At 75.6% G+C, this 50,091-nt stretch carries 38 protein-coding genes, 1 rRNA gene and 2 pseudogenes (1 of these 41 cut by a window edge); 17 read left to right on the top strand and 24 right to left on the bottom strand.

Annotation, left to right across the window (positions count from 1 at the left end; translation table 11 throughout):
- Positions 1 to 122 (bottom strand): 16S ribosomal RNA (locus GTY84_RS28125); the annotation flags it as partial.
- A gap of 551 nt (positions 123 to 673) precedes the next feature.
- Here GTY84_RS28125 and GTY84_RS28120 point away from each other — a divergent pair.
- Together GTY84_RS28120 and ptsP are read left to right on the top strand one after the other, a co-directional pair.
- Positions 674 to 1,123, top strand: coding sequence for a PTS glucose transporter subunit IIA (locus GTY84_RS28120; protein ID WP_161229215.1), 450 nt, complete (start codon positions 674 to 676; stop codon positions 1,121 to 1,123).
- 77 nt (positions 1,124 to 1,200) lie between these two features.
- Complete coding sequence (ptsP, locus tag GTY84_RS28115) at positions 1,201 to 2,871, top strand: phosphoenolpyruvate--protein phosphotransferase (RefSeq protein ID WP_161229214.1); 1,671 nt, start codon at positions 1,201 to 1,203, stop codon at positions 2,869 to 2,871.
- Positions 2,872 to 2,948: 77 nt separating this feature from the next.
- Here the strand turns inward: ptsP and GTY84_RS28110 are convergent, their stop codons facing one another.
- A complete protein-coding gene (locus tag GTY84_RS28110; protein ID WP_161229213.1) occupies positions 2,949 to 3,836 on the bottom strand; it encodes a hypothetical protein in 888 nt (295 codons plus the stop codon).
- 141 nt (positions 3,837 to 3,977) lie between these two features.
- Positions 3,978 to 5,945, bottom strand: a complete 1,968-nt coding sequence (locus GTY84_RS28105) for an acetoacetate--CoA ligase (protein WP_161229212.1) — start codon at positions 5,943 to 5,945, stop codon at positions 3,978 to 3,980.
- A gap of 214 nt (positions 5,946 to 6,159) precedes the next feature.
- Between GTY84_RS28105 and GTY84_RS28100 the strand changes: the two genes are divergently transcribed.
- Positions 6,160 to 8,532 (top strand): glycoside hydrolase family 31 protein, encoded by a 2,373-nt coding sequence (locus GTY84_RS28100; RefSeq protein WP_161229211.1) that lies wholly within the window; start codon positions 6,160 to 6,162, stop codon positions 8,530 to 8,532.
- A 24-nt stretch (positions 8,533 to 8,556) separates the two neighbouring features.
- Here the strand turns inward: GTY84_RS28100 and GTY84_RS28095 are convergent, their stop codons facing one another.
- Positions 8,557 to 9,090, bottom strand: coding sequence for an NUDIX domain-containing protein (locus GTY84_RS28095; protein ID WP_161229210.1), 534 nt, complete (start codon positions 9,088 to 9,090; stop codon positions 8,557 to 8,559).
- 361 nt (positions 9,091 to 9,451) lie between these two features.
- On the opposite strand from GTY84_RS28095, the gene GTY84_RS28090 reads away from it, so the two are divergent.
- Complete coding sequence (locus tag GTY84_RS28090; protein WP_161229209.1) at positions 9,452 to 9,967, top strand: GNAT family N-acetyltransferase; 516 nt, start codon at positions 9,452 to 9,454, stop codon at positions 9,965 to 9,967.
- A gap of 72 nt (positions 9,968 to 10,039) precedes the next feature.
- Here the strand turns inward: GTY84_RS28090 and GTY84_RS28085 are convergent, their stop codons facing one another.
- The 5 genes from GTY84_RS28085 to GTY84_RS28065 form a co-directional block, all read right to left on the bottom strand.
- Entirely contained in the window at positions 10,040 to 10,528 is a 489-nt protein-coding gene (locus GTY84_RS28085) for an N-acetyltransferase (protein WP_161229208.1), read from the bottom strand.
- Between the two features lie 307 nt (positions 10,529 to 10,835).
- On the bottom strand, positions 10,836 to 11,441 hold the full coding sequence (locus GTY84_RS28080; protein WP_161229207.1) for an ATP/GTP-binding protein: 606 nt from the start codon (positions 11,439 to 11,441) through the stop codon (positions 10,836 to 10,838).
- A gap of 37 nt (positions 11,442 to 11,478) precedes the next feature.
- Entirely contained in the window at positions 11,479 to 11,874 is a 396-nt protein-coding gene (locus GTY84_RS28075) for a DUF742 domain-containing protein (protein WP_161229206.1), read from the bottom strand.
- A 9-nt stretch (positions 11,875 to 11,883) separates the two neighbouring features.
- The gene (locus tag GTY84_RS28070; RefSeq protein ID WP_161229205.1) at positions 11,884 to 12,318 is read right to left on the bottom strand and encodes a roadblock/LC7 domain-containing protein; all 435 of its coding nucleotides are present in this window, start codon (positions 12,316 to 12,318) and stop codon (positions 11,884 to 11,886) included.
- Positions 12,315 to 15,017 (bottom strand): nitrate- and nitrite sensing domain-containing protein, encoded by a 2,703-nt coding sequence (locus tag GTY84_RS28065; RefSeq protein ID WP_161229204.1) that lies wholly within the window; start codon positions 15,015 to 15,017, stop codon positions 12,315 to 12,317. Before GTY84_RS28065 ends, GTY84_RS28070 begins: the two co-directional genes overlap by 4 nt.
- Positions 15,018 to 15,435: 418 nt before the next feature.
- Here GTY84_RS28065 and GTY84_RS28060 point away from each other — a divergent pair, with 418 nt between their 5' ends.
- Entirely contained in the window at positions 15,436 to 15,906 is a 471-nt protein-coding gene (locus GTY84_RS28060) for a hypothetical protein (RefSeq protein WP_161229203.1), read from the top strand.
- A 278-nt stretch (positions 15,907 to 16,184) separates the two neighbouring features.
- Here GTY84_RS28060 and GTY84_RS28055 read toward each other — a convergent pair whose 3' ends face one another.
- The 5 genes and pseudogenes from GTY84_RS28055 to GTY84_RS28035 all read right to left on the bottom strand — a co-directional run bounded on the left by GTY84_RS28055 (position 16,185) and on the right by GTY84_RS28035 (position 24,978).
- The gene (locus GTY84_RS28055; protein ID WP_161229202.1) at positions 16,185 to 20,840 is read right to left on the bottom strand and encodes a hypothetical protein; all 4,656 of its coding nucleotides are present in this window, start codon (positions 20,838 to 20,840) and stop codon (positions 16,185 to 16,187) included.
- Positions 20,841 to 21,114: 274 nt separating this feature from the next.
- Positions 21,115 to 21,996, bottom strand: a pseudogene (locus GTY84_RS28050) (hypothetical protein); the annotation flags it as partial.
- Positions 21,993 to 22,325 carry a hypothetical protein gene (locus GTY84_RS28045; protein ID WP_161229200.1) on the bottom strand — a complete coding sequence of 111 codons (333 nt, stop codon included), beginning with the start codon at positions 22,323 to 22,325 and terminating at the stop codon, positions 21,993 to 21,995. The pseudogene GTY84_RS28050 and the gene GTY84_RS28045, both read right to left, overlap by 4 nt.
- Positions 22,322 to 23,848 (bottom strand): hypothetical protein, encoded by a 1,527-nt coding sequence (locus tag GTY84_RS28040; RefSeq protein ID WP_161229199.1) that lies wholly within the window; start codon positions 23,846 to 23,848, stop codon positions 22,322 to 22,324. The genes GTY84_RS28045 and GTY84_RS28040 overlap by 4 nt, the downstream gene beginning before the upstream one ends.
- A gap of 398 nt (positions 23,849 to 24,246) precedes the next feature.
- Positions 24,247 to 24,978, bottom strand: coding sequence for a GntR family transcriptional regulator (locus GTY84_RS28035; protein WP_161229198.1), 732 nt, complete (start codon positions 24,976 to 24,978; stop codon positions 24,247 to 24,249).
- A gap of 356 nt (positions 24,979 to 25,334) precedes the next feature.
- On the opposite strand from GTY84_RS28035, the gene GTY84_RS28030 reads away from it, so the two are divergent.
- The 3 genes from GTY84_RS28030 to GTY84_RS28020 are packed head-to-tail and all read left to right on the top strand — an operon-like array spanning position 25,335 to position 27,585.
- Positions 25,335 to 26,093, top strand: coding sequence for a 5-oxoprolinase subunit PxpA (locus GTY84_RS28030; RefSeq protein ID WP_161229197.1), 759 nt, complete (start codon positions 25,335 to 25,337; stop codon positions 26,091 to 26,093).
- Positions 26,090 to 26,719, top strand: coding sequence for a carboxyltransferase domain-containing protein (locus GTY84_RS28025; protein WP_161229196.1), 630 nt, complete (start codon positions 26,090 to 26,092; stop codon positions 26,717 to 26,719). Before GTY84_RS28030 ends, GTY84_RS28025 begins: the two co-directional genes overlap by 4 nt.
- A complete protein-coding gene (locus GTY84_RS28020) occupies positions 26,716 to 27,585 on the top strand; it encodes a biotin-dependent carboxyltransferase family protein (protein ID WP_161229195.1) in 870 nt (289 codons plus the stop codon). The genes GTY84_RS28025 and GTY84_RS28020 overlap by 4 nt, the downstream gene beginning before the upstream one ends.
- 463 nt (positions 27,586 to 28,048) lie before the next feature.
- Here the strand turns inward: GTY84_RS28020 and GTY84_RS28015 are convergent, their stop codons facing one another.
- Positions 28,049 to 29,467 (bottom strand): HEAT repeat domain-containing protein, encoded by a 1,419-nt coding sequence (locus GTY84_RS28015; protein WP_161229194.1) that lies wholly within the window; start codon positions 29,465 to 29,467, stop codon positions 28,049 to 28,051.
- A 322-nt stretch (positions 29,468 to 29,789) separates the two neighbouring features.
- Positions 29,790 to 30,182 carry an ankyrin repeat domain-containing protein gene (locus GTY84_RS28010; RefSeq protein ID WP_161229193.1) on the bottom strand — a complete coding sequence of 131 codons (393 nt, stop codon included), beginning with the start codon at positions 30,180 to 30,182 and terminating at the stop codon, positions 29,790 to 29,792.
- A gap of 311 nt (positions 30,183 to 30,493) precedes the next feature.
- Here GTY84_RS28010 and GTY84_RS28005 point away from each other — a divergent pair, with 311 nt between their 5' ends.
- Both GTY84_RS28005 and GTY84_RS28000 read left to right on the top strand, forming a co-directional pair.
- Positions 30,494 to 30,688, top strand: coding sequence for a hypothetical protein (locus GTY84_RS28005; protein ID WP_161229192.1), 195 nt, complete (start codon positions 30,494 to 30,496; stop codon positions 30,686 to 30,688).
- Positions 30,689 to 30,752: 64 nt separating this feature from the next.
- On the top strand, positions 30,753 to 32,711 hold the full coding sequence (locus GTY84_RS28000) for a hypothetical protein (protein WP_345943544.1): 1,959 nt from the start codon (positions 30,753 to 30,755) through the stop codon (positions 32,709 to 32,711).
- 72 nt (positions 32,712 to 32,783) lie between these two features.
- Here the strand turns inward: GTY84_RS28000 and GTY84_RS27995 are convergent, their stop codons facing one another.
- Complete coding sequence (locus tag GTY84_RS27995) at positions 32,784 to 34,283, bottom strand: PLP-dependent aminotransferase family protein (protein WP_161229191.1); 1,500 nt, start codon at positions 34,281 to 34,283, stop codon at positions 32,784 to 32,786.
- 102 nt (positions 34,284 to 34,385) lie between these two features.
- Here GTY84_RS27995 and GTY84_RS27990 point away from each other — a divergent pair, with 102 nt between their 5' ends.
- From GTY84_RS27990 to GTY84_RS27975, 4 genes are all read left to right on the top strand, one after another.
- Positions 34,386 to 35,045 carry a hypothetical protein gene (locus GTY84_RS27990; protein ID WP_161229190.1) on the top strand — a complete coding sequence of 220 codons (660 nt, stop codon included), beginning with the start codon at positions 34,386 to 34,388 and terminating at the stop codon, positions 35,043 to 35,045.
- Positions 35,042 to 35,809 (top strand): glycerophosphodiester phosphodiesterase, encoded by a 768-nt coding sequence (locus GTY84_RS27985; protein WP_161229189.1) that lies wholly within the window; start codon positions 35,042 to 35,044, stop codon positions 35,807 to 35,809. Before GTY84_RS27990 ends, GTY84_RS27985 begins: the two co-directional genes overlap by 4 nt.
- A 43-nt stretch (positions 35,810 to 35,852) precedes the next feature.
- Entirely contained in the window at positions 35,853 to 37,208 is a 1,356-nt protein-coding gene (locus GTY84_RS27980; RefSeq protein ID WP_161229188.1) for an MFS transporter, read from the top strand.
- A gap of 279 nt (positions 37,209 to 37,487) precedes the next feature.
- The gene (locus tag GTY84_RS27975; protein WP_003977404.1) at positions 37,488 to 37,862 is read left to right on the top strand and encodes an RNA polymerase-binding protein RbpA; all 375 of its coding nucleotides are present in this window, start codon (positions 37,488 to 37,490) and stop codon (positions 37,860 to 37,862) included.
- Between the two features lie 431 nt (positions 37,863 to 38,293).
- Here GTY84_RS27975 and fxsA read toward each other — a convergent pair whose 3' ends face one another.
- The 4 genes and pseudogenes from fxsA to GTY84_RS27955 form a co-directional block, all read right to left on the bottom strand.
- Positions 38,294 to 38,872: an FxsA family membrane protein gene (gene fxsA, locus GTY84_RS27970; protein ID WP_161229187.1), complete on the bottom strand. Its 579-nt coding sequence runs from the start codon at positions 38,870 to 38,872 to the stop codon at positions 38,294 to 38,296.
- Between the two features lie 610 nt (positions 38,873 to 39,482).
- Positions 39,483 to 40,265 (bottom strand): annotated as a pseudogene (locus GTY84_RS27965) (polyprenol monophosphomannose synthase); the annotation flags it as partial.
- A gap of 525 nt (positions 40,266 to 40,790) precedes the next feature.
- The gene (locus tag GTY84_RS27960) at positions 40,791 to 42,398 is read right to left on the bottom strand and encodes an amidohydrolase (protein ID WP_161229186.1); all 1,608 of its coding nucleotides are present in this window, start codon (positions 42,396 to 42,398) and stop codon (positions 40,791 to 40,793) included.
- An 87-nt stretch (positions 42,399 to 42,485) separates the two neighbouring features.
- Positions 42,486 to 42,926, bottom strand: coding sequence for an Lrp/AsnC family transcriptional regulator (locus GTY84_RS27955; protein ID WP_161229185.1), 441 nt, complete (start codon positions 42,924 to 42,926; stop codon positions 42,486 to 42,488).
- A 266-nt stretch (positions 42,927 to 43,192) separates the two neighbouring features.
- On the opposite strand from GTY84_RS27955, the gene GTY84_RS27950 reads away from it, so the two are divergent.
- Complete coding sequence (locus tag GTY84_RS27950; RefSeq protein WP_161229184.1) at positions 43,193 to 43,630, top strand: hypothetical protein; 438 nt, start codon at positions 43,193 to 43,195, stop codon at positions 43,628 to 43,630.
- A gap of 323 nt (positions 43,631 to 43,953) precedes the next feature.
- Here GTY84_RS27950 and GTY84_RS27945 read toward each other — a convergent pair whose 3' ends face one another.
- The 3 genes from GTY84_RS27945 to GTY84_RS27935 form a co-directional block, all read right to left on the bottom strand.
- Positions 43,954 to 45,126: an acyl-CoA dehydrogenase family protein gene (locus GTY84_RS27945; protein WP_161229220.1), complete on the bottom strand. Its 1,173-nt coding sequence runs from the start codon at positions 45,124 to 45,126 to the stop codon at positions 43,954 to 43,956.
- 839 nt (positions 45,127 to 45,965) lie between these two features.
- Positions 45,966 to 46,121 carry an SCO1431 family membrane protein gene (locus GTY84_RS27940; RefSeq protein ID WP_161229183.1) on the bottom strand — a complete coding sequence of 52 codons (156 nt, stop codon included), beginning with the start codon at positions 46,119 to 46,121 and terminating at the stop codon, positions 45,966 to 45,968.
- A 149-nt stretch (positions 46,122 to 46,270) separates the two neighbouring features.
- A complete protein-coding gene (locus tag GTY84_RS27935; RefSeq protein WP_161229182.1) occupies positions 46,271 to 47,686 on the bottom strand; it encodes a peptidase C39 family protein in 1,416 nt (471 codons plus the stop codon).
- 696 nt (positions 47,687 to 48,382) lie between these two features.
- Here GTY84_RS27935 and GTY84_RS27930 point away from each other — a divergent pair.
- Together GTY84_RS27930 and GTY84_RS27925 are read left to right on the top strand one after the other, a co-directional pair.
- Entirely contained in the window at positions 48,383 to 48,982 is a 600-nt protein-coding gene (locus tag GTY84_RS27930) for a hypothetical protein (protein ID WP_161229219.1), read from the top strand.
- Between the two features lie 454 nt (positions 48,983 to 49,436).
- Positions 49,437 to 50,091, top strand: partial view of an AAA family ATPase gene (locus GTY84_RS27925; RefSeq protein ID WP_161229181.1) — the start only. 1,211 nt of this gene lie beyond the right edge of the window; only the first 655 of its 1,866 coding nucleotides appear in the window; it begins with the start codon at positions 49,437 to 49,439; the stop codon falls past the right edge of the window.

Below are 50,091 nucleotides of genomic sequence, written 5' to 3'. Positions count from 1 at the left end.
TGCCCACGTGTTACTCACCCGTTCGCCACTAATCCCCGCCCGAAAGCGGTTCATCGTTCGACTTGCATGTGTTAAGCACGCCGCCAGCGTTCGTCCTGAGCCAGGATCAAACTCTCCGTGAATGCTTTTCACGGGAGCGGAACAACCGGAGGAATAGTCCGGTCGTTCACAGCGTCCTCGCTGTGTGTTTCAAAGGAACCTCAACCCGGTCGGAGATCCGATCAGGTCGGGGTATCAACATATCTGGCGTTGACTTTTGGCACGCTGTTGAGTTCTCAAGGAACGGACGCTTCCTTCGTACTCACCCGAGAAGTCATTTCTCGCGGCTTTCCTCCGGGCGCTTCCCTTCGGTGTTTCCAACACTACCAGGCTTTTCCGGGGCCTCCGACCACCGCCCCCAGGGCATGGCTGAGCCGATCCGGAGTTAGGATCTGGCGGGTTGGGTACCTGTCGGAGCAGGACGCTTCGCTCGCGCCCCTCAGCCCCAGGCAGGACTAGCGACAGTACACGGACCTCGGGAACGGGTGCAAATCGATGAGGACTGTGGTCTAGACCTCTATTCGGGAGCATTCATACGGAACCGTCTGTTCCTATGACATACCCTGCTGCACAGTGTGCCGTCCGGGACAGGTAGTGACGGCCCGTAAGGATCTCCACCCCTGGGAGGCTTCCCATGACCACCGTGTCGTCCCCGCTCGCCGGACGCGCCATCGGACTGGCCGCCGTGCCCGACCCGGTCTTCTCCGGGGCCATGGTCGGCCCCGGTACCGCCATCGACCCCGTACGCGAGCCCTCCGAGGCCGTCTCACCCGTGGACGGGGTCATCGTCTCCCTCCACCCCCACGCCTTCGTCGTCGTCGACGAGAGCGGCCACGGGGTGCTGACCCACCTCGGCATCGACACCGTCCAGCTCAACGGCGAGGGTTTCGAGCTGCTGGTGGGCAAGGGCGACACCGTCGCCCGCGGCCAGAGCGTGGTGCGCTGGGACCCGGCCGCCGTCGAGGCCGCCGGCAAGTCGCCGATCTGCCCCGTCGTGGCCCTGGAGGCGACCGCCGAGGCCCTGTCCGAACTCCGCGAGGACGGCGAGGTCAAGGCCGGCGAGGCCCTCTTCCTCTGGAGCTGACACCGACGCCGTCCCCGACGGCCGGCACCACAACCACCGCGGCGGCCGGGCCCGCCGCACTATCGGAGACGGGTGAGATGGAGACAACGCTGCGAGGCGTCGGTGTGAGCCACGGTGTGGCGATCGGCGAGGTACGGCACATGGGGACCGCGGTGCTGGAGCCGCCGGCCAAGCGGATCGCTCCCGAGGACGCGGAGCACGAGCAGGGGCGGGCCCGCAAGGCCGTGGACGCCGTCGCCGCCGATCTGACGGCGCGCGGGAACCTGGCGGGCGGCGAGGCCCAGGCGGTTCTGGAGGCCCAGGCCCTGATGGCCCAGGACCCGGAGCTGATGGCCGACGTGGAGCGGCGGGTCACCGCCGGCAGCACCGCGGAGCGCGCCGTCTACGACGCCTTCGCCGCCTACCGGGACCTGCTGGCCGCCGCCGGGGAGTACCTGGCGGGCCGCGTGGCCGACCTGGACGACGTGCGCAACCGCATCGTCGCCCGGCTCCTCGGCGTGCCGATGCCCGGCGTGCCGGACAGCGACGAGCCGTATGTGCTGGTCGCGCGGGACCTGGCGCCCGCCGACACGGCGCTGCTGGACCCGGCCCTGGTGCTCGGCTTCGTCACCGAGGAGGGCGGGCCGACCAGTCACAGCGCCATCCTGGCCCGTGCCCTGGGCGTGCCGGCCGTGGTGGCGCTGCCGCGCGCCGGTGAGCTGCCCGAGGGCACCGTGATCGCTGTCGACGGCGGCAGCGGCGAGATCCTCGTGAACCCGAGCGACGAGGAGCGGGCGCGGCTGGAGGCCGTGGCCGCCGAGCGCAGGGCGGCGCTGTCCGCGGCGACCGGGCCGGGCGCGACCTCGGACGGTCACAAGGTGCCGCTGCTGGCGAACGTCGGCGGCCCGGCGGACGTGCCGGCGGCGGTGGCGGCCGGGGCGGAGGGCGTCGGGCTGTTCCGCACCGAGTTCCTGTTCCTGGACGACAGCGCGAGCGCGCCGTCCGAGGAGAAGCAGATCGCCGCCTACCGGCAGGTGCTGGAGGCGTTCCCGGAGAGCCGGGTGGTGGTGCGGGTCCTGGACGCGGGCGCCGACAAGCCGCTGGACTTCCTCACCCCGGCCGACGAGCCGAACCCGGCGCTGGGCGTGCGCGGCCTGCGGTCGCTGCTGGACCACCCGGAGGTGCTGCGCACCCAGCTCACGGCGCTGGCGAAGGCCGCCGAGGGGCTGCCGGTGTACCTGGAGGTCATGGCGCCGATGGTGGCCGACCGCACCGACGCCAAGGCGTTCGCGGACGCCTGCCGGGAGGCCGGGCTGAGGGCGAAGTTCGGTGCCATGGTGGAGATCCCGTCGGCCGCGCTGCGGGCCCGCTCGATCCTCCAGGAGGTCGAGTTCCTGTCGCTGGGCACGAACGACCTGGCGCAGTACACCTTCGCCGCGGACCGCCAGGTCGGCGCGGTGTCCCGGCTCCAGGACCCGTGGCAGCCCGCGCTGCTGGACCTGGTCGCGGTGTCCGCCGAGGCGGCGAAGGCCGAGGGCAAGAGCTGCGGTGTCTGCGGCGAGGCGGCCTCGGATCCGCTGCTGGCGTGTGTGCTGGCCGGTCTGGGGGTCACCTCGCTGTCCATGGGCGCCGCCTCGCTCCCCTATGTCCGGGCGGAGCTGGCGAAGTACACGCTGGCCCAGTGCGAGCGGGCCGCGGCGGCGGCGCGGGCGCAGGACAGCGCCGAAGACGCGCGGGAGGCGGCCCGGGCGGTGCTGTCCGGCGGTTAGAGCGGCGGTGTCTTCCGCCGCCGAGTGCTGTCCTGGCGAGGGGCGCCCCACCCACGGGTGGGGCGCCCCTCGTCCGTTCAGTGGTGGTGGCCCGGCGGGTCCGGGTCCTCGCCGAGGTCGGGCGGGGCGCAGTAGTCGACGTTGGACTCGGGGGCGATCAGCTCGCCGGACTCGGCGTCGGTGCAGTAGGCGTCGAAGACCTCGCCGGCGGTGAGGGGCTGGAGGCCGGGGCCGCGCAGCCGCCAGCCGTGGATGCGGTCGGGGCGGCCGGGGGTGGTGGCGCGGAGGACGAGGCCGCCGGGGCTGTGGGTGGCCAGCCCGAGGGCCAGGACGCTGGTGAATTCGAGGACCTCGGCCTCGTCGAGGCGCGGGGGGCCGGCGGCGGCCTCGGTGTGGAGGACGGAGACGAGGTTCTCCGGGGCGCCCTGGATGCTGCAGACGAGGTGCTTGCGGCCGGGCGGGGCGGTTTCGAGGATGCGCAGGAGCAGGTGCGAGGCGCGGACGAAGGCGGCCCGGCCGAGGTCCTCGCCGCAGGTGGCGCAGGGGCCGAGGCGGTCGAGCAGGGTCGCCGCGTACTCCTGGGTGGCCCGCCGGACGGCTTCGCCGACGAGGGCGGGGAGCAGTTCGGCCAGCGGCTGGCCCTCGTAGGGGACGGTGGGTCCGGTGCAGGCCAGTTCGGCGGTGAAGCGGGTCCGGCTGGCGGGGGCGTCGGGGTCGAGTCCGGTGGTGGAGCAGAACCAGGCGTACTCCTCCGGGTCGAAGAGGGCGACGTTGGTGTGGCTGCCCCGGGATGCCCGGTCCCTGAGGAGGGCCTCGACGTTCCGGAGGTAGGCGGTGTGGTCGTGGAAGGTGAAGCTGCGGTAGTGCCGCATGGCGCGGAAGTCGTGCTCGTCGGTGAGCAGTCCGATGGTGCCGGCGATCTCGCGGCGCAGGACGCGTCGCGTGGTCCGGTCGGTGTCCGCCATGGTGTCCCCCTGTGCGCGGTCGATCGATGCTCACTCACCGTAACCGGGGGCACTGACAACGGGGGCCGGGCAATGGGGTCCGGGCAGCGGGGCGGGCGGACCGGCCGCGGGTTCGGGCGGCCGGTCCGGAGGGGTGAGGGGTCAGGCGCGTTCGCGGGCGAGCTTCTCGTAGAAGTGGAGGAGGGCCAGGTCGTCGACGGAGCCGGGGTTGACGGCCTTCTCCAGCGGGGTGCCCTGGAGGATCCGTTTGACGGGGACCTCGATGCGCTTGCCGGTGAGCGTGTGCGGTACGCCGGGGACCTCGATGACCTCGTCGGGGACGTGGCGGGGGGAGAGCTGCTCGCGGATGGTGAGCCTGATGCGGCGGAGCAGGTCATCGTCGAGCCGGGCGCCGGGGGCGAGGTGGACGAACAGGGGCATCCAGTAGTCGCCGTCGGGCTGTTCGACGCCGATGACGAGGGACTCCCGGATCTCGGGCAGCCGCTCGACGGCCTCGTAGATGTCGGCCGAGCCCATGCGGACGCCCTGGCGGTTGAGCGTGGAGTCGGAGCGGCCGTGGATGACGACGGAGCCGCGGGACGTCAGGGTGATCCAGTCGCCGTGCCGCCAGACGCCGGGGTAGGTGTCGAAGTAGCTGTCGTGGTAGCGGCTGCCGTCGGGGTCGTTCCAGAAGCGGACCGGCATGGAGGGCATGGGGTTGGTGACGACGAGTTCGCCGACCTCGTCGACGAGGGGGTTGCCGTCGGGGTCCCAGGACTGGAGGTCGGTGCCGAGGCCGGGGGCCTGGAGCTCGCCGATGTGGACGGGGAGGGTGGGGACGGCCCCGGCGAAGCAGGAGCAGACGTCGGTGCCGCCGCTGACGGAGGCGATCCAGAGGTCGGCGCGCACCTCGTCGTGCAGCCAGCGGAAGCCGTCGGGCGGCAGCGGGGAGCCGGTGGTGGCGACGCAGCGGACGGTGGAGAGGTCGTGGTCGCGGCCCGGGTGGACGCCGGCCTTGCGGCAGGCCATGACGTAGGCGGCGGAGGTGCCGTAGAGGGTAGCGCCGGTGGCTTCGGCGATGCGCCACTGGGCGCCGGTGTCGGGGTGGCCGGGGCTGCCGTCGTAGAGGACGATCGTGGTGCCGGTGAGCAGGCCGGAGACGAGGAAGTTCCACATCATCCAGCCGGTCGAGGTGTACCAGAAGAAGCGGTCGCCGGGCCCGAGGTCGCAGTGCAGGCCGAGTTGCTTGAGGTGTTCGACGAGGATGCCGCCCTGGGACTGGACGATGGCCTTGGGCAGGCCGGTGGTGCCGGAGGAGTAGAGCACCCACAGGGGGTGGTCGAAGGGGACCTGCTCGAAGTCGGGCTCCGTGTCGGCCGCGGTGAGGGCCGCCCACTCCAGGGTGCCCTCGGGCGCCGGGGTGCCGAGGAGCGGGATGTGGACGACGGCGCGCAGGGTGGGCAGTTCACGGCGCAGCTCGGCGACGGTGTCGTGGCGCTCGTGGCGCTTGCCGCCGTAGTGGTAGCCGTCGACGGCGAACAGGACGACGGGTTCGACCTGTTGGAAGCGGTCGAGGACGCTGCGGGCGCCGAAGTCGGGGGCGCAGGAGGTCCAGACGGCGCCGACGGCGGCGGCGGCCAGGAGGGCGACGACGGCCTCGGGGATGTTCGGGAGGTAGCCGCTGACCCGGTCGCCGGGGCGGACGCCGAGGGCCCGCAGCTCGGCGGCGAGGGAGCCGACCCGGCGGCGCAGTTCGGCCCAGGTGACGGGGTGCGGGCCGTGGGATTCGTCGAGGTGCAGCAGCGCGGGTTCGTCCGGGCGGGTGGCGGCGGCGCGCAGGGCGTGCTCGGCGTAGTTGAGGGTGGCGCCGGGGAACCACTGGGCGCCGGGCATGGCGCGGTCGCCCAGCACGGCGGTGGGGGGCGTGGAGAACCGCACGTCGAACCACTGGGTGAGCGCCTCCCAGAAGGCGTCCAGCCGCTCGACGGACCAGCGGTGCAGGGCCGGGTAGCCGCCGCCGTCGGGGGCGCCGTGGTGTTCGGCCGCCCAGGCCTGGAACCGGGTGATCCGGGCGTCGGCGATCCGCCTCGGGTCGGGCTGCCAGAGCGGCTGGGGGTTCTCGGTGGGCATGGTGGGGGCTCCCGGACTGTGCGCGTCGTGTGCGTCCATCCGCGCACGGGCGGAGTGAGCGCGTGACGCGGCTGACAGGGACGATGCCATGTGATCGACTTCAGCACCAGGGCGCATCCCGCACACCTGGCGGCGGCCGGATGTGGGCCGGTGGCAGATGAACGGCAGTTGAACGGGTCCCGCGAACGGCGCGGCGGATGGCAGGGTGAGCGGCATGAACGGTCGTGACCTGGTGCGTTCAATGAGGGCGGTCGGCTCGGCGGGTCCGGCGCTGGGCTGGCGGACCGCGCGGGCGGCGTGGCGCGGACGGCGCGCCGACGCGCTGCTTCCGGGGCCCCGGGGCACGGAGCGGGCCCGGGTGCCGGGGGCGGTGCGGGGCGCGGAGCCAGGGCCCGGGGGCGGGGTGGTGCGGTTCGGGCGCGCGTGGCTGCGGATCTTCGTGGCGGTGAACGGGGCGGTGTTCTGGGGGTGGGACGGGGCCGGGCCGGAGCCGTCGTACGCGGTGGCGGGCCGGTGTCCGGAGCCGGATCCCCGGGCGGTGCTGGAGCCGGACAAGGACGGCGGCTGGCGGGTGGTGGCCGAGCGGGTGACGGTGGCCGTGTGCCGTCGGGGCTCCGTCGAGGTGCGCACTCCGGGCGGTGTGGTGCTGCGCCGGGAGCTGCCGCCCCGGTGGTGGGAGCCGGTGGGCGGCGGTGCGGCGCGCTGGACTCAGCGGTCGGAGGTGGCGGCGGACGCCCGGTTCTTCGGGCTCGGGGGGTGGCCCCGGGGGCCCCGGCTGCGGGACGGCGCGTACCGGCTGTGGAACGCGGATCCGGAGCCGGGCCGCGGGGGCGGGGCGGCGTCGGTGACGATGCCGGTGCAGTTGGTGGTGGCGGACGCGGGGACGCACCTGGTGTTCCACGACTGCGGGTGGGACGGCACGGTGACCCTGCGGGAGGGCGAGGAGGGGGCGGGTTCGGGGCACGACCGGCCGGGGCGGAGCGTGCTGCGGATGGCGGGCGGTCCGCTGCGCTGCTGGGCGGTGGTGGGGACGCCGGCCCGGGTGCTGCGGATCTGGGCGTCGCTGACGGGGGCGGCGGCGCTGCCGCCGGTGTGGGCGCTGGGCCATCAGCACGCGCTGGGGGGCGCGGGGGGCGAGGCGGAGGTGCGGCGGGCCGTGGCCGGGCACCTGGGGCGGGGGCTGGCGCTGGACGCGGTGCATCTGGGCCTCGGGCACGCGGGCGGGGGCGGGGTGTTCACGGTCGACGGGGAGCGGTTCCCGAAGCCGTCGGCGCTGGCGGAGGAGTTGCGGCGGGACGGGGTGCGGCTGGTGTCGGCCGTGGTGCCGGGGGTGCCGGCGGTGCCCGGGCACGCGGTGTACGACGACGGGGCGGCCGGGGACGTGTTCGTGCGGGGCGCCGCCGGGGAGGTCGTGCGGGGGGTGGGGCGCGGCGGTGAGGTGGTGTTCCCGGACTTCACGCGGGAGGGGGTGCGCGCCTGGTGGGGCGGCTTCTACGCGGAGCGGCTGGGGCAGGGTTTCGCGGGGGTGCGGCACGACGGTGACGAGCCGGTGTCGCCGGCCGCGTTCGGCGGGGCGACGCTGCCGCGCTCGGCCCGGCACGGGCTGGAGGGGCGGGGCGGGGACCACCGGGAGGCGCACAACGTCTACGCCCTGTGCATGGCGCGGGCCGGGTACGAGGCGTTGCGGCGGCTGGCTCCGGAGGAGCGGCCGTTCGTGCTGTCGCGCTCGGGGTGGGCGGGAACGCAGCGCTACGGCGGGGTGTGGTCGGCGGCGCCCGCCGAGGGCTGGCCGGGGCTGCGGGCGTCGCTGGCGCTGGTGCTGGGGCTCGGGCTGTGCGGGGTGCCGTACGCGGGGCCGGACGCGGGCGGCACCGGCGGGCGGATGTCGCCGGAACTGTATCTGCGGTCGCTGCAGCTCGGCGCGTATCTGCCGCTGTTCCGCACCCGGGGGGCGGGGCCGGGGGCCGGTGAGCCGTGGGAGGGCGACGCACGGGTGCTGGAGGGGGCGCGGACGGTGTTCGCCGAGCGGCGGCGGCTGCTGCCGTACTTCGTGGCGCTGGCGCACGGGGCGCGGCGGACGGGGGCGCCCTGGGTGCGTCCGCTGTGGTGGTCGGCGCCGGAGGACCGGGAACTGCGGGACTGCGAGGACGCGTTCACGCTGGGCGACTGCCTGCTGGTGGCGCCGGTGTGCGAGCCGGGCGTGGAGCGGCGGTCGGTGCGGCTGCCCCGGGGGCGCTGGTACGACACGGCGACGGAGCGGGTGTACGAGGGGCCGGTGCGGGTGGCGGTGGACGCCCCGCCGGACCGGATCCCGGTGTTCGCGCGGGCGGGGTCGGTGGTGCCGGTGCGCGGGGCGGACGGCGGGCTGGAGCTGGAGGTGTGGGCGCCCGCCCCGGGGCTGGCCGGGGGCGGGCTGGTGGTGCCGGACGCGGGCGGCGGGCGGGACGGGGCGGAGCCGGAGCGCTACGCCGCCCGCTGGCGGGGCCGGCGGCTGGTGGTGGAGCGGGAGGACGGGGACGGCGGCCGCGCGCCGTCCCGTCCGGTGCGGGTGCGGGGGCTGGGTCCGGACGGGGCGGCCGCCCGGTAGCGGCCCGCCGCCGGACCGGCCCGCTCAGTAGCGGCCCTCGAACCAGGCCCGTACGGCCAGGGTGTGCAGGGGGAAGGCGAGTTCCGCGGGTTCGCGCAGGATGTGGCGGCCCTCGGTCTCGTCGGTGGGGGCCGAGGGGGGCAGGGCGTCGGCGGGGCGTTCCGGGAGGAGCCCGAAGACGAGCAGATGGCCTTCGGGGGAGCTCATGGCGTCGGCGAGCCGTACGTCGCGGCCCGCCGCCTCGATGCCGGTCTCCTCCCGGAGCTCCCGGACGACGGCGTGCCGCCAGTCCTCCCGTTCGTCGACGTAGCCGCCGGGCAGGGCCACTCCCCCGCGCTCGGGCTCCACGGACCGGGTGATGACGACCAGGCCGGTGCCCCGGGTGTCGTACACGGGCTGGAGCGCCACCGCGACGGGCAGCGGGTTGCGGTAGGCGGTGGTGCCGCACCCGGCGCAGGTGCGGGGGCTGCCTGTGTCGCCCTCTCCGTAGGGCGTGCCGCAGGCCGAACAGTGGGAATTCGGCGCGGAGTTGGGAACGGAGTCTTCGGTTTCGGACACGCGGCGGACTGTATCCGATCTCCGGTCCGGGAGCCGCCGGGGGTCCTGCGGACGGGGTGCGCGGGCGGAGTGGCGGGGCGTGGTGCCCGGGTGGGCGGGACCGCCCGTTGGGTGCCGGGGCGGCCGGGTCCGCGCGCGGCGGGGCCGGGCGGGGGCTCCGCGCCGGTCGGGCGGCCGTCCACCCTGCGGGGCGGTACGGCGGCGGGGCTCCGGAAGCGGTGGAGGCAGGGGCGTCGGGATCAACACACGGGCGTGGAGGCCTTGGAGCGCCACGCCGTCGGCGCGGATGCGGCTCGGGCAGCCGCCTCATCGGGGACCGGCGACGCCCGGCCGGCCCCGTACGTTGTGAGAGGATCACGGCATGACCGGCCGACGCCGTGCCGCCACCCCGTCCCACCGGCCCTTTGCCGAACCGGTCCGGCTCGACCTGTCCGATCCCGGCACCCTGCGTCGTCTGTGGGACCTTCAGCGGGCCTCCTACGCGGTCGAAGCCCGGCTCATCGGTTTCGACGGCATCCCTCCCCTGCACGAGTCCCTTGAGCGGTTGCGCGCATGCGGCGAGTCCTTCCTCGGGGTTCGCGACGGGTTGGGGCTTGTCGGAGCGGTCGCCTGGACCCGCTCGCAGAACGGTGCTCTGGACATCTGCCGCCTCGTGGTCCATCCCGACGCGCATCGCCGCGGCGTCGCAACGGCACTGCTCGACGCCCTGGATTCGATCGAGCCCGCGGAACTGACCGTCGTCTCCACCGGAACCGCCAACCTTCCCGCGGTCGCGCTCTATCGTCGGCGCGGATTCCTGCCGGTCGGCGAGCGCCGGATCGCGCCCGGTGTCGCGGTCACGCTGCTGGAACGCAGAACGCATCGGCAACTGCCTTAGGGCGCCCGGATCTGACGGCACCACGGCCCGGGATGCCGCGTCCGCCGAGGGATCACGCGAAGGCCACCGGGCCTATGCGAGTTCCTTCCGCATCAACGTGCACATCGTCTCGTGGCGGCGCAACGACCCGTCAGGCGCCCGCTCGTCCCACGAGTCCGGCTGACGGCCGTACGCGACGTAGCCCAGCCTTTCGTACAGCGCACGCGCCCGGAGGTTGCTCTCCTCCACACCGAGTTCGGCCCGCCGCAGACCGCGGGTCCTGATCCGCAGTTCCGCGGCTTCGACAAGGAACGTGCCGATCCCGCAGGACTGCAGTGCGGGGTGGACCGCCAGCTGCCACAGAGTGCCGGCCCCCTTCCTGACCCGGTAGTCGACACCGCCCTTCGCCACGGGGATGTCCGTCGCGGGGCATACCGCGAGGTAGTCGACCTCGCCGGCCCGGACACGTTCCAACTGCCGGGCGACGCCCGCCAGGTGGTGGTCGGAGCCTGCCCACCCGCACGACGCCAGGTCCGCGTGCACCAGGTCACGGACTGCCAGCCGCAACACAACGCTGATCATCTTCAGTGCCTCCGGAGAGTCGGCATCCATGCGCCACCGCGACCGGCCGGCAGTCGGGATGTCCTTCCTGTCTCTGGTGTGATCACGGCGTCCGAGCCATCCCGGACGGCCCCGTTCACCGGGCTGGGCCCCGCCGCGGTTCGACCGGGAGGGTCACCGCCCTCGCGACACCGTCGAGCGCTGCTCCGACCGGCTCGGGAACCACCGCGGCACCGCCACCCGGTACGGCAGGACCGCCGCCTCCCACGAGGCAGCGGCCCCTCTCCCCCCGATCCCGCTCCGGGCAGGACCCGCTGGAGGACGCGCCCTAGCGGGAGAGGGCCCGGCGCCGCTCCGCCGCCTGGGCCATGGCGTGCTCCACCACTCCGATGAGGACCTCCTTGGCCGACTCCCGGTCGCGGGCGTCGCACAGCACCAGGGGCACGGCCGGGTCGAGGTCCAGCGCCTGGCGGACCATGTCCTCGGGGTAACGGGCTGAGTCCTCGAAGCAGTTGACGGCCACGAGGAACGGGATGGCACGCCGTTCGAAGTAGTCGACGGCCGCGAAGCAGTCCTCCAGGCGGCGGGTGTCGGCGAGGACGACGGCGCCGAGGGCGCCCTCGGACAGCTCGTCCCACATGAACCAGAACCGCTCCTGGCCGGGCGTGCCGAACAGGTACAGCACCAGGTCCTCGCGGAGCGTGATGCGGCCGAAGTCCATGGCCACGGTGGTGGTGTGCTTGCGCTCCACCCCGCTGAGGTCGTCGACCGGGCGGCTCACCTCGGTGAGCAGCTCCTCGGTGCGCAGCGGCCTGATCTCGCTGACCGCGCCGACGAGGGTGGTCTTGCCCACGCCGAAGCCGCCCGCCACCAGGATCTTGAGCGTCACGGGCTCGACCGGCGGCCTGCCCCGCTGAGAACGCCCGAACCTCATGCGATCCCGTCTCCTGTTCGTAGAGTCCCTGAGTCGTTCACAGCGCCCTCAGACCGTTGATCACATCGCGCAGGACGCTCTCGTCGGGCAGTTCGGCCGGGGGCACGGGCCGGTTCACGTGCACCAGCTCCGCGTCGACCAGATCGCCGACCAGGACCCGCACGACCCCGACGGGGAGGTCGAGTTCGGCGGCGAGTTCGGCGACCGACTGCGGCGTCTCCCGGCACAGTCCGGCGATGTCCACGTGTTCCGGTGAGAGTGTGGCATCCGCTTCCGCGTTGTCCGCGGCGGGTTCCGCGACGACCACCGCGATCAGGTCGAGGCGGTGCTGGGCCGCACTGGTGGTGCGGCCCCGGGTCATGGCGTACGGACGGACGACGGGGCCTGCCTCGTCGTCGAACCAGTGGTGTCTTCCCTGACCGTCTGCACTCATGTCATCCCACTACCCGCCCGAGGGCGGGTCGGTGCGCGGGGAGGTGGCCAGATGCGCGCCGACCCGTTTGACGAGGAGGGTCATCTCGTAGGCGACCTGGCCCACGTCGGAGTCGGCGTCGGAGAGGACGGCGAGGCAGCTCCCGTCGCCCGCGGCGGTCACGAACAGGAAGGCGTCGTCGAGTTCGACGACCGTCTGCCGCACGCTCCCGGCGTCGAAGTGGCGGCCCACGCCCTTGGCGAGGCTGTGGAACCCGGAGGCCACGGCGGCCAGGTGCTCGCCGTCCTCCCTCGTCAGGTCCTCGGACGTGCCGGTCGCCAGTCCGTCGCCGGACAGGATGACGGCCTTGCGGATGCTGGCGACGCGGTCCACCAGCTCGTCGAGCAGCCAGTTCAGCTCACCGGATTTCGCGCCGGCGTGGCCGGTCGCCTTCGGTGCGGTCATCGACCGTCCCCCTTAGTCGTTCCTTGTGGTGCGTGTGGTGCCGTGGACGGTGCTTCCGGGCCACCGGGGGCCCGTGGTCCGGTGGTCCCGCCGGTGCCGCCGTCCTCGGCGTCCGCCTCTTCGGCGGCGTTCTCCTCGCGTCCGCGCCGCCAGCCGCGCTGGAGGGCGGCCATCCGGCTGCGCACCTCCTCGGCGTCCCGGTCGGCGGCCGTGGGGCCCTCCTCGGCGGGTCGCCGCGGGGTCCGCTTGAGCTGGGGGGCGAGGCTGGCCTGCCGGACGCGCCGGGGCAGCGGGTTCTCGCCGGGGTCCTCCGCGCGCACCGGGGACGGTCCCCGGCGGCGGGAGGGGAGCGACGGCGGCGCCTCGGGGTCCGGACCTTCGGCGCCCGGCCGGGTCGGGCCGGGGCGGCTGCGGTCGGGCCGGGCCGTGTCGGGCCGGGTGATGTCGGCGCGGCCGGGCTCGCCGGGTTCCTCGCGGGGCTCCCGCTCGGGCACCGGGCGGCCGTGCGAGCTGACCAGTTTGGGGGTCCGGCGGCGCGGCAGCGGGACGGGGGCGTCCGCGTCGTCGTCGGCGGCGGCCAGGGAGCGGCGCCTGCGGAACAGACCGCCCCGGTCCCCGTCGCCGCCGCCGAGGCCGTCCGGGAGGTCGTCGAGGGCGTCCAGATCGACCGGCGCCTCCAGCTCCACCGGTCCGTCCAGCGGGCCCTGGCGTCCCGAGGGGATGCCGGGGAGCGGGCCGTCGGCGCGCTCCCCGTCCTTGCCGAGCCGCGGGCGGTCCAGGCGGAAGCCGAGGCCGTTGGTGTCGGGGGCGTCGTCGGTCAGCAGCGCGTCGGGGACGAAGACGACCGCGGTGGTGCCGCCGTACGGGGAGGGCTGGAGGGAGACGCGGACGTTCTGCCGCTGGGCGAGCCGGCTGACCACGAAGAGGCCGAGCCGGTCGGTGTCCGACAGCTCGAAATCGGGGGTCTCGGCGAGCCGCAGGTTGGCGTCGAGCAGCGCGTCGGCCGCCATGCCGAGGCCCCGGTCGTGGATTTCCAGGGTGAAGCCGTTGGCGACGCGTTCCCCGAGGACCTGCACGGCGGTGTGGGGCGGGGAGAACACGGTGGCGTTCTCCAGGAGTTCGGCGACGAGGTGGGTGAGGTCGGCGACGGCGGGCCCGGTGACGGCGAGCCGGGGCAGCCGCCGGACCTCGATGCGCTCGTAGTCCTCGACCTCGGCGACGGCGGCGCGCACCACGTCCATGAGCTGGACGGGCTTGCGCCACTGCCGCGAGGGGGCCGCGCCGGAGAGGATCACCAGGCCCTCGGCGTGGCGGCGCATCCGGGTGGTCAGGTGGTCCAGGCGGAAGAGGTCCGCGAGTTCCTCGGTGTCCTCGGTGCGGCGCTCCATGGTGTCGAGCAGGGTGAGCTGCTTGTGCAGGAGCACCTGGCTGCGGCGGGCGAGGTTGACGAAGACCTCGGAGACCCCGGCGCGCAGTTCGGCCTGCTTGACGGCGGCCTCGACGGCGGCGCGCTGGAGGGTGTTCAGCGCCTGGCCGACCTCGCCCATCTCGTTGCGGTCGTACTCCAGGCGCGGGACCTCGGTCTCCACGTCGACCTGCTCGCCCGCCGACAGGCGCCGCATCACGCCGGGCAGCCGGACGCCGGACGCCTCGTGGGCCTCCAGGCGCAGCTTGCGCAGGTCCCGGATGAGGGAGCGGCCGATGCGCACGGACTGGACGAGGGAGTAGAGCAGGGCGACGAGTCCGAGGGCGCCGGCCACGACGGCCTTGAGGATGACGTTCATGGCGACCGGCTCGACGCGGTCCTGGTAGGCGTCGGCGGCATCGTCGTCGAGTCCGGCCAGTTCGGACAGCACGTCCCCGGCGGCGGTGTCCCAGCTCCGGGCGGTGACGCCGTGCGGGGTGCCGGCGCCGGAGGAGAGGGCGGCCTCCTCCGCGACGCGCAGGGGCGCCGAGGAAGCGTTCCGCCAGAAGCGCTCGTAGCGGCCCCGGTCCTTGGCGGGCAGCAGCGGCAGGTTGGTGCCGTACATCACGGTGCGCTGGGCCACGAGGTCGGAGACGTCGCGGAGTTCGGAGCGGGTGAGGCGTCCGGTGATCAGGGCGGAGCCGAGCAGGGCGTCCTCGCGGGAGAGCAGTTCGCGGGCCCGGGAGATGTTGACGAGGGCGCGGTACTGCTTGTCCAGTTCGACGTCGTTGGCTACGTGGAGGTTGGCGAGCAGCCCGAAGCAGGGTTCGATGAGGCGGTTGTAGAGGTCGAGGGCCTGGCCCCGGTCGACGGTGCCGTCCTCGACGCTGCGGCGCAGGGCGTCGATGCCGTCCAGGGCGTCGAGCAGGACGGTCAGCCGGTCGTCCTCGGTGCGGCTCAGCGCGTCGCGCACGTCGCGGACGGCGGCGTTGCGGCGGACGTCGTCGATGGCGCCGTCGGTGGCGGTGCGGCTGCGGCGCAGGTCGGTGAGGCTGCCGGAGGCGTCCGGGTCGGCGAGGTGGACGAGGGTCTGGCGGCGTTCCTGCTGGAGGACGCGGACGGTGTCCTCGACCGGATAGCCGACCTTCTCGACGACGGTCGACACCTTGAACAGGCGGCCGGCCTCGCGTCCGGTGAGCACCGTGGCGAAGGCCCAGATCGCGGTCAGGGACACCAGCGGCACGAGGAGCAGCGCCACGATCTTCCGGCGGATCGACTTCCCGCGAAAGCGCATGGCCTCCCCCTGATCGACCCCCGCCCATCAGGGGTACACATATGCGTCAACAAACGGCGCGAGCCTACTACCGACACGCGGGTAACTCGAAGACACGTCCGGAACACGAAGTTCCGCGCGGGGTGCGACCGGTGGGGAGTTGTCGGGGCATTGGGGGAGATTGCCACCCGGTATCCTGGGTTCTCCACGGGGGCGGGCGTCTCCGTTCCACCGCGCCGGTTGGCCGGAACTTTTCGCTCCGCGGACCGTCGGGAATTCCGGGGCCGCCCTGTTCGTCCTCCCTCACGGGAGACGGGGCAGAACCGGTCACAGGAGCCGCACCACGCGCCACGGCGGCGTGAGGCGGCGCGGAAGGGGCAGCCAGAGGGGGCCGGGTCCAGGGATCCGGACGAGTGGGCTGCCGGCGGTGGGGAGTGACATGTCGAGGAGCACTGCGGAACGGCGTACGGCGCCGGGCCACGAGGAGTGGTGGGAAGGACGGGCGAGCCGCTCGGCGCCCCCCCGGACGTTGTGGACGGAGGAGCCCGCCCGGCGGCACCGGCTGCCGGACCCGGTGCGTACGGCGGCGGTGCGGGCGGTGCTCATCGTGGCCGTGACGCTGATCCAGGCGATGGTGGCGTTCCTGTCCACCCTGGCCGGGGCCTGGCTGGCGTTCCCCATGGTGATCAGCAGCATCGCCGGCACGGTGGTGGCCACCTGGGCGGTCCTGGACGTCTGGGTGACCCGTCAGGTGTGGAACCAGCGCAACGGGGTGGTGTCGGTGCCGAGCAGCACCGCGCGGGCCATGCGGCGCGAGCGGCGCCGGGCACGGCGTCAGGAGCGGGCCGCCGAGCGGGCCCGGGGCCGGATACGGCGCCAGGGCGGCGCGAGCCGGCTCTCGCACTCCTGATTCCCCGCCGGACGGTGCCGGGCCCGCTGGGTCCGGCACCGTCCGTGCGTACGGCCCCGGCCCCGACGGCCGGGGCCGCGCCATGTCGCGGGGTGGCCGTGCCCGGCGCGAGCGGGGCGCCCGCGTCCTCGGTGCGGTCCGGGTCCGCGCGGGGGCGAGCGGGGCATGAGGCGTACCGGGGTCGGACCGGGGCCGGGGCCGGGGCAAAACTGACGTCCGGGCCGGGCCGGGCTCCGGGCCAGGGGCGCCCCGGGGCCGGGGGCCCGCCGGGCGGTCCGTCAGCCGGAGGCCGGGGCGGGGCGCTTGAACATCCGGGTCGCCGTGATCTCGCTGTGCACGGCCTCCCCGTCGCCCGCCGGCGCCTGCTGGGGAAGCCCGGGGCGCAGGTGCTCCTCCACGCTGATGTACTTCAGCCCGGCCCGGAGGTCCGCGTCGTTGCGCAGCCGGATCACCAGTGGGAACTCCGCGAGCGCCGTGGTGTCGAACAGCCCGGTGGTGTACAGGAGCTGGACGCCGAGCGCGTCGGACACGGCCCGCTGGAGCTCCAGCAGGTAGGTGGCGTTGGCGCGGCCGATGGGGTTGTCCAGGAACAGCGTGCCCGCGTGCCGCTGCTTGTCGCGGCCCCGGTCGTTGCTGCGCAGCGCGGCCATGGTGCAGTACAGCGCGATGGCGGCGGTGAGCAGCTGGCCGCCGGAGAAGACGTCCCCCATCTGCCCGACGGGGACGCGCTCGGCGCGCAGCACGGCGTCGGGCTTGAGGATCTCCACGGCGACGCCCTTGGGCTGCAGGGCGGCGGCGACTCCGCGCAGCAGCAGGGAGACGCCGTCGCGGCGCAGGTCGGAGTTCTTCCGCACGGCGGAGCGGGTCGCCTCGTCGACGACCTCGCCGAGGCGCTCGGTGAGCGTGGCCTGGTCGGGCTCCTCGAAGCGGATGCGCAGGAACTCCTGCCCGGACCACTCGCCGAGCCCCTCCGGCAGCCGGGACAGCCGCTGGGCGGAGCGCAGGGTGGCCAGGGCCGACTCGACCAGGCCGCGCAGCCGGTCCACGATCGAGTCGCGGTTGCGCTCCAGCTGGGCCAGTTCGTCGGTGAGGACGCGGAGCCGGGGGGCGAAGGCGTCGGCCCACTTCGCCGCGTGCTCGGGCAGCGCGGCGGCGGGCAGCTCGCGGATCTGCTGCCGGGCGGGGGTGCGGACCTGCTCGTAGCGGGTGGAGTTGGCGTGCCGGACGAGCACGTCACCGGCCTCGCGGACGGCGGCCTCGGCGGCGCTGAGGTCGGCGGCGCAGCCGCGCAGCGAGCGGCGGGCCTCGGCGGCGGCGCGCCGGGCCTCCTCCGGGCCGCCGGGGTAGGGCTCGGGCTCCTCCGCCTCCTCCTCCGCCGGGTGCTCCCGCAGCAGGTCGCGCAGGATGGCGGCGGTCTCGTCGAAGCCTCCGGCGGCTTCCTCGGCGGCGCGGTGGGCGTCGAGGAGGCCGGTGTGGGCCTCGCGGGCGCCGTCCAGTGCCCCGGTGCGGGCGGAGAGTTCGGCGGTGGCCGTGCGCAGCAGGGCCTGGGCGTGCTCGGCGTCGCGGGGCAGCAGTTCCTCGGGGAGCGCGGTGTGGGCGTCGTCGCCGTCGCCGGGGGCGAGCCGCTCGGACTCGCCGCGCAGCCGTCCGAGCCTCTCGCTGGCGCTTGACATCCGGGTCTCCAGGAGCTGCACCAGTTCCTCGGCGCGGGCGGCGGCGGCCTGCCGGGACGGCCCGTCGGAGCCGTCGGGCGATTCGAGCAACTGCCCGGCGCGGGTGCGGACCTTGTTGCTGAGCCGGTCCAGCTCCGCGAGGGCGGCGCTCTCGTCGCTCTCGGCACGGGCCTGTTCGGCGCGCAGGTCGGCGCCGACGCCGACCTTCTCGTACACCTGGGAGGCGGCCCGGTAGGCCTCGCGGAGGGCGGGCAGCGAGGTGCGGGGCCCGGCGGTGCCGTCGTCGGGCACGTCGTCGGGGGCCCCGGCGATCTCGGAGCGCTCGGCGCGCAGGGCGCGGGCGGTGCGGCGGGCGTCGTCGGCGGCGCGCTGGGCGGCGCGCCGGTCCTCGTCGGCGGCGCGGGCGGTGTCCAGGCAGACCTGGGCGCGGGCCTCGGCCTCGGCGCCGTCGTCGGCGAGTTCGCGGAGCCGGGTCTGCCAGCCGGACCGTTCGCGCAGCCGGAAGGCGAGTCCGGCGAGGGCGTCGGCGGCGCGGCGGGCCCGCTGCGCGGCGTCCTGCCGCTCGTCGCGGACGGCGGTGGTCTCGGCGGCGCTCTCGTCGGCCTCGGCGCGCAGGGTGCGGGCCCGGACCAGTTCGGCTTCGGTCTCCTCGGCGAAGGAGCGGGCGTCCTCGGCGGCGCGGGCCAGTTCGGCGAGGCGGCCTGCGGGGCAGCCGGTGCGCCAGGAGGCGAGCCGGGCGGCCAGTTCACGGTCCTTGCCGAGGCGGGCGGCGAGGGCGCGGATCTCCTCGTCGCGCCGGGTCGCCCGGGTGCGCAGGGCCCGGCGCTCCTCGTCGGCGGCGTGCTCGTCGTGCATGGCCGGGTTCGGCGGGACGAGGAAGACGTCCTCGGGTCCGGTGCCGGGTGCCGGGGTGGGGGCGAGGAGGGCGGCGGCGGTGCCGACGGCGACGGCGGAGCGCGGCAGCAGGGCCGCCTCGCCGAGGGCCTCGCGGGCGCGGGTGTGGGAGTCGGGGTCGGTGATGACGACGCCGTCGACCAGTTCGGGCCGGGCGGCCAGCACCCGGGCGTGGTCGGCGGGGTCGACGGCCTGGGCGAGGTAGCGCCAGCCGGGGAGGGCGGGGATGCCGTGCTCGCCGAGGAACTCCACGGTGGCCAGCACGTCGGGGCCGGGCGGGAGGAGTCCGCCGTCGCCGAGGGCGCCGAGGATGCGGGAGTCGTCGGCCGCGGCGGTGCGCAGGTCGAAGAGGGTCCGTTCGGCGCCGGAGACGGTGCCGTCGAGCAGCTCGCGCAGTTCGTCGGCGCAGCGGTCCAGTTCCCCGGCGGTCAGGGCGGTGCCGGACGGCCCGTGGGCCGCCGGGAGGCCGGCGGGGTCGCGGTCGGTGTCCCTGCGGGGCTGGGGGATGCCGGGGCGGGGCCCGGGGGCGAGGCCGAGCAGTTCCGCGAGCCGGTCCTCGGCGGCGAGGGCCTCGGCGGCGCGGTGCTCGGCCTGGTGGACGCGGTCGGCGGCGGTGGCGGCGTCGGCGGCGCGGGCGGCGGTGAGTTCGGCGCGGGACTCGGCGGCGGCGGCCTCGCGGGCGTGCTCGGTGGCCCGGAGGGCGGCCTCGCGGGCGGTCTCCCAGGCGGCGACGGCGCCCTTCTCGGCGTCACTGGCGGCGAGGGCGGCGCGGGCCGGGTCGGCGTCGGGGGCGCTGTCGTCGAGCCAGCCGGCGCGGACGGCCTCGGCGGTCTCCTGCTCGACCTCGGTGAGGCGCTGGCGGAGGTGGCCGGCCTCGCTGCGGGCGCGCTGGGCCTCGGTGGCGGCGGTGGTGGCGTCGCGGTGGGCGGTGTCGCTGACCTCCTGGAGGGCGGCGGACCGCTCCTCCTCCTCGTTGGCCTGCTGTTCGGCCCGCCCGGCGGCGGCGTGCAGGGCGCGGACGAGGTCGACGGCGGCCCGGGAGCGGGCGGCGAGGGCGGGGGCGGCGTCCCGCTCGGCCTCCTGGATGGCGGCGGAGACCCGGGCCACGCGGTCGGCGGCGGCGCGGTGCCGCAGCACGGCCTCGGCGGCCTGCCAGGCGGAGTGCAGGGTGCGGGCGTCGGCCAGTTCGCGCTTCTGGGCGGCAGCGGTCCTCTCGGCGGCGGCCAGGGCCAGGGAGGCGTGCCGGTAGGCGAGTTCGGCGGAGACGAGGGCGGTCCGGTCGCGGTCGGCACCGGCGTGGGTGACGGCTTGGGCGGCGGCGGTGACCCGCTGGGCGAGGTCGGCGGCCCGGGCCCGTTCGCGGGCGCCGCGGGCGGAGAGCCGGCGGGCCAGGGTCCTGGTGCGGCGTTCGGCCCCGGCGTGGACGTCGCGGGCCCGGGCGCGGGCGCCGGCGGCCTCGACGATCCGTCCGAGGAGGTCGACGGACCCGGCGGTGAAGTCCCGTTCCGCGATCAGCTCGGCGCGGCGGCCGAGCTTGCTGCCGAAGCCGCCGACGAGGTCGGCGAGGCCGTCGGTGTCCCGGGTGTCGGTGACGGCGCGCAGCAGCAGGTCGGTGAAGTCGGAGTCCTTCTTGACGGCGAAGAGGCCGGCCGCCTCTCCCTCGTCGGCGTTCATCTCGCGCTGGTAGCGGAAGAGTTCGGGGTCGAGTCCGAGGTCGCCGAGGTGCTCGGTCCAGCGCTCGTGGGTCTCCTCCCAGTGCACCTCGAGGTGCGGGTACGCCTTGTGGGCCTCGGTGAGCGCGTCGCGGAAGCCCTTCATGGTGCGCCGCCTGCCCCGGGCGCCGGAGACTCCCTCGGCGGGCGGGCGCACGGAGGTGGCCTCGGCGACGGGCAGGTTGTCCAGGGCGAGTCCGGGGCCGGGCCGGAAGGAGTACCAGGCCTCGGCGAACTTGCGGGGGTCGTTGGAGACCTGGCGGCCCCGCCATTCGCTGGCCTTGCCGACGACGACGCACTCGCCGGTCTGCACGTGCTGCCACTCCAGGGCGACGTGGCCGCAGTCGTCGGCGAGCAGGAACTTGCGCAGGACGCCGGAGCTGGCGCCGCCCAGGGTGTTGCGGTGGCCGGGCAGCATCACCGAGAAGATCAGTTTGAGCAGGACGGACTTGCCGCCGCCGTTCTCCAGGAAGAGCACGCCCGCGGGCGCGGGGCGACGCGGCGGGCCGACGGGCTCCTCAGCGAAGAACTCCGCCTGGGCGGGCGCGGGGTCGGGCACCGGCTCGCCGACGCCGCGCAGGTCGAGCACGGTGTCGGCGTAGCGCGCGCCGGCGGGCCCGATGGAGTAGAGGCGGACCCGGGACAGCTCGTACATGGCGGACTCTCGTAAGTCTTCGTGGGCGGGGTGGGGGCGGGGTGTCGGGGACGAGGGGGCGGCGGGGTCGGCAACGGGGGGGGCGGCGGGGGGCCGTTCCGGGCCGTGCCCGGGGGCGGGCCCGTCCGGGGGCCGGGGCGGTCCCGGGAGGACCGGAGCCCGGCTGCCGGGGTCTGAGCCGGCCGCCGGTCCGCGGCTCCTGTGGGCCGGTGCCCCCGGAACGCCGGTCCCCGGCCCAAAGGCCCCGGTCACCGGGCCGGGGCGGCCGGGCGGATCAGGGCGAGTGGAAGGGGAGGCCCGCGTCGGCCACCAGTTCCAGGTCCTCCGTCTCCTCGGCGGGCAACAGGGTGGCGGTGCCGTCGGTGACCGGGACGACGCCCAGCTCCAGCAGTTCGGCCATGGCGGCGGCGCCCGCCATGTCGCGCACCTGGAGCTGGTAGCGGGGGGTGGTGCGGTAGGTGCCGCCGCCCTCGTCGCCGGTGCGCTGGAGGAAGCCGGAGTCGGTGAGGAAGGCGACGGCCTTGCCGACGATGCCGGTGGTGGAGCCGGGGAGCCGCCGGGCGTCCTTGGTGGCGCCGGTGGCGCTGCGTCTGGCCCAGATCCGCCAGGCCGCCTCCAGGCCGGGGGCGTCGGTGGCCGGGTCGGTGTTCTCGCCCGCCCCCTCCGCGCGCTCCTCCAGCCGGCGGCACGCCTGGCGGACGAAGGCGTCGACGCCGTTGACGGTGACCCGGCCGATGTAGCCGTCGTCGGCGAGGTCCTCGGGGCGGGGGAAGGCGAGGGCGGCGACGGCGAGGTGGGCGAGCCCGTGCAGGAAGCGGTCACCGGCGTCGGTGGCGGCGCGGCGCGCGTAGTCGCCCATGCGGACGGCGAACACCGAGTCCTCGGCGGCGGCCACGGCCATGCCCGCGCGCGGGGACACCTCCAGGACGACGAGGCCGAGCCCGGCGGCGACGGCGTCCGCGAGGCGCGCGAAGGCCGGGTCCTCGCGGTGGCGGCGCAGCAGGTCGGCGTACTCCTGGTCGCGGGCGGGGAGCAGCTTGGGCTGGAGGCCGAAGGCGACGAGCCGCGCCGCGTCGGCGGCGTCGGCGGGCGTGACGGCCGCGGGGGCGGGTGCGGTGCCCGTCTCCGGTTCGCTCCGGTCGACGTGCTCGGTCACGGGCGGGACTCCTCGCTGCGCTGGTGCTCGTCCTGGTACTCGTCCTGGGGCCGGGGCTCGGCCCGGACGGCGTGGTGGGCCCGGGACACCGGGCGGTGCCGGGTACCGCCGCGGGCCGGGAGGCCGCCGCGGGCCGGGAGGCCGCCGCGGGCCGGGAGGCCGCCGCGGGCCGGGAGGCCGCCGCGGGCCGGGAGGCCGCCGCGGGCCGGGAGGCCGGGCTCGTCGCGGGGCGGGAGGCCGGGCTCGTCGCGGGGCGGCCGGGAAAGGAGCCGCCGGGTGGACCGGGGCTGCTCCCGGGTGCCCGATGGCGGGAGGTGGGCGCCGCTCACGCCGCCTCCGTCCGGTCGGCGGCCATGCCCGCCGCGTCCAGCAGGGCGGTGCCGACGATGAGGTCGGCGCCGCCGAACTCGGGGTCGTCCAGCTCGGTCCCGTCGTCCACGGCGAACAGCAGCTTCGGCTCGCCCTGCCGGTAGGCGGTGCCGACCGGCGGGCTGGCGGCGTGGACGGCCAGCAGGGCGACCAGATAGGGGAGGTCGGTGTCCCGGCCCCGGGCCTCGGCGAGCAGCCCGGACAGTCGGCGCGGCGCGTCGTGCGGGAGGTCGAGCAGCTCCATGGCGGCGGCCAGTTGCTCCTCGCTGAAGCGGCTGTCGTCCGGGGTGGCGATGAGGTCGGGCTCCGGCATCTCGGCACCCAGGTGCTCCCGCTCCACGGGCGGTGTGAGCAGGATGTCGACGAGGTCGCCGATCCGCACCGAGACAGGGGTGCGCAGACCGGTGCCCCGGGCGAAGAAGGCGTCGGTGACCCGGTGCGCCCGCTCCAGGGGAAGCGGCAGGACGGGGGCGACGAGGTGGCCGTAGAGGTCCAGGCCCGAGGTGGTCAGGGGGGTGGCGAAGGCCTGCCGGTCCTGCTCGGCGCGGAACAGCGGACCGGCCTCCAGCAGCCGGGACTGGAGCTGGGTGTGGCGGCGGATGCAGTCCTTGACGATGTCGACCAGTTCGGCGGCGCGGCGCTTCTGCTCGGGCTCCTCCGACTCGTCGCGGGCCTTGCGGATGTTGGTGAGGATGGCGTTCTCGTGGCGGTAGCGGTCCGCGACGTGCTCCAGGGCCTCCGCGATCATGTCCGGGACGGCGTGCAGCCAGTCGACCGCGCGGACGTTGCGGCGGGTGGCGTCCAGGGACCGGCGCAGGGTCTCGGAGTACTGCACCGTGCGGTACCTGGCCTGCTCGGCGGCGAGCTGGGCGTCGGCCAGCCGGCCGCGGCTGATCAGCACCTCCAGCTTGACCTCGGCGGCGATCTGGGCGCTGGTGACGTCCGTGTCGAGCGCGCCCACCAGGACGTTGACCGCCTCGTCGGTGGTGCGCAGGTAGACGGTGCCGCCGGGGCCGGGGACCTCCTCGATCAGCTTGAAGTCGTAGTCGCGGCGTACATAGGCGCCGTCCGCTCCGAAGGTGCCGTAGACGGCGCGGAAGCCGCGGTCGGCGCTGCCGACGTTGATCAGGTTCTCCATGACCCAGCGGGCCACCCGCTCGTGCTCGGCGGCGGGGCGCGAGGGGGCCTGGGCGGCGACGCGGGGCAGCAGGCGGGTCACTATCTGGTCGTGGTCGGCGCCGGTGTCGAAGTCCATGTTGAGCGTGACGAGGTCGATGCCCGCGAGGGCGATCTCCGCCATGCCGTACACCGAGTACTCACCGGCGAGATTCGCCTTGCGGGCGTCCAGGTCGTGCAGCGGCGCGGTGCAGGCGAGCGCGCGCAGCCGCCGCGCCAGCCCCTCGTCGGCGGCCGGTCCCGGGGCGGGGCGCGGCCCCGCGCTGAGCTGGGGCGGAACGCTGTCCGTCGGTGCAGGCGAAGTCACGGTGCACAGACTAGGTCCTCGGTCCGACAACAACCCAAACGACGCAGAAGCCCCGCTCCCCCGGGGCGCCCCGGCCTCCGGTGGGCGGCACGGTTTCCGGCCAACCCGGGGCGGTGCCCGGTCCGTCGCGCGGCGCCCGTGTTCCCGGTGTCCCGGGCACCGGCGGGCCGTCCGGGACCGTCCGGTTCCGGACATCCCGGGGCCGCGCTCGCACCGGGTGCCCGAATGCCGCGCCGCCGTCGGGCCCGGGCACCGCCCGCGCCTCCGCGTCGCGCGCCCCCGCCCGCCCGCGGCCACCGCCGGTCGCCGCCGGTCGCCGCGACCGTCCGTCGTCCCCGGCGGTCGCCGTCCTCGCGGGCGTGCCGGCCCGCCGCCGGCGCCCCGTCAGCCGCCCTCCGTCAGCCGCCGCCGGCCGCCGCTGCCGCCGCCTCGCGCTCCCCGCCGCCCGCGACCCGGTCCCGGTACGCCTCCACGACGCGGCGCCGCGAGCTGTCCAGATAGTCGGTGAGCAGGTGCTCCGCCGCCGCCCGGTCACCCGCCTCCAGGGCCGCGAGGACCTCCGCGTTGCGGGTGATGTAGGGCTGGTGCAGCCGCCGCGGATCGTCCACGACGTGGAAGGCGAGACGCAGTTCGGCGAGGACGCCGCGCATCAGCTCGTCCGTGCGGACACTGCCGGCGAGCGCGACCAGCGCGCGGTGGAAGCGGATGTTGGCGGTGGCCACCCCGTTCCAGTCGTCCTCGCGGGCCGCGCGCCGGCCCTCCCGTACCGCTGCGGCCAGCGCGCCGAGGCCGTGGGGGGCTTCGCCCAGGCCCCGGACGACGGCGCGTTCGACCAGGGCGCGGGTGCGGTAGATGTCCTCGACGTCGCCGACGTCCAGGACGCGCACGAACACCCCCCGGTTCAGCCGGTGGACCAGCAGCCGTTCGTGGGTGAGCAGGCGGAACGCCTCGCGCAGGGTGTTGCGGGAGACGCCGAGCGCCCCGCACACACCCTCCTCCGACAGCCGCGCCCCGGGCGGGAAGTACCCCTCCGCGATCCGGTCGCGCAGGATGTCCGCGACCCGCTCGGCGGTGCTGGTCCGCCCGAGGAGGGCACGGTCGTCGGCCAGGGAGGTCAGCGGCTCTGCCATGCCCGGAATTCAACCGTGGACAACGGGAGGGGGCAACAAGGGTATTGAAGGATCGTTGAACGATCCTCTACGGTGCGAGGACGGCGGACCGGTCCGGCACACCGCTCCACCCCCGGCGAGCGCCCGGTGAGCCCCTCGGGGCCTCCCCGCCCCACCGGCCGACGCTCCCGCCCCCTTCCGCCTCCCCCGACCCAGGCCCCGGCCCCGCCCCGGAACGGGGCCGGACCGGCGGGACGAGGACCGGTCGGGACGCCGACCGGCTCGGTGGACAGCACGCCGGTCGGCACCGTGGACGGCGCGTGCGCCCCGGCGGACAACACGAGCGACGCGGACAATGGAGCGGAGAGACAGGGGACATGACCTCGATCGACCTCAACGCCGATCTCGGCGAGGGATTCGGGCGCTGGCGGCTCACCGACGACGAGGGCCTGCTGTCGGTCGTCACCAGCGCCAACGTGGCCTGCGGCTTCCACGCCGGGGACCCGGTCACCATGCGGCGGGTGTGCGAACTGGCCGCCGAGCGGGGCGTGACGATCGGCGCCCAGGTGTCCTACCGGGACCTGGCCGGATTCGGACGGCGCGCCATGGAGGTGCCGCGCGCGGAGCTGGCCGCCGAGGTGGCCTACCAGGTGGGCGCCCTGGAGGTGTTCGCGCGGGCGGCCGGTGCGCGGGTGGCGTACGTGAAGCCGCACGGCGCCCTCTACAACCGGGTGGTGCGGGACGCTGAGCAGGCCGCCGCGGTCGTCGAGGGGGTGCTGCTCGCGGGCGGGGCGCTGCCGGTGCTGGGGCTGCCCGGTTCCCGGGTGCTGGAGGCCGCGGGCCGGGCCGGGCTCCCGGTGGTCGCGGAGGCGTTCGCGGACCGGGCGTACGCGGACGACGCCACGCTGGTGCCGCGCGGCGCGCAGGGCGCGGTGGTCACCGACGCGGACGCCGTGGTGGAGCGCTCGGTGGACCTGGCCCGCGCCGGCACGGTTGTGGCGCTTTCGGGGGCGCGGATAGCCGTGCGGGCGCGTTCGCTGTGCGTGCACGGGGACACGCCCGGGGCGGTGGGGCTGGCCCGCCGCATACGCGAGCGGCTGGCGGCGTCGGGCGTCCGGGTGGAGGCGTTCGCATGAGGGTGCTGCCGGTCGGTGACGACGCCCTGCTCGTCGAGACCGGCTCGGGCGAGGAGGCGCGGGCGCTCCACGAGGAGTTGCTGCGGCGCCGCGAACGGGGTGCGCTCGTGGTCCGGGAGATCGTCCCGGCGGCCCGCACCGTGCTGCTCGACGGCCTGGACGACCCGGCGCGGGTGGCGGCCGGACTGGCGGCGGCCGACGTTCCCCCGGCGCCGGCGCCCGCGGGAGCCGTGGTGGAGATACCGGTCCGCTACGACGGCCCCGACCTGGACGGGGTCGCCGCCCATTGGGGGGTGTCCCCCGCCGAGGCGGCCCGGATCCACGCGGCGGCCGAGTTCCGGGTGGCGTTCTGCGGCTTCGCACCGGGCTTCGGCTATCTGACGGGGTTGCCGCCCGGGTACGACGGGGTGCCGCGCCGGGCGACCCCGCGCACGGCCCTCCCGGCGGGCTCGGTGGCGCTGGCCGGCCCGTACACCGGGGTGTATCCGCGGGCCTCGCCGGGGGGCTGGCAAGTGGTGGGGAGCACGGACGCGGTGCTGTGGGACCCGGAGCGGGTCCCGGCCGCGCTGCTGTCGCCGGGCACCCGGGTGCGGTTCGTGCCCCGGGACGGGGAGGGAACGGCATGACGGACCGCGCGCTCGCGGTGGTGCGGGCCGGCGCCCTGACCACCGTGCAGGACCGCGGCCGGCCGGGCAACGCCCATCTGGGGGTGCCGCGCTCCGGCGCGCTGGACCCGCCTGCCGCGGCGCTGGTGAACCGGCTGGTCGGCAATCCGCCCGGGGCCGCCGTCCTGGAGACGACGCTGGACGGCTGCGCCCTGCGCCCGCGCACTCCGGTGACGGTGGCGGTCGGCGGGGCGCCCTGCCCGGTGGCGGTGGACGGGCGGCCCGTGCCGTGGGGGGCGCCGGTCCGGGTCCCGGCCGGAGCGCTCCTGGAGGTGGGGGCGGCCCGGGGCGGGGTGCGCTCCTACGTGGGCGTCTCGGGGGGTGTCGCCGTCCAGCCGGTGCTGGGCAGCCGCTCCACGGACCTGCTCTCCGGCCTCGGTCCGCCACCCCTGGCCGACGGCGCCCTGCTGCCCCTGGGGCCGCCGGCGACTCCCGCCGCGCACGTCGACGTCGCCCCCCGGCCGGGGCCCCCGGCGGAACTGGTGCTGAGGGTGACACCGGGGCCGCGCGCCGACTGGTTCACCCCGGAGGCGGTACGGACGTTCTCGTCCCGCCCGTACCGGGTGTCACCGGCGAGCAACCGGGTCGGGCTGCGCTGCGACGGCCCGCCGCTGGTCCGGTGCCGTTCCGGCGAACTGGCCAGCGAGGGCATGGTGCTGGGCGCGGTGCAGGTGCCGCCGGACGGGCGCCCGGTGGTGTTCCTGGCGGACCATCCGACGACCGGCGGCTATCCGGTGATCGGCGTGGTGCGCGCCGCCGACCTCCCCGCGGCCGCCCAGGCGGTCCCGGGCACCCCGGTGCGCTTCGTGCCGGTCCAACGCCGCTGACGGACACGCGGCCCGCACACGAGGACGACCCTACGAAGGGACGGGCACGCGGACGGGGCGGATGTACCGCTGCTCGGGGTGGCTCTCCGGCGCACGGGCAGCACACGCACACCGGCGCACGGGCACTTCGGCACACAGACGCATAGGCGTACAGGCGTACAGGCGTACCGATACACGGTCGTACGAGCAGACTGACGTACAGAGGCACTGTCGTACCGGCACGCGCCCGGCCGGGTGCCCTCCCCGGCCGTCCCCGGGGAAGACCCCGGCGCCCGTCCCTCCGCGCGCGGCAGGCAGCAGGCGCCCGGTCGCCGGCACCCGGCGCTCCATACCCCGGGCACTCCATGCCCCGGCATCCCGGGCCCCGGGCGCTCCATGCCCCGGCACCCCGGAGCCCCGCTCCCGCGAGGCGCCGCGCCCGGTTGCCCGGTTGCCCGCTTGTCGGGAACGCGCCCGGCGGGGCTCACACGGCGGGGGCGTCCGGTCCGAACCGGCTCCGCACCGCCGTCTGGACCTCGTCCTCCTCGGCGGGGTCGGCGGCCAGCCGCCGCAGCCGCTCCACCACCCGGGCGTCACCGGTCTCCGCGTAGCGGGCGGCGAGCTCGCGGGTGGTCTCCTCGCAGTCCCACAGGCATTCGACGGCGAATCCCGCGGCGAAGGAGGGGTCGGTGGCGGCCAGGGCACGGGCGGCCCGGCCGCGCAGATGGGAGGAGGCGGTCTCGCGGTAGACATGGCGCAGCACGGGGGCGGCGCAGCCGATGCCGAGCCGTCCGGTGCCGTCGACGAGGGTCCAGAGGGTGGGGGCGTCCGGGCCCTCGGCGCGCACCGCCTCGCGCAGGGCGGTGAGGACGAGGCCGCTGTCGCGGGCGTCGCCCCGGCAGGCGAGCACCCGTCCGGCGGCTGCGCCCAGGAGGCCGGGCCGGTGCGCCCAGGCGCGGGCGCGGGCGAGGGCACCGGCGGAGCCCATGCGTTCGAAGGCGTCGACGGCGGCCTCCGCGACCGGCGCGGTGCCGTCGGCCACGGCGTTCTCGATCAGGTCGAGGGCGGTGGGGTCGTCGCCGTCGGCGAGGTAGCGCAGGGCGGTGCAGCGGGCGCCCTCGGTGCCGGTGCGGGCGGCGTCCAGGATCTCGGCCCGGTCCTCCGGGCCGGCGACGGCGGTCAGGCAGCGGGCGGCGGGCACGTGCAGGGCGGCGCCCCGGTCCACGCCCTGCTGGGCCCAGTCGAGGACGGCGCCGACGCTCCAGCCGGGGCGGGGGCCGGTGGGGCTCATCTGGCGCTGCCAGCGGTCGAAGCAGCCGGTCTCGTGGGCGGCGCGCACCCGTGCGGCGATCGGCGCGCGCGGGTCCTCGGCCCACAGCCGCCAGGGCCGGGGTTCGAAGGCGTCGCGCACGACGAGGGCCAGTTCGGCGTCGCCCTGCGGGGTCTCGGGGAAGCGGGCCAGGACGGGGGCGGCGAGGGCGCGCAGCCCGGCGTCGTCGTCGCGCAGCGCCAGCTCGTCCAGGGCCCACGCCCAGTTGGCGCCGCGCTCGGCGTACCGGCGCAGCAGCGCGAGGGCGTCCCGCCTGCCGTAGGAGGCGAGGTGGCCGAGGACCGCGAGGGCCAGTCCGGTACGGGACTCGTCGTCGTCGAGGATGTCCTCGGCGCCGAAGAGGTGGGCCTCGACCTCGTCCAGTTCGCCGTTGAGGTCGAGGTAGAGGCGGGCGTAGTAGAGGGAGCGGTTCTCCACCTGCCAGTCGTGGCGGGGATCGCGCAGCACGCAGTGGTTGAGGGCCGCCAGCGCCTCGGGGCGCGGGGCGGTGAGCGCGTGCAGCGTGCCGTCGCCGCGACCCCGCTGGAGCAGGCCGAGCAGCGTACCGCTGGGCGCTATGACCGGATCGAACATGGGAAACAGCCTCACATCAAGCGTCGACGCAACCGGGGAAACGCGTTACCTGGACGCGCGACAACACGTCGGTGAGCCCGCCGTCTCTTGCTTGCTGTAGACCATGTTCCTCTGCCTCTCGTCGATGGCCCGCACGGGCCGTGTCACGGTCCGCGCGGTGCGGCAACTCCTGCCCAGCCATCACGTCCGTGAATCACGTCGTCATGATGACCCGGCGGTCACACGCGCCGCGACCGATATTTCGGCGGTCTGGCACCGCCTGCCCCGATTTCCGTGTTCCCGCTGGTCAGCGAGGTGGGACCCCGGCCGGACCAGCGCCGGATCACCGCGCTTCGAACAGCTCCAGGAGTTCGGCGCGGGCGAACATCCGGGCCGTTTCGACGGCGGAGGGGGTTCCAGCGGAAGGGTCGGCTCCGCCTTCGAGGAGGGCCTTGACGACCTCCGCCTCGCCCTTGAAGGCGGCACCGGCGATCGGGGTCTGGCCCCGGTCGTTGATCCGGTCGGCCTGGGCGCCGCGGGCCAGCAGGGCGCGGACCGCGTCGGCGTGGCCGTGGTAGGCGGCGAGCATGACGAGGGAGTCGCCGCGGTCGTTGGTGAGGTCGGCGGGCACCCCGGCGTCGACGTAGGCCACCAGTTCCCCGGTGCGGCCCTGCCGGGCCAGGTCGAAGATCCTGGTCGCCAGCTCCACGACCTCGGGGTCGGGGGCATCACTCATGTGGCCGGACCACCTCTCACTCACGGCCGGACGACCGTCGGGGACTGTGTGCGCACGGCCGCGAGCGGTGCGGCCGTGCGAGTGAATCGCCAGAGTACTGGCTCGGCAGGCGCCGGAAGGGACACCCGCCGCGCAAAGATCGGCACCGGCGGGGGCCGGGCGGCGGGCGCCACCCGACCGGCACGGGAAGGACTCCGCCACTCGTGTTGTTTCCGCCGAGATTCGCCCATTTGCACCCTTAATCGTATGGATACATCCTGTGATCCTGGAAGTACTCATGGTGACTGTCCCCGCGAACCAGGAGAACTCACATGATCCTCTCGATCTCAGGCGTGGTCCTGCTCGGCATCGTCGTCTTCATCTTCTTCCGCAAGGACGGGCTCAAGGCCTCGCACGCGCTGGTAGCGGTCCTCTTCGGCTTCTACCTCGCGAGCACGGCCATCGCCCCCAGCATCAAGGCGGGCGGCGAGAGCCTGGCGGGCCTGCTCGGCGGGCTCAGGTTCTGACCCGGCGCACCCGCCCGGCATCCCCGCCCGACCCCCCGCACACACGCACTTCCAGGAGGCAGCAGTGGCCCGGCGGCCCCTCCCCCGCATTCTGAGCAACGGCGGCGCACAGCTCGCCCGGAGCCGGGAGCTGGCCCGGACGGCGGCCGACGGCGCCACCGACGTCCTCCAGCCGCTGATCACCATCGCCCGCGGTCTGCGCCGGCTCGCCTCGGCGGCGGGGCGCCACTGGACCGGGACCCCCAGGGACCGGCGCGGCGCGCTGCTGTTCCTGGCGGCCTCGGTGGTCATGGTCGTGGCGCTGATGCCGTACGGCCCGCTGCTCGCCGGTGCCGTGCTGATGGCGGCGGCGGCCTGGCAGGGCCGGAACCGCACCCGGCCCGCGCCCGAGGGCCCCGACGACGGGCAGCGACGGCGCCTCCAGTCGCTCTACGAGGCGCTGGTCCCCTACTTCACCGTCCCCGAGGACCCCGAGCCGCTGTACGCCCACGGGGGCGCCTGGCCGGAGGCGTTCCCGGAGCACGAGTTCGACGACTCGGGCCGCCTCGCCCGTCTGGTGATCCGCTACCCCGCCTACTTCACCGACGGCGAGCCGGGCTCCCGGGCCAGGATCGAGCACCTGCTCACGGCCAAGGCCGGGCGCTCCCGCGAGTACCACTTCGCCTGGGACGAGGAGGCCAACCACCTCTCGGTCACCGCCCTCGCGCCCCTGCCGACCGACGTCGCCGCGCAGCCCTTCGTCACCACGCCCGGCGAGACGGTCCTCGGTCTCACCGACCCGACCGGGGTGCGGCGCACCCTCCCCCTCACCCACGGGGAGGAGCGGCGGGACGTGCCGCCGGTCGTGTGGCGGACCGGCATCCGCTCCACCGAGCCGCACCTCCTGGTGCTGGGCCGGCCCGGCACCGGCACCTCCACCCTGCTGCGCTCCGTCGCGCTCCAGGCCGTGCGCCACGGCGATCTGCTGATCGCCGACGGGGGCGGCACCGGCGAGTACGCCTGCCTGACCGGGCGCGAAGGGGTCCTCGCCGTCGAGTGCGGCCTCGCCGGTGCGCTGACCGGCCTCGAATGGGCGGCCCAGGAGACCGAGCGGCGGCTGGTGGCGGTCAATCGGGCCCGCCAGGAGGGCGAGCCCCCGCCGGAGGACACCCGGCGTCCGCTGTGGATCCTGGTGGACCGGCCGGGCGCCTTCGCGCACCTGGCCGCGGCCGACGGCCGCCCCGATCCCCAGACCCTGCTCGAACTGCCGCTGCGGCACGGGCGCGCCGCCAACGTGACCGTGGTCGTCGCCGACCAGCTCGACGGCTACGGGGCGCTCGGGGAGGCCGTGCGGCAGCACACCCGCGCCCGGGTCGTGCTCGGCCCGGCCACCGCCGAGGAGCTGACCACGGTCCTGGGGGCGCCGCCGCGGACCACCGCCGTCGACCACGTCCCGCCGGGGCGCGGCTACGCCCGCCTGGGCACGGGCCCGGTGCTCCGCCTCCAGGTCCCGGCCACCCCGGACCCGTACGACGACGCGACCAGCGACGCCCACCGGCAGGCGGTGCTGGACCTGCTGCCGCCCCGCACCGCTCCGGCGGGCGGGGAGGGCGCGCCGGCCGCACCCGAGGAGCCCTCCCCGGGGACGGGGATGGGGACGGAGGAGACGGAGGGGACGGAGAGCGGCCGGGCCCGGGCGGACGGCGCGGCGGCCGTCGGCGGGGCGATCGATCCCCTCCCGACCGGGACGGAGGGGAACGGGGCGCAGGCGACCGGGACGGAGGGGAACGGAACGCGGGCGGCCGCGCCGGTCCCGGTCGCGGTGCGGGTGGTCCTGGCGAAGTCGCTCGCCGGGGCGCGGACGGCCCCGGCGGAACCGGTGTCGCCGGTGGACCGGCCCCCGGCGGACGAGGAGGGGACGGAGGCAGCCGGCACCGTCCCCGCGGGCCCCCTCCCCGTCAGTGCGGTCGTGGAACGCCCCGTCCCCGTCGGCGCCGTCCCGTCGGAGGCCGCGCCCGGGGCCGTGGCCGCCGAGACCCGCTGAGGCCGACACCTTCCGACGCCGGTTCCGCCGGGCCGGGTCACACCGCCCGGCGGACCGCGGCGGGCCCGGTCGTCACGCCACGATGCTGCGCGGGCCCGCCCCCGCTCCGGAGGCGCCGCTGCGCACCAGCCGGGCGGCGGCGGCCAGCCGGACCGCGGCCTCCTCGGCCACCGCCCCGCCCACGGTGAACGGCAGGCGGACATAGCCCTCGAAGGCGCCGTCGACGCCGAACCGGGGCCCGGACGGCACCCGCACCCCGACCCGCTCCCCCGCCTCGGCCAGCCGCGAGCCGGACAGGCCCCCGGTGCGCACCCACAGGGTGAGTCCGCCGCGCGGCACCTCGAACTCCCAGTCCGGCAGCTCCCGCCGCACCGTGGTGATCAGCGCGTCCCGGTTCTCGCGGGCCTGCTCCCGGCGCACCCGCACCGCCTGCTCCCAGCCGCCCGTGCTGAACAGCCAGTTCACAGCGAGCTGCTCCAGCACGGGCGTGCCCAGGTCGGCGTAGGCGCGGGCGGCGACCAGGCTGCGGACCACCTCGGGCGCGGCCCGCACCCAGCCGATGCGCAGCCCGGCCCAGAACGCCTTGCTCGCCGAGCCGACCGTGATGACGGTGGACCCGGCGGGGTCGAAGGCGCACACCGGGCGCGGCATGGCGATGTCGTCCTCCAGCCACAGCTCGGTCATGGTCTCGTCGGCCACCAGGACGGTGCCCGCCGAGCGGGCCGCCTCCACCAGCTGCCGCCGCTGGTCCTCGCCGGCCAGGGCGCCGGTGGGGTTGTGGAAGTCCGCGACCACGTACGCGATGCGGGGCGCCGCGTCGCGGAGCACCTGGCGCCAGTGGTCCATGTCCCAGCCGGTCAGCCCCTCGGCCATGGCGACGGGCACCAGCCGCGCCCCGGCCTCGCGCATGAGCTGGAGGATGTTGGCGTACGACGGCGACTCCACGGCGATCCGATCGCCGCGCCCGCCGAAGAGCTGGCAGATGGCGTCGATGGCGCCCATGGCCCCCGTGGTCACCATGATCTGCTCGGGCATGGTGGGGATGCCCCGGGCCGAGTACCGCTCGGCGATCATCGCGCGCAGCGCGGGCACCCCGGCCGGGTAGTCGCCGTGGGTGTGGGCGTAGGGCGGCAGCTCCTCCAGTGCACCCCGGACGGCGCGGGTGAGCCAGGGCTCGGGCGCGGGCAGGGCCGCGCAGCCGAGGTCGATCATCGAGCCGAGCGCCTCCGGCGGCAGCGGTTCCAGGCCCCGCGCCGGCAGCGGGTTCCCGGCCGGGACGGCGGTCCAGCTCCCGGCGCCGCGGCGGGACTCCAGGAACCCCTCGGCGCGCAACGCCTCGTAGGCGGCGGCGACGGTGGTGCGGCTGACGGTGAGGGCGAGGGCCAGCTCGCGCTCCGCGGGCAGCCGGGCGGCGACCGGCACCCGTCCTTCGAGCACCAGCACCCGGACGCCGTCGGCGAGAGCGCGGTAGGCGGGCGGGCGCCGCGCGCCCGGGCCGGCGGGCCGCTCCTGCTGGGAGCCGAGCAGTCGGGCGAGTTGGGCCGCCCCCACGGCCGAGGTCCACTGAGCCACGATAATCAGTCCACCTTCTTTGAATTGGCCATGGTTGACATCGCTTCTCACGCCACATGGTGTCATGCACCAGGCCACCACCATCCTCACAGGGGGCGCGCTTTGTCCGGCCACAGGCATCGGCACCTGGCACGACGGCTGATCCAGCTCTACGGCGGTCTCGTGCTCTACGGAGCCAGTTCGGCGCTGCTGGTCCGGTCCGGGCTCGGCCTGGAACCGTGGAACGTGCTCCACCAGGGGCTCTCCCGGCACACCGGTCTCTCCATGGGCCTGGTGGTGACCCTCACCGGCGCGCTGGTGCTGCTGTTGTGGATACCGCTGCGCCAGCGCCCCGGCCTGGGCACCGTCTCCAACGTGCTGGTCATCGGCGCGGCGATGGACGCCACCCTGGCGGTGGTGCCGGACGCCCGCGCCATGGCGGCGCGGATCGCCTTCATGGTGGCCGGGACCGTCCTGAACGGCGTGGCCACCGGCCTCTACATCGCGGCCCGGTTCGGTCCGGGACCGCGCGACGGGCTGATGACGGGGCTCAACGCGCGCACCGGGCTGTCGGTGCGCCTGGTGCGCACCGTCCTGGAGGTCACCGTCGTGGTGTCGGGCTTCCTGCTCGGCGGCACCATCGGCGTGGGCACCGTGCTCTACGCCGTCGCCATCGGCCCCCTCGCCCAGGTGTTCCTGCGGGTGTTCGCCGTCCCCGCGGCATCCGGTGGCACCCCGCCCGTCGCCGACGGGAAACCGGAGGGCGCGATACTGCGTCCGTGAGCACCGCGACGCGCCATCCCTACCTCGACCACCCCGGCCCCATCCCCTTCGCCCACCGGGGCGGGGCGGCGGACGGCCTGGAGAACACGCTGCGGCAGTTCCGCCGGGCGGTCGAGGCGGGCTACCGGTACCTGGAGACCGATGTGCACGTCACCCGGGACGGGCGGCTGGTCGCCTTCCACGACGCGACCCTGGACCGGGTCACGGACGGCACCGGGCGGATCGCGGAACTGCCCTGGGAGCGGGTGCGGGAGGCGCGGGTGGCAGGCCGGGAGCCCGTCCCGCTCCTCGACGACCTCCTGGAGGCCCTCCCCGGGGCGCGCTGGAACATCGACGTGAAGGCGGAACAGGCACTGCGCCCGCTGCTGGAGCTGATCGGGCGGACCGGCGCCTGGGACCGGGTCTGCGTCGGCTCGTTCTCCGAGGCCCGGGTGGCGCGCGCCCAGCGGCTGGCCGGTCCCCGCCTGGCCACCTCCTACGGCGTCCGGGGCGTCCTCGGACTGCGGCTGCGCTCCTGGGGGTTCCCGGTGGCGCCGCGCCGCTCGGCGGTGGCGGCCCAGGTGCCCGAGGCCCAGTCGCTTGTCCCGGTGGTGGACCGGCGCTTCGTGCACGCCGCCCACGCGCGAGGGCTCCGGGTGCACGTGTGGACGGTGAACGATCCGGCCCGGATGCACCGGCTCCTGGACCTGGGGGTGGATGGCATCATGACCGATCACATCGGCACCCTGCGTTCGGTCATGACCGAGCGCGGCGTCTGGGCCTGAGGCCGGCGGGGTGGGACGCGCGGACGGGGAGGCGGGGACACGGGTGGGCACGGACGCCGTGCGCGAGGACGCGGCCGACGCCGCCGACGGGTCCGGTGACCGGCGGCGCGAGCAGCGCGGCTGGTACTTCTACGACTGGGCCTGCTCGGTCTACTCGACCAGCGTGCTCACCGTGTTCCTGGGGCCCTATCTGACCTCGGTCGCCGAGTCGGCGGCGGACGGGCGGGGATATGTCCACCCGCTGGGCGTCCCGGTGCGCGCCGGGTCGTTCTTCGCGTACTCGGTCTCCCTGTCGGTGATCGTGGCGGTGCTGGTGATGCCCCTGGTGGGCGCCGCGGCGGACCGTTCGGGCCGCAAGAAGCCCCTGCTGGGCGCCGCCGCGTACACCGGGGCGGCGGCGACCACCGCCATGTTCTTCCTCGGTGGCGACCGCTATCTGCTCGGCGGGGCGCTGCTGGTCGTCGCCAACGCGGCGCAGTCCGTGGCGATGATGCTCTACAACTCCTACCTGCCGCAGATAGCCCCGCCGGAGGAACGGGACGCGGTCTCCTCCCGCGGCTGGGCCTTCGGCTACGCCTCCGGCTCGCTGGTCCTGGTCGCGAACCTGGTGCTGTACACCGCCCACGACTCCTTCGGGCTCTCCGAGGGCGAGGCGGTGCGGGTCTGCCTGGCCTCGGCCGGCCTGTGGTGGGGCGCCTTCGCCCTGATCCCCCTGCGGCGGCTGCGCGACCGCCGCGCCCCGGCGCGGCAGGCGTCGGCGCCGGGCTTCCGGCAGCTCGCGGCCACCGTCCGCGACATGCGGCGCCGCCCGCTGACCCTCGCGTTCCTGCTGGCGTACCTGATCTACAACGACGGCATCCAGACGGTGATCTCCCAGGCGTCCGTCTACGGCTCCCGGGAGCTGGGGCTCGGGCAGTCCACGCTGATCACGGCGATCCTGCTGGTCCAGGTACTGGCGGTGGCGGGCGCCCTCGCGCTGGGCGCGCTGGCCCGGCGGCACGGGGCCAAGCGGACGATCCTCGGCTCGCTGGCCGCCTGGACGCTCACCCTGGTCGCGGCGTACTTCCTGCCCGCCGGGGCACCGTTCTGGTTCTTCGTGCTGGCCGCCGGGATCGGGCTGGTCCTCGGGGGCAGCCAGGCGCTGTCCCGCTCGCTCTTCTCGCATCTGGTACCGCCGGGCAAGGAAGCCGAGTACTTTTCGGCGTACGAGATGAGCGACCGGGGCATGAGCTGGCTGGGACCGCTGCTGTTCGGCCTCACCTACCAGCTCACGGGGAGCTACCGGGACGCCATCATCTCGCTCGTGGCGTTCTTCGTGATCGGCTTCGCGCTGCTGGCCCGGGTGCCGGTGGCGCGGGCGATCCGCGACGCGGGCAACCCCGTGCCGGAAAGGATTTAGCACTCGGCACGAAAGGGCGGTAGTGTACGCGTTTGGCCTGCCAGGCGTACCGTTACTGCGCGTCAAAGGTGCCGAAACGCTATGTCACATCTAGCAACAGAGGTGACAAACCGGACGTCGGCGGGTACTGCACTGGTTGACAAGGCTGCGACTGCGACGGCGACGCATGGCCCGGAACGGGGAGTCGGGACGGGAATCTTTACCGCCGCCCGGACGTTGACCGGATGACGACGACAGCGACACCTGTCCTGTGGGCGACAAGCCCGGGAGGCACGATTCATGAGTGAGCGAGCTCTTCGCGGCACGCGCCTCGTGGTGACCAGCTACGAGACGGACCGCGGCATCGACCTGGCCCCGCGCCAGGCCGTGGAGTACGCATGCGAGAAGGGGCATCGTTTCGAGATGCCCTTCTCGGTCGAGGCGGAGATTCCGCCGGAGTGGGAGTGCAAGGTCTGCGGGGCCCAGGCTCTTCTCGTGGACGGCGACGGTCCGGAGGAGAAGAAGGCCAAGCCGGCGCGTACGCACTGGGACATGCTGATGGAGCGGCGGACCCGTGAGGAGCTCGAAGAGGTCCTGGAGGAGCGGCTCGCCGTTCTGCGGTCCGGAGCGATGAACATCGCGGTCCATCCGCGAGACAGCCGCAAGAGCGCCTGACCCCCGGGGGTCACCGGCGCGGCAACGAGCGCGCACCGACGACCGGGGGCGCCGTACACATCCTGTACGGCGCCCCCGGTCGTCGTGCTGTGTCCGGGGCGGGCGCGGCAGATGGCGGATACGGGGCGCGACGGGCACTGGGCGCGGAGAGCCGGGCGCGGTGGCGGCTCCACCGCCCGGGTGCCGCCTCCCGCCGGTACGGCGGCGCGGTGCCGCCGGGCCGATACCGCGCGGTGCGGGACGGTAGGGCCGGGGCGGGGGCGGACGCGAGGGCGCCGACCGCGCGGCACGGGGGAGCCGGTGCGAGGGGCACGCACGGGCCGGGAGACACACACGGGGCGAGGGGGGGCACACACAGTCGGGGGCGAGGCGCCGCGCCCGCTCGCACCCGGAAGGGCAGGTGCGCCCTCCCCGGTGCGGACGCCCCGGCGTCAGCGGGTGAGCGGCGGGCGCGGGCCCTGAGGGTTGTCCGGCCGGTGGTCGTCGTCGTGGATGACCTCGCCCTGGACCACCTTGCCGTCCGGACGGTGCATCCGGGCCTGGCGGAAGGCGTCCCCGAGGGTTCCGGGAGGGGCCTCGCGGAGCCTGCGCTCCACAGTGCGCTGCGCGGTACGGCTCACGGCCTTCTGCACCGGGGGCAGCAGGAGCAGCAGGCCAAGGGCGTCGGAGAGCAGTCCGGGCAGGACGAGGAGCAGACCGCCCAGCATCATCAGGCCGTTGCCCTCGCTGTTGGGAGGGGCTTCCTCCGCGCCGCCCTGCTGCTGCCTCCGCACGGTCTCCGTGAGGTTCCGGAAGGCCCGGCGGCCGGCCGCCTTCACGACGGCGGCGCCGGACACCACCCCGGCCAGCAGGATCAGCAGGACGACGAAGCCGCTTGTCGCCCCGGCGACCACGGTCAGCAGCCAGATCTCCAGCACGATCCAGGCGGCGATGCCCAGCGGCACGAAGGTCCGCGCCCGGGAGCGCGGGGACCGGGCGGGGGACCTGGGGGGCTGAGCGCCAGTCGTCATACCCCCAGTGTGCCTGGGCCCGGCCCGGTCCGGGGCAAGAGGGTGATCAGGACTTGGGGTCCGGGGCGGAATCCCCCGCCCCGTCCGCGCTCCGGTTCCCGTCCGGTGCCGGGGCGCCCCCGGCGGCGGGGTTTCCGGAGGCCGCCGGGTCCTCCTCCCCGCCCGGCTCCGCCCATGTCTCCGGGACCCGCGACTCCTCCCGGGACGGGGTCCCGTCCGGGGCTGCCGGGGTGTCCTCGGGGGTTCCGGAAGGGGTGCCGGCCCCGTCGGCCGTGCCCGTCCTGGCGGCGGTGCCGTCGGCGGCGGTGCCGTCAGGGGCGGTGCTGTCGGCGGCGGTGCTTTCAGGAGCTGTGCCGGGGGCTCCCGCGGGCGTCCCGGCCTCCGCGGCGGGCGCGGTCTCGTCCGGGGCCCCGGCGGCATCGACCCCGGTCGCCGTCCCGTCCGGGCCCGCGGGCCCTGCCGTCACGCCGCCCGGGATGTCGGCCACGACGTCCCCCGCTGGCCGCACGGTCGCGGCCCCCTCGGGCGCCGGGCCGGCGGAGGAGGCCGCGCCCGTCCCCTCGGCCGGTCCCGGGGTCAGCGGCCGGGGGACCGCCGCCTGCGGGGCGCGGTCGCGGCCCAGCACCTTGCCGACCCGCTCCCCCACGCCCCAGGTGGTGACCCGCCAGAGGGCCTCCACGAGGATGTCGCGGCTCATCTTGGAGTCGCCCAGCTCGCGTTCCACGAAGGTGATGGGCACCTCCACGACGTGGTATCCGGCCTTGATCGCCCGGCGCGCCAGGTCGACCTGGAAGCAGTAGCCCTGGGAGGCGACCTCGTCCAGGCCGAGCCCCTCCAGCGTCTCGCGCCGGAAGGCCCGGTAGCCGCCGGTGATGTCGCGCAGCGGCAGGTCCAGGGCGAGGCGGGAGTACATGCTGCCGCCCCGGGAGATGAACTCGCGGGACCTGGGCCAGTTCACCACCCGGCCGCCGGGCACCCAGCGGGAGCCGAGCACCAGGTCGGCCCCCTTGAGGGCGGTGAGCAGCCGGGGCAGTTCCTCGGGCTGGTGGGAGCCGTCGGCGTCCATCTCGACGAGGACTCCGTAGCCGTTCTCCAGGCCCCAGCGGAAGCCCGCCAGATAGGCGGCGCCCAGGCCCTCCTTGCCCTTGCGGTGCAGTACCCGGACGTGCTCGTCCCCGGCCGCCAGCTCGTCGGCGAGCTTGCCGGTGCCGTCGGGGCTGTTGTCGTCGGCCACGAGCACGTGCGCCTCGGGAACCGCCTCGCGCACCCGCCCGACGATCGCCTGGATGTTCTCCGCCTCGTTGTAGGTCGGGATGATCACCAGGGTCGTGCCCAGGGGACCGAACCGCCTCCCCCGGCCCGCTGTCGCGAGCGCCCCGTCGCCGTCGTTCACCGCTGCCCCTTCTCGTCCGTACGCAGGGCACCACCATAATGGCCGCGGCCTGCGGCGACGTGACGGCACATCGGTACGGCGGTGTCGTACGGCGCAAACCGCGGTATGGATGCGCGTTTACGGCGGTGTCACTGCGGATGGGAGCCCGGCGCCCTTCGGGCCGGCCCGGGATCCGCTGGCTGCGGGTCGGCCGAAAGCCGTTGTCTACTGAGCGTCCGGGCCCCACCCGGGTCGCACCTCCCGACCGGCCGGAACGTTCCCCTGCCGCGGCGCGGGCGCTGAGCCTGGCTCCCAGTGGAGGTGCTCCCGTGCGGGGCACCGTCCCTGACGCAGCGGCGCCGCGGCGAGTGCGCGGAGGTTTCCCCGGTCGGGCGTCCGGTGGTGGACCCGGCCGAACCTACCCGCCACCCGCCGCTGCCTGTCAACATCCGCGTCCCCCGGGGCGTTCACGGCAAGCCCCTGGTCAGGCCCGGGGATCTCCGGGTGTGGCGCGGCCGGGGGCCGTCGCGGCCCCGGCGGCGGAGATCACTCGCCCGGCCGTACGTACACCGTCCGGCCGCCCACCGCGGTGCGCAGGCAGACCGGGAGCGCGCCGCCGGGACGCAGGTCGGGCAGGCCGGGGGTGCCGGAGCGCGGGTCGGTCGACCAGCGGGCGACCCGGTCGTCGGGGGCCTGGACGACCAGCTCGCCGGCGCGCCAGACGGCGTAGTCGGCGGGTGCGCCCGGCACCAGGGCGCCCGCGTCGTCGCGGCCGACGGCCCGCCAGCCGCCCCGGGTGTGCGCGGTGAACGCCGCGCGCACCGAGACGCGGTGCTCCGGGGTCCGGTGGAAGGCGGCGGCCCGGACGGTGCCCCAGGGGTCGAGGGGGGTGACCGGGCTGTCGGAGCCGAAGGCGAGCGGCACACCGGCCCGGAGCAGGGCGGCGTACGGGTTGAGGGTGCGGGCCCGGTCGACGCCGAGGCGCTGGGCGTACATGCCCTCGTCGCCGCCCCACAGGGCGTCGAAGGCGGGCTGGACGGAGGCGGTAAGACCGAGTTCGGCGAAGGCGGCGACGGTCTCGGGGGTGAGCATCTCGGCGTGCTCGACACGGTGCCGGGCGGCCCGGACGCGGGCGAGGCCGACCTTCTCGGCGGCGGCGCGGACGCCCTCGACGACGGTGGTCACGGCGGCGTCGCCGATGGCGTGGAAGCCCGCCTGGATCCCGGCCTCGGTGCAGGCGACGACGTGGTCGGTGACGTCGGCGGTGTCCAGGTGGGCGGTGCCGGTGTGCGGGGCGTCGGCGTAGGGGTGGTGGAGGCAGGCGGTGTGGGAGCCGAGGGAGCCGTCCACGAAGAGGTCCCCGGCGGCGCCGGCCGCGCCCAGCTCCCGCGCCCGCTCGACGTTCCGCTCGGCCCAGTAGCCGACCACGCGCGTCCCCCGCGACCCGGCCGCCAGGCGCAGCAGCGAGGTCAGGTCGTCCTCGGAGGAGATCTCCGGGCCTGCGCATTCGTGAACGGTTCCGATGCCCAGGGAGGCGGCGTGGGCGAGGGCGGCGCGCTGGGCCCCGGCGCGCTGGGCGGGGGTGATGGCACCGAGGGCGGTGGCGCGCGCGGCGTGGTGGTCGTCGCCGGTGAGGGGGGCGTCGGCGGGGCGGGGCGAGCCGGGGACCAGGTCGAGCAGGGCGGTGGTGACGACCGCCGAGTGGACGTCGATGCGGCTCAGGTAGAGAGGGCGGCCGCCGGTGGCCGCGTCCAGTTCGGCGCGGGACGGGGGCCGGCCGTCGGTCCAGTGGGCGGTGTCCCAGCCGTGGCCCAGCAGGACGCGGTCGCCGGGACGGGCGGCGGCGAAGTCGCGGACGAGGGCCAGGGCGGCCTCGCGGGAGGCGGCTCCGGACAGGTCCAGGCCGGTCAGGGCGAGGCCGGTGGCCGTGGTGTGCACGTGTGCGTCGGTGAACGCCGGGGTGACGAGGGCGCCCCCCAGGTCGACCACCTCGTCCACGCCGTCCGCGAAGGCGTCGGCGGCCCCTTCGGAGCCGACCCAGGCGACCCGGCCGCGCTCGACGACCATGGCGGTGGCGAAGGGGTCGGCGGGACTGTGCACCTCGCCCCGGCGCAGCAGGACGGTGGTGGTGGACGCGGTGGATGGCTCGCTCATGCCCCCAGTCTCGCCCCTCGGGCGGCCCGCGCCGCACCCAGGGCCGCGCGGGGTGCCGGGAGCCCCCACCGGGCGGCCGGGCCGGGGTCAGATCCGGGGCGGCCGGGCCTCGTAGGGGGTGGAGAGCACCACGGTGGTGCGGGTGGAGACGCCGGCGAGCGAACGCAGCCGCGCGAGGAGTTCCTCCAGCTCGTGGGGGGTGGCGACGCGCACCTTGAGGATGTAGTTCTCGTCGCCGGCCACGCTGTGGCACGCCTCGATCTCGGGGACCCCGGCGAGCCGCTCGGCGATGTCGTCGGGGGCGCTGGGGTCGAACGGCTTCACGGAGATGAACGCGGTCATCGGCAGCCCCACCGCCTCGGCGTCCACGACCGCCGCGTAGCCGCGGATGACGCCGCGCTGCTCCAGCCGCCGCACCCGCTGGTGCACGGCCGACGTGGACAGCCCCGTGGCCTTGCCCAGGTCTGTGTAGCTCATCCGCCCGTCCTTGACGAGCAGCTCCACGATCTGTCGGTCCAGCTCCTCCATGCGCAGAACCTACAGTGCACTTGATCTCCGGGGGTACCTCGGAGCGGCGGGTCATGGCCGGTTCGTGATGTGGCGGACGCCGTCCGGTGTTCCAGGGGGGACAAATTCAGCCGCACGGGGCTCCCGCGAGCACTGTGTGACGAACACCACACTCTCCGGGACGTCTCCGTGATGCTCTCGTGATTACCCGCGCGGGGGGACGGGAAGTGCTTGGTGTGGTCGAGGCCGCAGTCGCCTTCACGGCCCAGCCCGAGGGGGAGAATCCCATGCAGAGTCTTAAGCGCCCTGGTCGCTCCGTGCCCAAGCGCCAGCAGCCGGCCGCCGAGTCCGTTCCGGAGGGCGTCGAACCCGACGCCTACGACGACGAGGAACTCGGCGCCTACGACACCTTCGAGATGTTCCGGGTGGTCTGCCCGGACTGCGCGCAGCCCATCGCCCTGCTGGCGGACGAGGAGGTGCTGCCGGAGCACGCGCTGTGCGCCTCGCCGTGGAACCCGTTCGGCCTCACGGTCTGCCCCGGCACCGGCCGCCGCGCCGCCGACGCCCGCCCGGCGGACGAGAAGTCCCGGCCCCAGGAACAGGACACCGCGCTGCTGCTGACCCTCCCCCAGAGCCTCGACTGGCGGACGCAGCCCTTCTCCCACGTCGGCGGCCCGGGATCGCGCCCGATGCGCGTGCCGATGATGCGGCACGAGGCCGCCTGACGGTCCGTTTCGCCGTCCATTTCCCCGCCTGTTTCCCGTCATCGGCCGGTGCGGCGGCACACACGACGGCGTGCCGCGGATCGCGGGCCGGTGGCCGGTTCCCCGCCCTCCGGGCGGCGTGCCCGACGGGTCCGGTCCGGGACCCCCGGAATGACCGACGTTCCGCGCGGCGGGCGCGCCCGACCGCCGCGCCCGGCCCGCGACCGCCCCGGAGGGCGCCGGACCGTACGACCGCGGGGTGAACGCCGCACGGCTCCCCGGACGGGGCGTGGGGCGGGCCGGGCTCCCGGCAGCTCCCACGGCCCCCGGGGGGTGCCGGCGGGTCAGCGCTCCTCGGGCCCCAGGAGGTGGCGGCCGATGACCATGCGCTGGATCTGGTTGGTGCCCTCGACGATCTGCAGGACCTTGGCCTCGCGCAGGTACCGCTCGGCGGGGAAGTCCGCCGTGTAGCCGTATCCGCCGAGGACCTGCACGGCGTCGGTGGTCACCCGCATCACCGTGTCGGTGCAGTGCAGCTTGGCCATGGCCGCCTGCTTGGAGAACGGCAGTCCGGCGTCGCGCAGCCGCGCCGCCGAGAGGTAGAGGGCACGGCCCGCCTCGATCCGGGTCGCCATGTCGGCCAGCATGAAGCGCAGGCCCTGGAAGTCGGCGATCGGGCGGCCGAACTGGCGCCGCTCCCCCGCGTAGGAGAGCGCGGTGTCCAGCGCCGCCTGGGCCACACCGATCGCGCAGGCCGCGATGCCGAGCCGCCCGGAGTCGAGCGCGGACAGGGCGATGGTGAAGCCCTGGCCCTCCTCGCCGAGGCGCCGGGCGTCGGACACGCGCACGCCGTCCAGGTGGATCTGCGCGGTGGGCGAGCCCTTGAGCCCCATCTTCCTCTCGGGGGCGGCGGCGCTCAGCCCCTCGGCGTCGCCCGGGACCAGGAAGGCGGTGACGCCGCGCGGGCCCTCCTGGCCGGTGCGCGCCATGACGGTGTAGAAGTCCGCGATGCCGCCGTGGGTGATCCAGGCCTTGGTCCCGTCGAGCACCCAGTCGCCGCCGTCGCGCACAGCCCTGGTCCGCAGGGAGGCGGCGTCGGAACCGGAGGCCGGCTCGGAGAGGCAGTAGGCGCCCAGGAGTCCGCCGCCCAGCATCGCGGGCAGGTGCTCGGCGCACTGCTCCTTGGTGCCGTAGGCGGCGAGCGCGTAGGCCGCGAGGGTGTGCACGCTGACGCCGAGGCCGACGGTGAGCCGGACGGCGGCCAGTTCCTCCAGGACCTGGAGGTAGACCTCGTACGGCTGCTCCCCGCCGCCGTACTCGTCGTCGTAGGGCAGGCCGAGCAGGCCGGAGCCGGAGAGCAGGGTGAAGACCTCGCGCGGGAAGCGCCCGACGTCCTCCTCCTCGGCGGCGCTCGGGGCGATCTCGCGCTGGGCGATCTCGCGGACGAGGGAGATCAGCTCCCTCGCCTCGTCCGTGGGCAGTTGCCGGGCCACCGGCTGCGGGGCGCGGTCGGACATGGCGACGCTCTCCTCCCTGTCGGGCACCTGGGCGGTCGTACGCCTTGGGTGGAGGCGGTTCCGCCGGGTCTTCGGACTGCCTGGCCGATGCTCGCACTCCCGGGTCGCGGAAGCTGCTGACCAGCGGCTGTGCGCTGTGAGTATGCCCGATGGGAGGCGGGGAGTCACCAGTTAACGACCGCTTACTTCAAGAAATCCACCGACGGACCGCGCGGGCGGGTGCGGGCCCGGGTGTCCGGCCGAGGGCGGGGGCGCGGGCCCCGGCGCTCGCCTCGGCCGACGGGCGGCCGGCCGCCGGGGCGGGGCGGTGGCGCGCGGGGCGCGCACGGGGTGACCCCGGTGGCTCCTCGTGGAGAGCGGCGGGGTGCGGGGGTCCGGACGGCGGACGCCGGACGTTCGCCGGGTGGTGGCAACCGGTTCGCGGGCGGACGGCGGAAGCCCGGACGCCGGGTCACGGGCGGGGCGGGGTCGGCGCGCGGCGGGATCCCCGGGGCGCGCGGCAGAATGCCGGAGCCGCGCCGGGCGGGGCGTACCGGACCGGTCGAAGCCGCGCCGGGCGGGGCGGACCGGGCGGGGTGGGCGCGGGGCCCGGGGAAGTAGCGCGGCGGCCGGGCGGTCGTCGGGGGGCGTACCGGCGGGAGCGCGGCCGGGACCGGGACGACGGAGGGTTCCGCACGTGGGGTACGAGCGCCCGGCGCCGTGCGGCCGCCCGGTACCGGGGCCCGGGGCACGGAATGCCCGGCGGGTGCCGGAGCCCGGGGCAGGGTCCAGGGGCGCCAGGGCAGGGGTGCCGGAGCCATAGGCCGGGGCCACGGGGCACCGGGATGCCCAGCGAGGTCTCAGAGCAGGCCGAGCCGGACCACGAGCATCGCGACGACCACGACGAGGGTCCAGCCGAGGACGTGCTCGGCGAGGCGCGGGCCGTCGTCGTCCCGGGGGCCGCCGGTGCGGGGGCGGGCGGCGGCGGAGGCGGTGGCGGTTGCGTGTGCGGTCATGGCTGCTCGCTGGTCTCGTGGTGCGGCGGATCCCCCCGGGGACGCAGTCCACCATGCCACCGCGCGCGGCCCGCGCGGCGGAGAGGTTGCTCACAGGGGACGGCCCCGGCGGTGCCCCCGCCGGGGCCGTGCCCCGTGCGCGGCACCGGTCAGCTCACACCCACGGCGGCGAGCGCCTCGCGCTGGCGCGGGGTCGGACGGACGGGGAAGTAGAGGTAGCAGACGCCGCCGGTGCCGGAGACGACCTTCCCGGCGGCGTTGTACCGCTTGGTCCGCAGCCAGATGTTCTCCCACTCCCGGCGCCGGTAGACCCGGCGCACGGAGGCGTTGTCCGGGGAGGCGGGGTCGTTGGCGATGACGTCGCCCCCGGGGGTGAAGCCGATCACCGTCATCAGATGGCCCGCGGTCCCGTACCCGGCGCCGGTCAGTTCCTCCTTCAGGAAGGACTGGGAGGTGATGACCGGGACGCCGGCCGCGATCAGCGTCTCCACGTCGGTGAGCGAGCCGAGGCGGGTGACGACGCTCTGGAGGCCGGGGAAGGTGGCGGCGTAGGCGGCGTTGAACGGCCAGTTGCCGCAGCCCGCGTACTGGTGGTCGTAGGTGTACCGGGCCGCGTGGCAGACCTGCGGATCGGCGTACGAGGGGTCGACCCAGGCCAGTTCCTCCTCGGTCGGCCCACCGCCCCAGTACTCGATGATCATTTGCGAGGAGGTGGGGCTGCACCACGCCTCGCCGCCGTTGTCGTACTCGGGGTACTGGCCGGCGTGGATCTCCTGCGAGTAGCGCGGGACGCGGAGTTCCCCGGCGTGGCCCGGCGCGGAGGCGGGGACGGTGAAGCGGTCGGGGACGTCGGAGCCCATCGCGCCGATCCGGCGCACGGCCGGGGTGGCACGGCTGCCTGGGCGGCGGTACAGCGTGGCCCTGAGCCGGTAGGAGGCCAGCCGCAGTCCGCCGGAGGCGTCGTCGAGGGCGAAGGTGTCGGTCCACACGCTGCCCCGGCCGTCGCCCTGGTCGTCCACGGAGGTGCGCCGGACGTCCCCGTCGCCCGACGCCCAGCGGCCCATCACGAACCAGGGGGTCCCGGTGCCGTCGGAGTAGGTGCCGCGCAGCTCGACCTGGATCCAGGTGCCGGACGGGGTGTCGGCGTTCCAGGAGGCGATCACCTCGGTCGCGGGGACGGTGAGCCGGTGGAGGGGCGAGGTCCAGGTGGCGTACTCCCAGGCCGCGGTGGTGCCGGTGTGGGGGTCGGTGTACTCGGTGGTGCCCGCGGGGGTGCCGATCGCGATGCCGGGCCGGGCACCGGCGACGGTGCGGACCCCCTCGGCGGTGCCGGAGCGCCAGTCGGGCACGGTGGTCCATCCGTGGTACTCGACCGGGCGGGCCGGTGCGGGGGCACCTCCCCCGGCTCCGGGTCCCGGGGCGGGCCCGGCACCGGGGACTGGTCCGGGTCCCGGGGCGGTGCCGGGGGCGGCGTGGGCGGCGGCCTGTGCGGCGCCGCCCGCCACGGCCGCGGCGACGGCGGCGGCCAGGACGGTCCGGCGGGAGGGCGGTTCTGCTCTGCTCATGGGCGGAAGACCCCCAGGTGGTCCGGTTCGGGGCTGGTCCATTGCACGGGCTGTGCGCCCACTATGACCGCGGGTCGGCCCCGCCACCAGCACCCGCGCGCCCGCCACGCGAGGAACATTGGTGTCGACCGGTGGCGATGCGCGGCCGGAAGGGGGACGGCGAAGACGCCGGTGACACGGGTGGGCGAGGGGGTGGGAGTTCCGGGGCGGCGGCCGGCCGCCGCCCCGTGTCCGCCGGGAGTCGGCGCGGGGCCGACACCCGGTCCGGCCCCCGGAACTCCCGGGATGCCCAGACCCCCGGGGTCCCCGGCTCCCCGGCTCCCCGGCGAAGCCTTGTGCGGCGAGCCGGGCACAGGACCCCGAGGCTGCGACCGAGCTCGACGGACCACGCACGACCGGTCGGGAACGCCCCTGCTCCGCCCGGGGAGCCGACGCCGACAGCGACACCCCGTGCCCGGTGGGCGCACCCCTGGTACGGAACGGGGGACGGTTCCCCATGGAGCGGGCGGCCGACGGCAGGCCGCACCCTCGGCACCGCGGCGCTCGGCACCGCGGCGGTCGGCGGTCGGCGGTCGGCGGTCGGCGGTCGGCGGTCGGCGGTCGGCGGTCGGCGGTCGGCGGTCGGCGGTCGGCCAAGCGTGCCGGTTAAAGTGCGGGCGGACCGCATCCGCCCCTCCGTACCGCCGGGAACCCGCCATCCACCAGCTCGCCGCCCTGCTCCGCCGCCTCCCTCCGTCCTGCGGCCCCGTCCGCCTCATCGGCGTCGACGGGCACGCCGGGTCCGGCAAGTCCACCTTCGCCGGACGGCTGGCCGCGGAACTGGGCGGGGCGCCGGTGCTCCACCTCGACGACATGGCCCGGCACGACGAGCTGTTCGACTGGACCGGACGGATGCGGGCCGAGGTGCTGGACCCGCTCGGCCGCGGCGAGGTCGCGCACTACGCCCCCTACGACTGGTGGGCCCGGCGTCCCGGCCCGCCGCGCGCGCTGCCGCCCGCGCCGGTGATCCTCGTCGAGGGCGTCGGCGCGGGCCGACGGGCGCTGCGCCCGCACCTGGCGCGCCTGCTGTGGATGGAGTTGGCGCCCGACCGGGCGTGGGCGCGCGGCCGGGCGCGCGACGGGGCGGAGCAGCGGGAGTTCTGGGACGGCTGGGTCCCGGCGGAGCGCCGGCACTTCGCGGAGGACCCCTCGCGCCCCCACGCACACCTTCTGGTGCGGCAGAGCGGACCGGGGTACGAGGTGCTGCCGGGGCCCGGCGGAACAGGGGAAACAACGGCCACCGATCACCGGGAGTGACACTCCACCCATGATGTGGTGACTTTGTGAAGGTCGGGACACAACAACTTTCCTGAGGCCCGCAACTTCGCTTGACCCGGGGGGCGTACAGGTCTTACGTTCTCAATACGCCCCTCAGCGGGCACCTCAGGACACGAAGCCCCCGGTTGTTCCCCCGTGATCGGGGGCTTCGTTCTGTCCGGAACACTCCGCGGAGCCGCCGCCCGCGGGATTTTTCTCACTCTCCGTGACCGTCACGCCGGTCGCCCTCCCCCTCCCGAGCCGCCGTCCGGCATGCCCCGACGCCCTTCGGGGGATCCCCCGCCGCAGGTACGATGCCCTCGGTGCCACCCGTGGACGGCGGCCATGGGCACCTGGCAACTCCGGTCCGCCTCAACGCTGTTGATGAGCCGGGGCGGGTGGCGGACCGGGTCCCGGCGGCACACCGACGGGGGCACGGTTCGTGGGGGACGCGATGGATTTCGGCACGCACGGCCCACGGGCACAGCAGGCCCCGGCCGAACTCGCCTGGTTGCGCGGCGTGGACGCGTACACGATGGGTGCCTATCCGCAGGCGGAGGAGGAGTTCAGGGCCGCCGTGCGCATCGACCCGGCGATGGCCGACGGCTGGCTGGGCCTGCACGCGCTGCGCGTCGACACCAGCACCGCCCTGCTGAGGATGTACCAGCACCGGGACCGCTTCGGCGAACAGCGCACCCGGCACCGCCGCTCCCTCAACTCCTGGTACTGGCTCGGCTGGTGGGTGCAGCCGGTGCTGGAGAGCCCCCGCGACCTGCTGCTGGCGCACGCCTCCCACTGGCTGGACGGCCGCCATGTCCCCGAGCTGGACCGGGCCCTGGCCGGGCTCCCGCCGGTGGACACCGATCCGCAGGTCCGGTTCCTGCACGCCTGCCGCTCCTATCTCGTCAAGGACTGGGAGGAGCTGGTCCGGCACACCGATCCCCTGCTCGGCGATCCGCTGCTGGGCATCGAGGCGGGCCTGTTCGGCGGGATGGCCCGGGTCCGGCTGGAGATGTTCGGCCAGGCCGAACCGCGCCTGGCCGCGGCCCTGATGCGGTGCCGCAGCGAGCAGCCGCAGCGCAAGGAGCTGCGCTACTGGCTGGCCCGCG

This window comes from Streptomyces sp. SID8352, from assembly GCF_009862265.1.
Lineage (GTDB): Bacteria > Actinomycetota > Actinomycetes > Streptomycetales > Streptomycetaceae > Streptomyces.
This window is presented reverse-complemented; position numbering and strand designations above follow the sequence as displayed.

Coding starts and splice junctions, on each gene's coding strand:
- GTY84_RS27940 (WP_161229183.1), bottom strand. CDS start 46,121: ATGACCGCACACGCAACCGCCACCGCCTCCGCCGCCGCCCGCCCCCGC.
- GTY84_RS28060 (WP_161229203.1), top strand. CDS start 15,436: ATGTCGAGGAGCACTGCGGAACGGCGTACGGCGCCGGGCCACGAGGAG.
- GTY84_RS28070 (WP_161229205.1), bottom strand. CDS start 12,318: ATGACCGCACCGAAGGCGACCGGCCACGCCGGCGCGAAATCCGGTGAG.
- ptsP (WP_161229214.1), top strand. CDS start 1,201: ATGGAGACAACGCTGCGAGGCGTCGGTGTGAGCCACGGTGTGGCGATC.
- GTY84_RS28105 (WP_161229212.1), bottom strand. CDS start 5,945: ATGCCCACCGAGAACCCCCAGCCGCTCTGGCAGCCCGACCCGAGGCGG.
- GTY84_RS28090 (WP_161229209.1), top strand. CDS start 9,452: ATGACCGGCCGACGCCGTGCCGCCACCCCGTCCCACCGGCCCTTTGCC.
- GTY84_RS28085 (WP_161229208.1), bottom strand. CDS start 10,528: ATGATCAGCGTTGTGTTGCGGCTGGCAGTCCGTGACCTGGTGCACGCG.
- GTY84_RS28110 (WP_161229213.1), bottom strand. CDS start 3,836: ATGGCGGACACCGACCGGACCACGCGACGCGTCCTGCGCCGCGAGATC.
- GTY84_RS28020 (WP_161229195.1), top strand. CDS start 26,716: ATGACGGACCGCGCGCTCGCGGTGGTGCGGGCCGGCGCCCTGACCACC.
- GTY84_RS27975 (WP_003977404.1), top strand. CDS start 37,488: ATGAGTGAGCGAGCTCTTCGCGGCACGCGCCTCGTGGTGACCAGCTAC.
- GTY84_RS28015 (WP_161229194.1), bottom strand. CDS start 29,467: ATGTTCGATCCGGTCATAGCGCCCAGCGGTACGCTGCTCGGCCTGCTC.
- GTY84_RS27960 (WP_161229186.1), bottom strand. CDS start 42,398: ATGAGCGAGCCATCCACCGCGTCCACCACCACCGTCCTGCTGCGCCGG.
- fxsA (WP_161229187.1), bottom strand. CDS start 38,872: ATGACGACTGGCGCTCAGCCCCCCAGGTCCCCCGCCCGGTCCCCGCGC.
- GTY84_RS28100 (WP_161229211.1), top strand. CDS start 6,160: ATGAACGGTCGTGACCTGGTGCGTTCAATGAGGGCGGTCGGCTCGGCG.
- GTY84_RS28055 (WP_161229202.1), bottom strand. CDS start 20,840: ATGTACGAGCTGTCCCGGGTCCGCCTCTACTCCATCGGGCCCGCCGGC.
- GTY84_RS27945 (WP_161229220.1), bottom strand. CDS start 45,126: ATGTCCGACCGCGCCCCGCAGCCGGTGGCCCGGCAACTGCCCACGGAC.
- GTY84_RS28065 (WP_161229204.1), bottom strand. CDS start 15,017: ATGCGCTTTCGCGGGAAGTCGATCCGCCGGAAGATCGTGGCGCTGCTC.
- GTY84_RS28030 (WP_161229197.1), top strand. CDS start 25,335: ATGACCTCGATCGACCTCAACGCCGATCTCGGCGAGGGATTCGGGCGC.
- GTY84_RS27955 (WP_161229185.1), bottom strand. CDS start 42,926: ATGGAGGAGCTGGACCGACAGATCGTGGAGCTGCTCGTCAAGGACGGG.
- GTY84_RS27950 (WP_161229184.1), top strand. CDS start 43,193: ATGCAGAGTCTTAAGCGCCCTGGTCGCTCCGTGCCCAAGCGCCAGCAG.
- GTY84_RS28035 (WP_161229198.1), bottom strand. CDS start 24,978: ATGGCAGAGCCGCTGACCTCCCTGGCCGACGACCGTGCCCTCCTCGGG.
- GTY84_RS28005 (WP_161229192.1), top strand. CDS start 30,494: ATGATCCTCTCGATCTCAGGCGTGGTCCTGCTCGGCATCGTCGTCTTC.
- GTY84_RS28075 (WP_161229206.1), bottom strand. CDS start 11,874: ATGAGTGCAGACGGTCAGGGAAGACACCACTGGTTCGACGACGAGGCA.
- GTY84_RS28120 (WP_161229215.1), top strand. CDS start 674: ATGACCACCGTGTCGTCCCCGCTCGCCGGACGCGCCATCGGACTGGCC.
- GTY84_RS28025 (WP_161229196.1), top strand. CDS start 26,090: ATGAGGGTGCTGCCGGTCGGTGACGACGCCCTGCTCGTCGAGACCGGC.
- GTY84_RS28010 (WP_161229193.1), bottom strand. CDS start 30,182: ATGAGTGATGCCCCCGACCCCGAGGTCGTGGAGCTGGCGACCAGGATC.
- GTY84_RS28080 (WP_161229207.1), bottom strand. CDS start 11,441: ATGAGGTTCGGGCGTTCTCAGCGGGGCAGGCCGCCGGTCGAGCCCGTG.
- GTY84_RS27935 (WP_161229182.1), bottom strand. CDS start 47,686: ATGAGCAGAGCAGAACCGCCCTCCCGCCGGACCGTCCTGGCCGCCGCC.